The organism is Achromobacter sp. JD417, assembly GCF_041879325.1.
Classification (GTDB): Bacteria; Pseudomonadota; Gammaproteobacteria; order Burkholderiales; family Burkholderiaceae_B; genus Achromobacter; species Achromobacter mucicolens.
Genome location: NZ_CP087159.1, coordinates 1,305,415 through 1,363,085 on the forward strand (window position 1 = coordinate 1,305,415; position 57,671 = coordinate 1,363,085).

Annotated in this window: 47 protein-coding genes (1 of these 47 running past the window's edge); 36 read left to right on the forward strand and 11 right to left on the reverse strand. The window is 66.0% G+C overall.

All coding sequences use genetic code 11. The features are described from left to right. From LN047_RS06010 to LN047_RS06060, 11 genes are all read left to right on the forward strand, one after another. On the forward strand, positions 1-377 hold the final stretch of the coding sequence (locus LN047_RS06010; protein WP_373981323.1) for a BCCT family transporter. It extends 1,597 nt beyond the left edge of the window; only the last 377 of its 1,974 coding nucleotides appear in the window; its start codon lies beyond the left edge, outside the window; the stop codon is at positions 375-377. Between the two features lie 172 nt (positions 378-549). Continuing rightward, positions 550-1,677 carry an efflux RND transporter periplasmic adaptor subunit gene (locus tag LN047_RS06015; RefSeq protein ID WP_373981324.1) on the forward strand — a complete coding sequence of 376 codons (1,128 nt, stop codon included), beginning with the start codon at positions 550-552 and terminating at the stop codon, positions 1,675-1,677. A gap of 15 nt (positions 1,678-1,692) precedes the next feature. Continuing rightward, complete coding sequence (locus LN047_RS06020; protein ID WP_175156762.1) at positions 1,693-4,794, forward strand: MexW/MexI family multidrug efflux RND transporter permease subunit; 3,102 nt, start codon at positions 1,693-1,695, stop codon at positions 4,792-4,794. A gap of 10 nt (positions 4,795-4,804) precedes the next feature. Then, positions 4,805-6,256, forward strand: a complete 1,452-nt coding sequence (locus LN047_RS06025) for an efflux transporter outer membrane subunit (RefSeq protein WP_373981325.1) — start codon at positions 4,805-4,807, stop codon at positions 6,254-6,256. Between the two features lie 30 nt (positions 6,257-6,286). Then, complete coding sequence (locus LN047_RS06030) at positions 6,287-6,946, forward strand: metalloregulator ArsR/SmtB family transcription factor (RefSeq protein ID WP_142050394.1); 660 nt, start codon at positions 6,287-6,289, stop codon at positions 6,944-6,946. Further along, entirely contained in the window at positions 6,943-7,842 is a 900-nt protein-coding gene (locus LN047_RS06035; RefSeq protein WP_373981326.1) for a LysR family transcriptional regulator, read from the forward strand. Before LN047_RS06030 ends, LN047_RS06035 begins: the two co-directional genes overlap by 4 nt. Positions 7,843-8,061: 219 nt before the next feature. Next, positions 8,062-9,558, forward strand: a complete 1,497-nt coding sequence (locus tag LN047_RS06040) for an ABC transporter substrate-binding protein (RefSeq protein WP_062840500.1) — start codon at positions 8,062-8,064, stop codon at positions 9,556-9,558. Between the two features lie 298 nt (positions 9,559-9,856). Beyond that, positions 9,857-11,656, forward strand: coding sequence for a gamma-glutamyltransferase family protein (locus LN047_RS06045; RefSeq protein WP_373981327.1), 1,800 nt, complete (start codon positions 9,857-9,859; stop codon positions 11,654-11,656). A 90-nt stretch (positions 11,657-11,746) separates the two neighbouring features. Next, the gene (locus LN047_RS06050; protein ID WP_373981328.1) at positions 11,747-12,721 is read left to right on the forward strand and encodes a diacylglycerol kinase family protein; all 975 of its coding nucleotides are present in this window, start codon (positions 11,747-11,749) and stop codon (positions 12,719-12,721) included. Beyond that, a complete protein-coding gene (locus tag LN047_RS06055) occupies positions 12,718-13,509 on the forward strand; it encodes a metallophosphoesterase (protein ID WP_175235171.1) in 792 nt (263 codons plus the stop codon). The genes LN047_RS06050 and LN047_RS06055 overlap by 4 nt, the downstream gene beginning before the upstream one ends. Positions 13,510-13,560: 51 nt before the next feature. Continuing rightward, positions 13,561-14,328: a phosphatase PAP2 family protein gene (locus tag LN047_RS06060; RefSeq protein ID WP_373981329.1), complete on the forward strand. Its 768-nt coding sequence runs from the start codon at positions 13,561-13,563 to the stop codon at positions 14,326-14,328. On the opposite strand, the gene LN047_RS06065 is transcribed toward LN047_RS06060, so the two are convergent. From LN047_RS06065 to LN047_RS06080, 4 genes are read right to left on the reverse strand one after another with little or no spacing between them, the layout of a single operon-like run. Beyond that, the gene (locus LN047_RS06065) at positions 14,299-14,733 is read right to left on the reverse strand and encodes an NAD(P)-binding domain-containing protein (RefSeq protein WP_373981330.1); all 435 of its coding nucleotides are present in this window, start codon (positions 14,731-14,733) and stop codon (positions 14,299-14,301) included. The two genes, LN047_RS06060 and LN047_RS06065, sit on opposite strands and share 30 nt — an antisense overlap. Then, positions 14,730-15,173 (reverse strand): PaaI family thioesterase, encoded by a 444-nt coding sequence (locus LN047_RS06070; protein WP_056321704.1) that lies wholly within the window; start codon positions 15,171-15,173, stop codon positions 14,730-14,732. The genes LN047_RS06065 and LN047_RS06070 overlap by 4 nt, the downstream gene beginning before the upstream one ends. Continuing rightward, the gene (locus tag LN047_RS06075; RefSeq protein WP_373981331.1) at positions 15,170-15,784 is read right to left on the reverse strand and encodes a TetR/AcrR family transcriptional regulator; all 615 of its coding nucleotides are present in this window, start codon (positions 15,782-15,784) and stop codon (positions 15,170-15,172) included. The genes LN047_RS06070 and LN047_RS06075 overlap by 4 nt, the downstream gene beginning before the upstream one ends. 16 nt (positions 15,785-15,800) lie before the next feature. Beyond that, positions 15,801-16,157 carry a hypothetical protein gene (locus LN047_RS06080; RefSeq protein WP_271264432.1) on the reverse strand — a complete coding sequence of 119 codons (357 nt, stop codon included), beginning with the start codon at positions 16,155-16,157 and terminating at the stop codon, positions 15,801-15,803. An 83-nt stretch (positions 16,158-16,240) separates the two neighbouring features. Here LN047_RS06080 and LN047_RS06085 point away from each other — a divergent pair, with 83 nt between their 5' ends. The 17 genes from LN047_RS06085 to LN047_RS06165 all read left to right on the forward strand — a co-directional run bounded on the left by LN047_RS06085 (position 16,241) and on the right by LN047_RS06165 (position 35,261). Continuing rightward, the gene (locus tag LN047_RS06085) at positions 16,241-17,368 is read left to right on the forward strand and encodes a porin (protein ID WP_373981332.1); all 1,128 of its coding nucleotides are present in this window, start codon (positions 16,241-16,243) and stop codon (positions 17,366-17,368) included. Positions 17,369-17,663: 295 nt separating this feature from the next. After that, complete coding sequence (locus LN047_RS06090; protein WP_373981333.1) at positions 17,664-18,023, forward strand: NADH-quinone oxidoreductase subunit A; 360 nt, start codon at positions 17,664-17,666, stop codon at positions 18,021-18,023. A gap of 39 nt (positions 18,024-18,062) precedes the next feature. Beyond that, entirely contained in the window at positions 18,063-18,539 is a 477-nt protein-coding gene (locus LN047_RS06095) for an NADH-quinone oxidoreductase subunit B family protein (RefSeq protein ID WP_006217960.1), read from the forward strand. Positions 18,540-18,618: 79 nt separating this feature from the next. Further along, positions 18,619-19,245: an NADH-quinone oxidoreductase subunit C gene (locus tag LN047_RS06100; protein WP_056321712.1), complete on the forward strand. Its 627-nt coding sequence runs from the start codon at positions 18,619-18,621 to the stop codon at positions 19,243-19,245. Between the two features lie 3 nt (positions 19,246-19,248). Beyond that, a complete protein-coding gene (locus LN047_RS06105) occupies positions 19,249-20,505 on the forward strand; it encodes an NADH-quinone oxidoreductase subunit D (RefSeq protein ID WP_128827634.1) in 1,257 nt (418 codons plus the stop codon). Positions 20,506-20,556: 51 nt separating this feature from the next. Continuing rightward, entirely contained in the window at positions 20,557-21,051 is a 495-nt protein-coding gene (gene nuoE / locus LN047_RS06110) for an NADH-quinone oxidoreductase subunit NuoE (protein ID WP_056321718.1), read from the forward strand. After that, the gene (gene nuoF, locus LN047_RS06115; protein ID WP_056321720.1) at positions 21,048-22,415 is read left to right on the forward strand and encodes an NADH-quinone oxidoreductase subunit NuoF; all 1,368 of its coding nucleotides are present in this window, start codon (positions 21,048-21,050) and stop codon (positions 22,413-22,415) included. The genes nuoE and nuoF overlap by 4 nt, the downstream gene beginning before the upstream one ends. Before the next feature lie 15 nt (positions 22,416-22,430). Further along, positions 22,431-24,758 carry an NADH-quinone oxidoreductase subunit NuoG gene (gene nuoG, locus LN047_RS06120; protein ID WP_373981334.1) on the forward strand — a complete coding sequence of 776 codons (2,328 nt, stop codon included), beginning with the start codon at positions 22,431-22,433 and terminating at the stop codon, positions 24,756-24,758. After that, positions 24,758-25,831, forward strand: coding sequence for an NADH-quinone oxidoreductase subunit NuoH (nuoH, locus tag LN047_RS06125; RefSeq protein WP_056321725.1), 1,074 nt, complete (start codon positions 24,758-24,760; stop codon positions 25,829-25,831). The genes nuoG and nuoH overlap by 1 nt, the downstream gene beginning before the upstream one ends. 20 nt (positions 25,832-25,851) lie before the next feature. Then, positions 25,852-26,340, forward strand: a complete 489-nt coding sequence (gene nuoI / locus LN047_RS06130) for an NADH-quinone oxidoreductase subunit NuoI (RefSeq protein ID WP_008161196.1) — start codon at positions 25,852-25,854, stop codon at positions 26,338-26,340. 17 nt (positions 26,341-26,357) lie between these two features. Beyond that, entirely contained in the window at positions 26,358-27,008 is a 651-nt protein-coding gene (locus LN047_RS06135) for an NADH-quinone oxidoreductase subunit J (protein ID WP_062840512.1), read from the forward strand. Further along, positions 27,005-27,313 (forward strand): NADH-quinone oxidoreductase subunit NuoK, encoded by a 309-nt coding sequence (nuoK, locus tag LN047_RS06140; protein ID WP_006217969.1) that lies wholly within the window; start codon positions 27,005-27,007, stop codon positions 27,311-27,313. The genes LN047_RS06135 and nuoK overlap by 4 nt, the downstream gene beginning before the upstream one ends. 17 nt (positions 27,314-27,330) lie before the next feature. Continuing rightward, positions 27,331-29,385, forward strand: a complete 2,055-nt coding sequence (nuoL, locus tag LN047_RS06145; protein WP_373981335.1) for an NADH-quinone oxidoreductase subunit L — start codon at positions 27,331-27,333, stop codon at positions 29,383-29,385. After that, positions 29,382-30,884 (forward strand): NADH-quinone oxidoreductase subunit M, encoded by a 1,503-nt coding sequence (locus LN047_RS06150; RefSeq protein WP_056321733.1) that lies wholly within the window; start codon positions 29,382-29,384, stop codon positions 30,882-30,884. The genes nuoL and LN047_RS06150 overlap by 4 nt, the downstream gene beginning before the upstream one ends. Positions 30,885-30,893: 9 nt before the next feature. Beyond that, a complete protein-coding gene (nuoN, locus tag LN047_RS06155; RefSeq protein WP_373981336.1) occupies positions 30,894-32,378 on the forward strand; it encodes an NADH-quinone oxidoreductase subunit NuoN in 1,485 nt (494 codons plus the stop codon). Positions 32,379-32,394: 16 nt separating this feature from the next. After that, positions 32,395-32,724, forward strand: coding sequence for a DUF2818 family protein (locus LN047_RS06160; protein ID WP_152383669.1), 330 nt, complete (start codon positions 32,395-32,397; stop codon positions 32,722-32,724). A gap of 275 nt (positions 32,725-32,999) precedes the next feature. After that, complete coding sequence (locus LN047_RS06165; protein WP_271264435.1) at positions 33,000-35,261, forward strand: TonB-dependent siderophore receptor; 2,262 nt, start codon at positions 33,000-33,002, stop codon at positions 35,259-35,261. 239 nt (positions 35,262-35,500) lie between these two features. Here LN047_RS06165 and serB read toward each other — a convergent pair whose 3' ends face one another. Together serB and mfd are read right to left on the reverse strand one after the other, a co-directional pair. Beyond that, positions 35,501-36,358, reverse strand: coding sequence for a phosphoserine phosphatase SerB (gene serB, locus LN047_RS06170; RefSeq protein WP_062840517.1), 858 nt, complete (start codon positions 36,356-36,358; stop codon positions 35,501-35,503). A 24-nt stretch (positions 36,359-36,382) separates the two neighbouring features. Continuing rightward, entirely contained in the window at positions 36,383-39,865 is a 3,483-nt protein-coding gene (gene mfd / locus LN047_RS06175) for a transcription-repair coupling factor (RefSeq protein WP_174245385.1), read from the reverse strand. A 29-nt stretch (positions 39,866-39,894) separates the two neighbouring features. Here mfd and ispD point away from each other — a divergent pair, with 29 nt between their 5' ends. The 3 genes from ispD to LN047_RS06190 all read left to right on the forward strand — a co-directional run bounded on the left by ispD (position 39,895) and on the right by LN047_RS06190 (position 43,353). Continuing rightward, the gene (gene ispD / locus LN047_RS06180; RefSeq protein WP_373981337.1) at positions 39,895-40,578 is read left to right on the forward strand and encodes a 2-C-methyl-D-erythritol 4-phosphate cytidylyltransferase; all 684 of its coding nucleotides are present in this window, start codon (positions 39,895-39,897) and stop codon (positions 40,576-40,578) included. Then, positions 40,575-41,066: a 2-C-methyl-D-erythritol 2,4-cyclodiphosphate synthase gene (gene ispF, locus LN047_RS06185; protein ID WP_373981338.1), complete on the forward strand. Its 492-nt coding sequence runs from the start codon at positions 40,575-40,577 to the stop codon at positions 41,064-41,066. Before ispD ends, ispF begins: the two co-directional genes overlap by 4 nt. Before the next feature lie 175 nt (positions 41,067-41,241). Continuing rightward, positions 41,242-43,353, forward strand: a complete 2,112-nt coding sequence (locus tag LN047_RS06190; protein WP_373981339.1) for a DUF4344 domain-containing metallopeptidase — start codon at positions 41,242-41,244, stop codon at positions 43,351-43,353. Positions 43,354-43,428: 75 nt separating this feature from the next. On the opposite strand, the gene LN047_RS06195 is transcribed toward LN047_RS06190, so the two are convergent. The 4 genes from LN047_RS06195 to ompR form a co-directional block, all read right to left on the reverse strand. Next, entirely contained in the window at positions 43,429-43,947 is a 519-nt protein-coding gene (locus LN047_RS06195) for a carboxymuconolactone decarboxylase family protein (protein ID WP_042796792.1), read from the reverse strand. Positions 43,948-44,021: 74 nt separating this feature from the next. Further along, complete coding sequence (locus tag LN047_RS06200; RefSeq protein WP_006217982.1) at positions 44,022-44,570, reverse strand: peroxiredoxin; 549 nt, start codon at positions 44,568-44,570, stop codon at positions 44,022-44,024. Between the two features lie 59 nt (positions 44,571-44,629). After that, positions 44,630-46,057, reverse strand: a complete 1,428-nt coding sequence (locus LN047_RS06205) for an ATP-binding protein (RefSeq protein WP_108005088.1) — start codon at positions 46,055-46,057, stop codon at positions 44,630-44,632. Between the two features lie 4 nt (positions 46,058-46,061). Then, complete coding sequence (ompR, locus tag LN047_RS06210) at positions 46,062-46,796, reverse strand: two-component system response regulator OmpR (protein WP_003813882.1); 735 nt, start codon at positions 46,794-46,796, stop codon at positions 46,062-46,064. 131 nt (positions 46,797-46,927) lie between these two features. Here ompR and tsaB point away from each other — a divergent pair, with 131 nt between their 5' ends. Both tsaB and LN047_RS06220 read left to right on the forward strand, forming a co-directional pair. Next, positions 46,928-48,184, forward strand: a complete 1,257-nt coding sequence (gene tsaB, locus LN047_RS06215; protein WP_373981340.1) for a tRNA (adenosine(37)-N6)-threonylcarbamoyltransferase complex dimerization subunit type 1 TsaB — start codon at positions 46,928-46,930, stop codon at positions 48,182-48,184. Next, entirely contained in the window at positions 48,181-49,206 is a 1,026-nt protein-coding gene (locus LN047_RS06220; RefSeq protein WP_373981341.1) for a uracil-DNA glycosylase family protein, read from the forward strand. Before tsaB ends, LN047_RS06220 begins: the two co-directional genes overlap by 4 nt. Before the next feature lie 77 nt (positions 49,207-49,283). On the opposite strand, the gene lplT is transcribed toward LN047_RS06220, so the two are convergent. After that, entirely contained in the window at positions 49,284-50,597 is a 1,314-nt protein-coding gene (gene lplT, locus LN047_RS06225; protein ID WP_056321765.1) for a lysophospholipid transporter LplT, read from the reverse strand. A gap of 264 nt (positions 50,598-50,861) precedes the next feature. On the opposite strand from lplT, the gene smc reads away from it, so the two are divergent. From smc to ligA, 3 genes are read left to right on the forward strand one after another with little or no spacing between them, the layout of a single operon-like run. Beyond that, complete coding sequence (gene smc, locus LN047_RS06230) at positions 50,862-54,395, forward strand: chromosome segregation protein SMC (protein WP_373981342.1); 3,534 nt, start codon at positions 50,862-50,864, stop codon at positions 54,393-54,395. A 46-nt stretch (positions 54,396-54,441) separates the two neighbouring features. Further along, positions 54,442-55,509 carry a cell division protein ZipA C-terminal FtsZ-binding domain-containing protein gene (locus LN047_RS06235; RefSeq protein ID WP_373981343.1) on the forward strand — a complete coding sequence of 356 codons (1,068 nt, stop codon included), beginning with the start codon at positions 54,442-54,444 and terminating at the stop codon, positions 55,507-55,509. Then, positions 55,509-57,608 carry an NAD-dependent DNA ligase LigA gene (gene ligA / locus LN047_RS06240; RefSeq protein ID WP_373981344.1) on the forward strand — a complete coding sequence of 700 codons (2,100 nt, stop codon included), beginning with the start codon at positions 55,509-55,511 and terminating at the stop codon, positions 57,606-57,608. Before LN047_RS06235 ends, ligA begins: the two co-directional genes overlap by 1 nt. Positions 57,609-57,671: the final 63 nt, after the last annotated feature.

The window sequence follows — 57,671 nt, forward strand, 5'->3', positions numbered from 1 at the left end:
GCCGTGCCCATGTGCTGCGCTTCATCGCGGATGTGGTGCGGCCCGCGCTGGAAGACGTGGCCGACGAATTGCGCAAGCAAGGCTATGCCGTGCAGGTGCGCGAAGACGAGAACGAGGGCGGCGCAATCCTCGAGGTCTCGCATGGCGAACACCTGGACTTTTCCTACGCCGTGCAGCCCCAGGCCTTCGTGCGCCCCAGCCTGACGCCCGACGAGGCCGCCGACGAAGACGAGCGCAAGTACTTCCGCGCCGAAGTCCATCTGCGCGAGGGCGGGCAGGACTACGACATCATGGGCTGGAGCCGCGACGCCGTCATTGGCGACATCCTCGACCAATACGAGCGGCACCGCCACTACCTGCACATGGTTCGCGGTTAGCCGGCGCGCCGACAGGCGCATGTTCATTCCCCTTTAGCCACGCTGTCCGCGTGGCTTTTTTTGGCCCATAGGCCGCAGCTATCCCCTTCATTGCTTTCGCTGCTTTGACGAAATCCCGCGATTCGTGGATTATCCAAGCAAATTCTTGTTTAAATAAAAAAGCGAGCGAATCATGAAGGTGAGAAGCAGGGCAGGGGCGGTCGTCGCCCTGGCAGTGGCGGCGGCGTTGGCCGGCGGGGCGATGTACTGGAAATCGAAGGCGGCCGCGCCTGGCGGCGGGTGGTCGATGCCGCCGGCCAAGGTCGCGGTGGCGCCCGCCGTGCAGGCAGATTTTCCGGTGGTGCTTGCCGGCATCGGGTCGCTGGAAGCCACCCGCCAGGTGCTGGTGGCGGCGGAAGTCGATGGGCGCGTGGCGCAGATCCTGTTCGCCCCGGGCGAGGCGGTCAAGGCCGGGCAGTTGCTGGTGCAGTTGAACGACGCGCCCGACCAGGGCGAACTGGCGCGGCTGCAAGCCCAGGCGCGTAATGCGCGTGCCCTGCTGGATCGCACGCGCCGGCTGGTGCCGCTGCAGGCCGCCACGCGCGAACAGCTCGACCAGGCCGTGGCCGACCATGAACAGGCGGCCGCCGACGTGCGGCGCGTGCAGGCGCTGATCGACCAGAAGCGCATCAAGGCGCCGTTCGACGGGGTGCTTGGCGTGCGCCGCGTGAACCTGGGCCAGTTTGCCCGCGCGGGCGATCCGCTGGTGTCGCTGACGGATGCGTCCTCGTTGTACGTCAACCTGACGCTGCCCGAGCAGGCGCTGGGTGTGCTGCGGGTGGGCCAGCCGGTGGCGGTGACGGTGGACGCGCACGCGGGCCGCGAGTTTCCGGGCAAGGTCACCACCGTGGAGCCGCAGGTCGATCCGGGCACCCGCACGGTCCGCGTGCAGGCCCTGTTGGCCAATCCCGACGGCGCGTTGTCGGCGGGGATGTACGCGCAGGCCCGGATCGGACTGCCCGACCGCCCGGATGTCATCACCGTGCCGGAGACGGCCGTCAGCTACAGCGCCTACGGCGATTCGGTCTACGTCGTGACGCCGCCAGAAGCCGCTGCGGCGGCGCCGACCGTCAGGCAGGCCTATGTGAAAACCGGCGAGCGCCTGCGCGGCCGCGTGGTGGTGACCGAGGGGCTGAAGGCGGGCGACCGGGTCGTGACGTCGGGCCAGCTGCGCCTGCATAACGGCGCCGCCGTCGAGATCCTGCCGGACGACACCGTGGCGCTGGCCGCGCCGGGACACGCCGTGGCGCAGGCCCGGTAAGGTGCGGAGGCCAACATGAAGTTCACCGATCTGTTCGTGCGCCGTCCCGTGCTGGCGCTGGTGGTCAGCACCCTCATCCTGCTGCTGGGCATCAAGGCCCTGAGCGGGTTGCCGGTCAGGCAATACCCGCTGACCGAAAGCACCACCATCACTATCACGACGCAATATCCGGGCGCCTCGCCCGATCTGATGCAGGGTTTCGTCACGCAGCCCATCGCGCAGTCCGTGGCCACCGTCGAGGGCATCGACTACCTGTCGTCGTCGTCGACCCAGGGCCGCAGCGTGATCACCGTGCGGATGAAGCTGAATGCCGATTCCAACAAGGCCATGACCGAGGTGATGGCCAAGGTCAACGAGGTCAAGTACCGACTGCCGCAGGACGTCTACGACCCCGTCCTGGTCAAGTCCGCGGGCGAGGCGACGGCCGTCGCCTATGTGGGCTTTTCCAGCACGAACCTGTCGCTGGCCGCGCTGACGGACTACCTGTCGCGGGTGGTGCAGCCGCAGCTCTCGTCCATCGATGGCGTGGCAAGCGTCGAGCTATATGGCGGGCAGAAGCTGGCGATGCGGGTATGGCTGGATCCGGACCGCATGGCGGCGCGCGGCATCTCCGCCGGCGAGCTGGCCGACGCGCTGCGCCAGAACAACGTGCAGGCGGCGCCCGGCCAGGCCAAGGGGCTGTACGTGGTGTCCAACATCCAGGTGAATACCGACCTCGTCAACGTGGCCGAGTTCCGGGACCTGGTGATCAAGCACGAAGGCGGCGCCGTCGTCCGGCTGGGCGACGTGGCGACCGTGGAACTGGGCGCGGCGTCCACCGATTCGAGCGGCCTGATGGACGGCGAGCCGGCCGTGTACTTCGGCCTGAACGCCACGCCGGTCGGCAATCCGCTGGTCATCGTCAAGCGTCTGAACGAGCTGCTGCCCAACATTAAGCAGAACCTGCCGCCGGGCACCAGCGTGCAGGTGCCGTTCGAACTGGCCCGCTTCATCAGCGCCTCGATCGACGGCGTGACGCAGACGCTGCTCGAAGCCATCGTCATCGTGGTGGCCGTGATCTTCCTGTGCCTGGGCTCGCTGCGGGCGGTGCTGATTCCGGTCGTCACCATTCCGCTGTCCATGCTGGGCGGCGCGGCCATCATGGCCCTCTTTGGCTTCAGCGTGAACCTGCTGACCTTGCTGGCGATGGTGCTGGCCATCGGCCTGGTGGTGGACGACGCCATCGTCGTGGTCGAGAACGTGCACCGCCACATCGAGGAGGGCAAGTCGCCCGTGCGGGCGGCGCTGATCGGCGCGCGGGAGGTCGCCGGTCCGGTGATCGCCATGACCATCACGCTCGCGGCCGTCTATGCGCCGATCGGGCTGATGGGCGGCCTGACCGGCTCGCTCTTCAAGGAATTCGCCTTCACGCTGGCCGGGGCGGTGGTGGTGTCCGGCGTGATCGCGCTGACGCTGTCGCCGGTAATGAGCTCGTTTCTCTTGAATGGCCGGGTCGCCGACGGCTGGATGGCGCGCAAGGCCGAGCACTTCTTCGGCCGCCTGGGCGAGGCCTACGGCCGCGTGCTGGACGTGTCGCTGCGTCACCGCTGGGTCACCGGCGTGCTGGCGGTGGCCGTGCTGGCCAGCCTGCCTTTTCTGTACAACGCCGCGCAGCAGGAGCTGGCCCCCGTCGAGGACCAGTCCACGGTGCTCACCGCCATCAAGTCGCCGCAGCAGGCCAACATCGACTACGTGGAAAAGTTCGGCAAGAAGTGGGACGACGTCATGAAGACGCTGCCCGAGCAGAAGGGGCGCTGGCTGATCAACGGGTCCGATGGCGTCTCCAACAGCATCGGGGGCGTGGACTTCGTGGACTGGCAGGACCGCACGCGCTCGGCCGACGAGATCCAGGCCGACATGCAGTCGATGGCGAACCAGGTCGAAGGCAGCAACATCTTTGCCTTCCAGCTGCCGTCGCTGCCCGGCTCCACGGGCGGGCTGCCGGTGCAGATGGTGCTGATGAGCGCGTCGGACTATGCCGTGGTCTTTGACGCCATGGAAAGCCTGAAGAAGGCGGCCAGGGAAAGCGGCCTGTTCATGGTGGTGGACAGCGACCTGGACTACAACAACCCCGTCGTGCAGCTGAAGGTGGATCGCAGCAAGGCCAACAGCCTGGGCGTCACCATGAAGGCCATCGGCGACACGCTGGCGGTGCTGGTGGGCGAGAACTACGTAAACCGCTTCGGCATGGACGGGCGTTCCTATGACGTCATTCCGCAAAGCCTGCGCGAGCAGCGCATCTCGCCGCAGGCGCTGGCGCAATACCACGTCAAGAGCGCCTCGGGGGCGCAGGTGCCGCTGTCCAACCTGGTATCGGTGTCGATGGGCGTGGAGCCCAACAAGCTCACGCAGTTCAACCAGCTGAACGCCGCCACGTTCCAGGCGATTCCCATGCCGGGCGTCACGATGGGCGATGCGGTGCAGTTCCTCACGCGCGAGGCGCAATCGCTGCCGGCGGGCTTCAGCTACGACTGGCAGTCCGACGCGCGGCAGTTCACGCAGGAAGGCTCGGCGCTGATGATCACCTTCATCTTCGCCATCATCGTCATCTACCTGGTGCTGGCCGCCCAGTACGAAAGCCTGCGCGATCCCTTCATCATCCTGGTAAGCGTGCCCATGTCGATCTGCGGCGCCCTGATCCCGCTGGCGCTGGGCATGGCCACGGTCAACATCTATACGCAGATCGGCCTGGTGACGCTGATCGGCCTGATCAGCAAGCACGGGATCCTCATGGTGGAGTTCGCCAACGAGATGCAGGTCAGCCACGGGCTGGACCGGCGCGCGGCGATGGAAGCGGCCGCGCGCATCCGCCTGCGTCCCATCCTGATGACCACGGCGGCGATGGTCATGGGGCTGATTCCGCTGCTGTTCGCCACCGGCGCCGGCGCGCACAGCCGCTACAGCCTGGGACTGGTCATCGTGGTCGGGCTGCTGGTCGGCACGCTCTTCACGCTGTTCGTGCTGCCCACGGTCTACACCGTGTTTGCCCGGGACCACCGCGCCGCCAACGATACGCCGCGCGCCCGCGAACTGGCGCAGGCCGACGCCGAGGACGCGCGCGCCGCCGTCCAGCACTGAGGAATCGATCATGGATAAACCGCATTTCTTTCCCCGCCTTTTCCGCGGCGCCGCCGTGCTGCTGGCCGCTTTGGCCGCCGCGGGCTGCGCCGTCGGACCCGACTACCGCCGGCCCAGCCCGGCGCCCGTGGTGCTGACCAGCCCCGAGCAGGCGCTGTTTTCCACCGATCAGGTCCAGCGCGACTGGTGGAAGCAACTGCAGGACCCGCAACTGGACCGCCTGATCGGCATGGCGCTCGCCCGCAACCTGGACATCCGCATCGCCCAGGCCCGTCTTGCCGAATCGCGCGCGGTGCTCGATGAAAAGGAACTGGACAAGCTGCCGGCCGTAACGCTGGGCGGCGGCTACGAGCGCAGCCTGTCGCAGGCCAATCCCGGCGTCGCAGGCCAGCGCAATCTGGCCGAAAGCTACCGGGCGGGCTTTGACGCGGCCTGGGAATTGGATCTTTTTGGCAGGCTGCGCCGCGCGGCCGAGGGCGCGGCGGCCCGTAGCGAGGCGCAGGCTGCCGACCTGGCGCAGGCGCGCATCGTGGTCGCGGCCGAAGTGGCGCGCAATTATTTCGAACTGCGCGGCTCCGAGCAGCGGCTGGCCGTGGCGCGCGCCAACCTGGCCAGCCAGGAGGACAGCCTGCGCGTGACCCAGGCGCTCGTCTCGGCCGGCCGTGGCGACGAAGGAGACCTCGCCAGCGCGCGGGCCGAACTCGACACCGTGCGGGCCAGCGTTCCGGTCCAGGAGACCGCGCGCCGGCTGGCGCGCTACCGGATCGCGGTGCTGGCGGCGCTGCGTCCGGCGGAGCTGGGTGCGCTGGACGCCGCCCAGCCGCTTGCGCCGCTGACCGCGCGCCTGCCCATCGGTGACGTGGGCGCGTTGCTGTCGCGGCGCCCGGACGTGCTGGCCGCCGAACGCAACCTGGCTGCCGCCAACGCAGACGTGGGCGTGGCCACGGCCGAGCTGTACCCGCGCATCGATCTGGGCGGCTTCCTGGGATTCGTCGCGCTGCGCGGCGCGGACTTCGGCTCGGCCGCCAGCCGCGGGTTCGGCGTCGCGGCCAACGCCAACTGGCCCGCGTTCCATCTGCCGTCGGCCCTTGCCCGCAAGCGCGGGGCCGAGGCGCGCCTGGATGGCGAGGCGGCGCGCTACGAGCAGGCGGTCCTGCGCGCCGTCGAGGAAGTGGAGTCGGCGCTGGCCGAATACGGGCAGACGCAGCAGCGCCTGGGCAGCCTGGCGCAGGCGGCGGCCCACAGCGGGCGGGCCGCCGAACTGGCCCGGCTGCGCTACCGCGAGGGCAGCACGCCTTATTTGACCGTGCTGGATGCGCAGCGTACGCTTTTGCGCGCCCAGGACGCCGTGGCCGTGGCCGAAGCCGAGTCCTATACGCGCCTCGTGGCGCTCTATAAGGCGCTGGGCGGCGGCTGGCAGGCTGACGAGGCCGGCCAGACGCGGCTGGCCGTGGCACCATAGGAACCTTCATCCGGAGCATCGATACCCCTCATGTCTGACAGCCTGTCCCAACCGGCCGCCGCGCTGCCGCACCAGCCTGCGGACCGCGTCCTCATGACCCTGAAGACCCGCGGGCCGCAATCCATCGCGGTCATTGCGCGGGCCATGGACGTGACGGCCGAGGCGGTGCGCCAGCAGATGACGCGCCTGCACGCCGACGGGCTGGTCGACGCCGAGAGCCGCAGCGCGGGCCGCGGCCGGCCCACCCAGATCTGGTTCCTGACCGCCGCCGGCCACGGGCGTTTTCCGGACACGCACGCCGAGATGACGGTGCAGATGATCGCGGCGGTGCGCCAGGTGTTTGGCGACGAGGGCATCGACAAGCTGGTGCAAGTGCGCGAAAACGCCATGCTCAACGTCTACCAGCAGGCCATGCAGGACGCGCCGGACCTGAAGGCGCGGCTCGAACGGCTGGTCGACGTGCGCAGCGCAGAGGGCTACATGGCGGAACTGCGCGAGGACGAAGCCGGATTCGTCTTCATCGAGAACCATTGCCCCATCTGTTCGGCCGCCAAGGCCTGTATGGGCTTTTGCCGCAGCGAGCTGGAACTGTTCCGCAAGGTGCTGGGCGAGGGCGTGCTGGTCGACCGCGAAGAACATATCCTGGCCGGCGCGCGGCGCTGCGCCTATCGCGTCAGCAAGCGGCCATGACGCTCAAGCAGCTCGAAGCCTTCTATTGGGCCGCCACCTGCGCCAGTTTCGCCGTGGCGGCCGAGCGGCTTCACCTGTCGGTGTCTTCGCTTTCCAAACGCATCACGGAACTGGAAGACGCGCTGGGCCAGCCGCTCTTTGACCGCAGCGGCCACAAGGCCGTGCTGACCGACGCCGGCCAGCGCCTGGTGCCGCAGGCGCGCGGCTTGCTCGCCGCCGCGGACCAGATCCGCGCTTGCATGACCGAGACGCCGGGCCTGCGCGGCCGGTGCCGTTTCGGCGTGGGCGAACTCACCGCGCTGACCTGGCTGCCGCAGCTGATTCGCGCCGTGCGCGCCGCTTACCCTGAGCTGGTGCTGGAGCCCTACGTCGACATCGGCCAGGTGCTGGAGCAACGCGTCGCGGACGGGGAACTGGATTTTGCCGTGATCGCCGGCCGGTCGTCCCGCGCCGGCATTGCGTCCTTGCCCATCGGCGAGGCGCGCTTTTCCTGGGTCGCCGCGCCCGCGGCGCTGCAGCCCGGCGAAACCGGCATGACCATGGCCCTCTTGGCCCGGCTGCCGCTCGTGACCCTGCCCGAGGGCGCGGGCACCACGCGCATCATCGACGACTGGCTGGGCGGGCGGCAGGCCGCGGGCGAGCGCCTGTGCTGCAACAACTGGGGCGCCATCGTGGGATTGCTGATCGAAGGCACCGGGGTGGGGCTGCTGCCCAGGCATTGGGCCGAAAAGCTCCAGGCCGAAGGCAGCCTGCGCGTCCTGCACGGCGATCCCGAACTGGCCGCGTTGCCTTACGCGTTCCAGTACCGGCGCGACGACGCCCGGCCGCTGGTCGCCCTGCTGCGCGACACGGTCGCCGCCTCGGCCGATTTCTCGGCGCCGTGCCGTCTGCCCTGAAGCTTTCGTCCGCAAGGCGGCCGCCACGGGCGTATAGTGGGCGGCGCGCCCCGCGCCGGTCTATACAATCGCCGCGCGCCTGGCGCAGAATCCAGCAACAACGTGCGCACGAGGGGGATGGGCCCGGCGATGCGGCACGACCCGGGGTCTGTTCCTCCCTGCCAGGCGGTGCGCCCGCGCACGAGGCACGGTCCCCCGCGGAATCGACGGAGATCTTTCATGCGTAAACTTTGCCTCGCCATGGCCATGGCGGGAATGCTGGCCACCGGATTGGCGCAAGCCCAGTCCACCTTGCGTATCGGGCTGCAGGACGACCCGGACGTGCTGGATCCGGCGCGCGCCCGCACCTTTGTCGGCCGCATCGTGTTCGCCTCGTTGTGCGACCGGCTGGTCGACATCACGCCCGACCTGAAGTTCGTGCCCCAGCTTGCGCAATCGTGGTCCGTCGGCCCCGACAACAAGACGCTGACCTTCAAGCTGCGCACGGATGCCGTCTTCCATGACGGCACTCCCATCAATGCCGCCGCGGTCAAGGCCAACCTCGACCGCGCCCGCACGCTGCCCGACAGCAACCGCAAGAGTGAACTGGCCACGGTGGCCAGCGTGGATGCCCCGGACGACCAGACCGTGGTGCTGAACCTGTCGGAACCGGACGCCTCGCTGCTGTCGCAACTGTCCGACCGCGCCGGCATGATGATTTCGCCCGCCAGCTTCGACAAGGATCCCGGCGGCAAGCCCGTGTGCTCGGGCCCCTACCAGTTTAAGGAGCGCGTGCAGAACGACCGCATCGTGCTCGAGAAATTCCCCAAGTACTGGGACGCGGCCAACTACCATTTCGACCGCCTCGTCTTCACGCCGATTCCGGACAACACCGTGCGCCTGAACAACCTGCGCGCCGGCGACCTGGACATCATCGAGCGCGTGGCGCCCAGCGACGCCAAGGCTGTCAAGGACGACCCCAGCCTGCGTCTGGCCCCGGTGACCGGCCTGGGCTTCCAGTCGATCTCCGTGAACCTCGCCAACGGCGCGCGCGCCGATCATCCGCTGGCAAAGGACAAGCGCGTGCGCCAGGCACTGGATCTGGCCATCGACCGCGACGTGCTGAACCAGGTGATCGGCGAAGGCATGTTCCAGCCTGCCCACCAGCCGTTCCCGCCCGCCAGCTTTGCCTACAACAAGTCCTTCGACCGCCCGGGCCGCGATCCCAAGAAGGCGCAGGCCCTGCTGAAGGAAGCCGGCTACGACCGCGTGAAGGTCGAGATCACCTTCGGCAACAACACCACCATGCAGCAGGTCTTCGAACTGGTGCAGGCCATGGGCGCCGAAGCGGGCTTTGACATCACCCTGCGTCCTGTCGAATTCGCCTCGCTGCAGTCATCGCTGGCGCGCGGCGACTTCCAGGTAGGCCAGAGCGGCTGGTCGGGCCGGGTCGATCCCAGCGGCAACATCCACCAGTACCTGAGCTGCAAGGGCAACCTGAACGACGGCAAGTTCTGCGACGCCGCCGTCGACAAACTGCTCAACGACGCCCGCGCCGAGGCCGACACCGCCAAGCGCCGCGCCCTGTACGACCAGGTGCTGGCCGCGATGCAGGACCAGCGTCCCATCATCTACCTGTTCTACCTGCCGTGGACGTTCGGCGTGCAGGCCAAGGTGCAAGGCTTCGTTCCCTATCCTGACGGCTTGATCCGGTTGAAAGGGGTAGAGAAGAAGTAGGCCCCCCTACCCGCTGACGCGGGCCCCCTCAAGGGGGCGACACCAGCGGACCGGAAGGTAAGGCCCACCCCCAGCCCGCTGACGCGGGCCCCCCCTCAAGGGGACGACACCAGCGGACCGGCGGAGCCGGATCCGCGGTGTCCCGGATGGCGTCAGTTGCTGGCGGCAGGTCTCTCCTTCCCAGGTGTCTGACACCCGTACGCAATGACCGCTGTACATCTCGATGCCCCACGGGTGTCTGACACCGGCCAATAGCCGCACCTTGGCGTCAGGCACCCCTCCCACACCAGGACCCACCATGTTTACGACTCGCCCGGAAATCCTCGGCACCTTCGGTGTCGTGACGTCCACCCATTGGCTGGCCAGCGCGGCTGGCATGTCGCTGCTGGAGCGCGGCGGCAATGCGTTCGATGCCTGCGTCGCCTCGGCGTTCGTGCTGCAGGTGGTAGAGCCCCATCTGGTCGGCCCGGCCGGCGAAGTGCCCGCTGTGTTCTATTCCGCCCGCACCGGCAAGGTCGAGGTGCTGTGCGGGCAGGGCACCACGCCCGCCGCCGCCACGCTCGAACGCTACCGCGCCGAAGGGCTGAAGCTCATCCCCGGCAACGGCCTGCTCGCGACCGTGATTCCGGGCGCGTTCGACGCCTGGATGCTGCTGCTGCGCGACCACGGCACGATGCGGGTGCGCGACGTGCTTGAGCCCGCCATCTATTACGCGGAGCACGGCCATGCGCTGATGCCGCGCATCTCCAACACCATCGCCGGCCTGAAAGACTTCTTCGAGACGCACTGGCCGACGACCGCCCAGGTCTACGTGCCGGGCGGGCAGGTGCCCCAGGCCCGCAAGCTGTTTCGCAATCCGGCGCTGGCCCGCACCTGGACCCGCGTCCTTAAAGCCGCCGAAGGCGCCGGCGCCGACCGCGACCGCCAGATCGAGGCCGCGCGGGACGCGTTCTACCGCGGCTTCATCGCCGAGGAGATCGACCGCTTTGCCCGCAACACCGACGTCATGGACGAAAGCGGCACGACCCACCGCGGCGTCATCACCGCCGACGACCTGGCCGGCTGGTCCGCCAGCTATGACAAGCCGCTGACTTACGACTATCACGGCTACACGGTTGCCAAGGCGGGCGGCTGGAGCCAGGGACCGGTCTTTCTGCAGACCCTCGCCATCCTGAAGGACATGGACCTGGCAGGCGTCGGCCCCACCAGCGCCGAGTTCATCCACCGCGTCACCGAGGCCATGAAGCTCGCCTTTGCCGACCGCGAAGCGTATTACGGCGACCCCGCCTTCATCGACGTGCCGCTGGCCCATCTGCTGTCCGACGCGTACAACGCCGAACGCCGCCAGCTGATCGGGGAGGGCGCGTCGCGCGACCTGCTGCCCGGCCAGGTGCCCGGCTTCGAGGCGCAGGTGGCGCGGGTCATGGACACGCTGGAACGGCTGTCGCCGGTCACCGCGCCCGGCAGCGCCACGAACGAACCGACGCTTGCCGACATGCGCGCCTCGGCCAAGCGCGGCGACACCACGCACGTGGACGTGATCGACCGCTGGGGCAACATGATCTCGGCCACGCCGTCGGGCGGCTGGTTCCAGTCCTCGCCGGTCATCCCTGAACTGGGCTTCGGCCTGAACACCCGCGCCCAGATGTTCTGGCTGGAAGAAGGCTTGCCGGGCACGCTGGCGCCGGGCAAGCGCCCGCGCACCACGCTGACCCCGTCGCTGGCGCTGCGCGACGGCAAGCCCTACCTGGCGTTCGGCACGCCGGGCGGCGACCAGCAGGAGCAATGGCAGCTCCTGTTCTTCCTGCGTCACGTGCATCACGGCCTGAACCTGCAGGAAGCCATCGACCTGCCCATGTCGCACACCATGCACTTTCCCACCTCGTTCTATCCCCGTGACCGCAAGCCGGGCCATCTGGCGCTGGAGGCCAGCTTCGGCGCCGAGGTCATCGAGGCCCTGCGCCAGCGCGGGCACCAGATCGAGGAAGTGCCCGAATGGTCGGTCGGCCGGCTGACCGCGGCCTCGCGCGATCCGGACGGATTGCTGCATGCGGCCGCGACGCCGCGCTTGATGCAGGCCTACGCCATCGGGCGTTGATCGGTCGCACGCACGCTTGCTTACAAAGCGTGCGTGCCCGCGCTTCACCGCGTCTTGCGGCGCTTTGCCCGCTTAGGGTATGTTTGTCGCATGACGCCATCCGAGCAGAGCCCGGCAACAGCGGCTCGACCCCTCACGGGAACAGAACCCTTATTCATCGTCCTCAATAAAGGATCGGGGCGCGGCGACGCGCAGGTCCTGCAGGACACCATCCGGCACATCCTCGACGAGGCCGGGCGGCGCTACGAACTCATGCCGGTCGACGATCCGTCGCGGCTGACGGACGTGGCGCGCCAGGCGGTCAAGCGCGCCCAGGACGAGCAGGGCGTCGTCATTGCCGCGGGCGGCGACGGCACGCTCAATGCCGTCGCGGGCGCGGTGCTGGGACAAGGCGTGCCCTTCGGCATCCTGCCGCAAGGCACCTTCAACTACTTCGGCCGCACCTACGGCATTTCGCAAGAGACAGACGTGGCGCTGCGCGGCTTCCTGCAAGGCACTATCCGGCCGGTGCAGGTCGGCCTGCTGAACGGCCGCCTGTTCCTCGTGAACGCCAGCCTGGGTTTGTATCCGCAACTGCTGGAAGACCGCGAAGCCTACAAACAGCGCTACGGCCGCCGGCGCTGGGTCGCGCTGTGGTCGGGCCTGGTCACGCTGTGGCGCCAACCGCGCCAGCTCGGCCTGCAACTGGAATTCGAAGGCAAGTCGCGCAGCTTGACGTCGCCGACGCTGGTGGTGGGCAACAACAAACTGCAGCTTGAACATATCGGCATCGAAAACGACGGCCTCGATCGGAACCAGCTGGTCGCCATGGCGGCGCGGCCCGTCGGCACGCTGGCGCTCTATGGCCTGCTGGTGCGGGGTCTGATGAGTCGGCTGGGCGACGCTGAAAACGTGATCAATTTCGCGTTCGACAAGCTCACGGTGGGGGTGCGAGGGCGCCGCCGGGTCAAGGTGGCGATGGACGGCGAAATCTCCTGGATGGACACGCCGCTCGAATTCAAGGTGGCGAGCGATCGTCTACCTCTCGTGGTGCCGGCGGATCCCGAGCTTCTGGACCGCTCATGACGCGGATCCTGCATCTGTCCGATACCCATTTCGGCACCGAGCGCAAGGCGGTCATTGAAGCCGTGCTGGATCTGGCGCGGCAACTGTCGCCCGATCTCGTGGTCCTTAGCGGCGACATCACCCAGCGTGCGCGCCGCAGCCAGTTCGCCGCCGCCCGGCGGTTCATCGAACGAATGGCGCTGCCCGTGCTGGCCGTGCCCGGCAATCACGATATTCCTCTGTTCAACGTCTTTCTGCGGGCGCTCAATCCGTACGGCAACTACAAGCGCGCGCTCGGACCCATCCTCGAACCCGTGTTCGAAAACGACGGCGTGCTGGCAATCGGCGTGAACACCACGCGGCCAAGGCGCCACAAGGACGGCGAGATCTCCGATGCCCAGATCACCCGGGTCGCCCAGCGGCTGCGCCAGGCGCGGCCGGGGCAGTTGCGGATCGTCGTGGCGCATCATCCGGTGCGCGCCAAGGTCGAGTCCGACCTGTCCAACCTGCTGATCGGCCGCGAGCGCGCGTTGGCGGCGTGGGCGCAGGCGGGCGTCGACCTGGTGCTGGGTGGTCACATACACTTGCCCTACGTGCTGCCGCTGACCGCGCCGACTGGGCCGGCCGGCTGGATCGTCCAGGCCGGAACGACCTGTTCGCACCGCGTCCGGGGCACCGTGCCCAATTCGCTGGGCGTGATCACCCGCACCGAAGAGGACGGCCAGCAGGTCTGCCACGTCGAGCGCTGGGACTACGCGGCCGGCGCGCACGCGTTCGCACCCGTCGACAAGACGCTGGTCTCGCTGTAGTAGTGCGGTAGTGCGCGCTCGTCCGCGCGACTTCTTTTTGTTGGTTCAAACATGACCGATGTCTACGCGGCATGGGCCGCGGCCCATGCCTTCTCGTTGTTTATCGCGCTGCCGCTGCTGGCCGGCGGCGCCGCGCTGCTGTTCATGCGGTGCCATGGCCGGCTGTCCCGCAATGGCCGCGCCGCGCTGTTTGCCGGGGTGGCCGGCGTGTCGTTCGTTCTGTTTCTCACGTTGGCCCTGGCTGTCGAAAGCCGCGGCGCCGTGGTGCAGTTCGACGGCGCGCTGGCCGATGCGCTCAGCATGTCCATGTCCACGTCGATGCTGTGGCTGCTGTCCTGGATCACGTATCTGGGCGACCGCAACCTGCTCACCGTCGTCGCCGTGCTGATGACGATCGCGCTGTTATGGCGCGGGCTGTGGCAGCTTGCGCTCTTTTGCGCCATCGCGACCGGCCTGAATGGCGCGCTCAACTGGCTGTTCAAGCACACCTTCGAACGCGTGCGCCCCGATCACGACCACGGCTATGCCATGGCGACCGGCTGGAGTTTTCCCAGCGGCCACGCCTCTGCCGCCATGGCCGTCTACGGCACGGCGTGCTACCTGATGTGGCGGTTTTCCCCGCCCGCGTGGCGCCTGCCGTGCGTGGCGTTCATGGCCGCGCTCATCATGGCCATCGGCCTTAGCCGCATCCTCTTGCAGGTGCATTTCGCGAGCGACGTCGTGGCCGGATTTGCCGTCAGCCTCGGGTGGCTGGTCCTGTGCGTGGCGGCCGTCGAGCGGCTGCACGTGTCAGGCCGGTGGGCTCAGCGCGTCCAGTAAGCGAGCCTCCACGCTGGCCGGATCGCACGCCTTCAGGGGCGCGCTGGCATAACGTCCCCCCGCGCTGGCAATGGCCCGGTCCAGCTGCCGCATTCGGTCGGCCGGCGGCGGATCCAGGTCGATGATCAGCTTGCCGGCGATGGGCGCCGTGACCTGCCCGTCGCTGAAGCGTTCCAGCGTGCGATCGATCTCGCGCTCGCGGGGCAGGGCCAGCAAGATGGTGTCGGATTCCGCCAGGGCTTCGCGCGCCGACGTCGCCAGCGTCGCGTTGCCGCGGAAGGCCTCGCAGCGGTCCGCCTCGATGTCATAAAGCGTCAGCGCAATGTCGGGATCGGCGGCCAGCAGCCGCCGCGCAGCCAGCGTGCCGATCCTGCCCATGCCGACGATGCTGACGCGCGGACTCATGGCTTGGGCACCGACCACGTGCTCACGATATGGGCAACCGGCTCGTCCGAGCCTTCTCCCGTCAGCACGACCTCTCCCGCGCTTAGCCGGCCCACCTTCAGCAGGCGGGCATGGGCATGGATGGCGCCCGCCGGGCTCTTGCGCAGGAAATTGATGGTCAGGCTTGCCGTGACCGCATGCGCCTGGCCGGTGGCGCCCACGACCGCCGCATACATGGCCAGGTCGGCAAGCCCCATCAGCATCGGCCCGGCCACGATGCCGCCCAGCCGCTGGTGCGTGTCCCGGGCGGGCAGCACGGCGTGCGCCGTGCCGTGGCCGATGTGCAGCACGTCGATTCCCAGCAGCATCGAGAACGGGTGCTGGTCGGCCAGCAGCACGTGAAAGTCGGCAAGGCTGATCAGCGGCGCGTGGCCGTTGGCGGCTAGGGCGGTTGCAGTCATCGTTGTTCCAGGGCGAGGCAATAATTGTCCAGCAGCGCGTCGGCCTGCTGGCCCAGGGATTTGAGACGGCGCGTGTGCAGCAGCAGCAACAGCCCCATCAGGTAGGTGAACACGTTCATCTGCTCGGCCCGCACGGCCTCGTCGCGCCAGCCTTTCGTGCGCGACAACGCCTGGCCGATGAGATCGATGGATTGCCGCAACCGGGAATTGAGCTTCTCGTCCATGTCGCGGCCCAATCCGCGCGGCCCCAGTCCCTGGAACAGATACAGCCCCAGGGAAAAATCCGTGCGCCGCTCGGCGTAATAACCGAAGAACGCGCGGATCACGCCGCGCGCGGCCGATTCCGGCGCTTCGGCCTGTTCGGCTCGCTCCAGATGCGCGTGCAGCCGCTGCAGCGATTCGTCCAGCAGTTCGCCATAAAGCGCTTCCTTGCCCGCAAACCACGGATAGATGGCGCCCGTCGTGCAGCCGGCTTCCTTCGCAATCGCCCGGATCGTCGTTTTTTCAAGACCGTCGCGCTCGAAGACGCGCTGCGCGGCGTCCAGGATGATCTGCCGGCGCAGGGCGCTAAGTCGTTCGTTTCGGTCGGCGCGAGGGGAGGGGGTGGACATGGGGGCGGGCGTCTCTTCAATGCCACCGATCATATCGACGATTTTTATTAATAACAATGTTATCCAGTCGCGACTTGGCTACGATGATCTGCAAGGCCGGCGTCATCGCGGCCGCCTCCGTTTTTCGGCGGATGGCCGCCGGATCCGTGAAGAAAGTTGCGCGACAAATGGGTTTTGGAATTGCCCGGAAAATTGGGGGCAGGGCCGAAAGTCGCATGGTTGCGCGCTCGGGCTTTTCGGTAAGGGAAAGCCCTAGCGTTGCCGGGCAAGCATCAGCGGGATGTTGCAACTTCCCAACAAGCCTGTCGCAAACCTGCACTTTTCTGATGCCGACCATAGCCAGCCCCCCCGATTTTTGATGCAATAGCGTCAACTTCCCTTCGCGGAGTTAGGGGGGCGGCAGGCTGGTTTGCTGGATTGCTGCTCTTGTCACTCAAATCAACGGAGATTTCTTAAATGAAAAAGACTCTGCTCGCTGCCGCCCTGCTCGCCGGTTTCGCCGGTGTCGCCCAGGCAGAAACGTCTGTCACCCTGTACGGCATCATCGACACGGGCCTCGGCTACAACAAGATCAGCGGCGGTACTGATGCCCAAAACGGCAGCCGTTTTGGCATGATCAACGGCGTCCAGAACGGTTCGCGCTGGGGTCTGCGTGGTTCGGAAGATCTGGGTGACGGCCTGCGCGCTGTTTTCCAACTGGAATCGGGCTTCAACTCGGGTAACGGCACCTCCGCTCAAGGTGGTCGTCTGTTCGGCCGTCAAGCCACCGTCGGTCTGGCCAGCGACAGCTGGGGTCAACTGGACTTCGGTCGTCAAACCAACATCGCGTCGAAGTACTTCGGCTCGATCGATCCGTTCGGCGCTGGCTTCGGTCAAGCCAACATCGGCGTTGGTCTGAGCGCTGCTAACACGCAACGCTACGACAACATGGTCATGTATCAGACCCCGTCGTTCAGCGGCTTCCAGTTCGGCGTTGGCTACTCGTTCAGCGCTGATGACACCAAGGGTTCGGAAACCGGCTTCAAGACCGCCGACAACACCCGCGCCATCACGACCGGTCTGCGCTACGTCAACGGCCCGCTGAACGTCGCTCTGTCGTACGACCAGCTGAACGCATCGAACCGTCTGCCGACCGCCTCGACCGACGCTACCCCGCGTATGTACGCCATCGGCGGTTCGTACGACTTTGAAGTCGTGAAGCTGGCTCTGGCCTACGCTCGCACGACCGACGGTTGGTTCGCCGGCCAAGGCACCGCCACCAGCACCATCGGTGGTGGCTCGAGCTCCGTGAACTTCGGCAGCAACCTGTTTGCTGACGGCTTCAAGGCCAACTCGTACATGGTCGGTCTGTCGGCCCCGATCGGCGGCGCTTCGAACGTCTTCGGTTCGTGGCAGCGTGTTGATCCGTCGAACGCCAACCTGACCGGTGACGACGCCAACATGAACGTCTACTCGCTGGGCTACACCTACGACCTGTCCAAGCGCACCAACCTGTACGCTTACGGTTCGTACGCCAAGAACTACGCCTTCCTGGACGGTCTGAAGTCGACCGCCGTCGGCGTCGGTGTCCGTCACCGCTTCTAATCCAACGCAGGGCGCAAGCCCTGTCTGGATTTAAGAGAAAAGTCGAACGGGCCTCGGCCCGTTCGCATAAACCACCCTTTTGGGGGTGGTTTTTTTTCGTCTGCTGACTGAATTCGTGCATACTACGACTTCGTGCTCATCAAGCCGTGTATTCTTCGAAGTGCGCCGACGAAAGCTGCGATTGTTCCATTTGAGGAATGCAGTCTTTCGCCTGCTATTCAAGCTACAGAGTTCAGCCGGAAGTAACCGCGCGAATGCTACAATCCTAAGGTTTGCGCATTTGACGGACGCCTGAATGAACCTGCAACAGTATTTTCCCGTCCTGCTGTTTGTCGTAGTGGCCACCCTTATCGGGTTCGCGCTTCTAACGGCCGGCTCCCTCCTTGGTCCGCGGCGTCCTTACGCTGAGAAGCTCTCGCCTTACGAGTGCGGCTTCGAAGCGTTTGAAGATGCACGCATGAAGTTTGACGTGCGCTACTACCTCGTGGCGATCCTGTTCATTCTTTTCGACCTGGAAATCGCGTTCCTGTTTCCGTGGGCCATCGCCCAGGGCACCGTCGGACTCGTCGGTTTCTGGACGGTCATGGTTTTCCTCGCCGTGTTGACCGTCGGCTTCATCTACGAATGGAAAAAGGGCGCGCTGGATTGGGAGTGACCTCCGGGTTCATTTCACAGCACGCTATCAGAGACGAATATGGCTATAGACGGCATTCTCAAGCAAGGGTTCATCACCACCAGCGCCGACAAGTTCCTGAACTGGGCGAAGACCGGTTCGATGTGGCCCATGACCTTCGGTCTGGCCTGTTGCGCGGTTGAGATGATGCATGCGGGCGCGGCCCGCTACGACCTGGACCAGTTCGGCATCATCTTCCGGCCCAGTCCCCGCCAGTCCGATCTGATGATCGTGGCCGGCACCTTGTGCAACAAGATGGCGCCGGCGCTGCGCAAGGTCTACGACCAGATGCCCGAGCCGCGCTGGGTGGTTTCCATGGGCTCCTGTGCCAATGGCGGCGGCTACTACCACTACTCGTATTCGGTGGTCCGTGGCTGCGATCGCATCGTACCGGTAGACGTCTACGTGCCGGGCTGCCCGCCCACGGCCGAGGCGCTGGTCTACGGCTTGCTGCAGATGCAGAACAAGATCCGTCTGACCAACACGATTGCGCGCTGATGCTTCGTCCGGTTCGTCGGCAGGCCTTGCCGCCGCGAACCTTGCGAAACCAGCGTATCGGTTCACCTAAGCGTACAAGATGATGACCAGGCTCGAATCCCTGAAAAACAATTTGCAGACCACCCTCGGTGCGGACATCGCGCTGACCGAGGCGCTGGGCGAGCTGACGCTCGAAGTGCCCGCGGAGCAGTGGTTCTCCGTCTGCAACAAGCTGCGCACCGAAGCCGGCCTGCGCTTTGAAACCTGTATCGACCTCTGCGGCGTCGACTACCTGACCTGGGGCAACGGCACGCGCCAGCTGCCCGAGGAAACGAACGCCCGCATCCACCGCTCGCGCTACGCTGTGGTGGCGCACCTGCTCTCCATCGAGAACAACTGGCGGCTGCGCGTGCGCACCTGGGCGCCCGACGACGAGTTCCCCATGGTCGCCTCGCTGATCGAGTGCTGGCCCACGGTCGGCTGGTTCGAGCGCGAAGCCTTCGACCTGTACGGCATCGTCTTCGAAGGCCACCCGGACCTGCGCCGCATCCTGACCGACTACGGCTTCATCGGCCATCCTTTCCGCAAGGACTTCCCGCTGTCGGGCACCGTCGAAATGCGCTACGACCCCGAACAACGGCGCGTCATTTACCAGCCGGTCACGATCGATCCGCGCGAGATCACCCCGCGCGTGGTGCGCGAAGACACCTACGGCATGGGGCGTTGAATCATGGCAGACATCAAGAACTACACCCTGAACTTCGGTCCTCAACACCCGGCCGCGCACGGCGTGCTGCGCCTGGTGCTCGAGCTTGACGGCGAAGTCATCCAGCGCGCCGACCCGCATATCGGCCTGCTGCATCGCGCCACCGAAAAGCTGGCCGAACACAAGACCTACATCCAGGCGCTGCCCTACATGGACCGCCTGGACTACGTGTCCATGATGTGCAACGAGCACGCCTACGTCATGGCCATCGAAAAGCTGCTGGGCGTCGAAGCCCCGCTGCGCGCGCAGTACATCCGCGTGATGTTCGATGAAATCACCCGCCTCTTGAACCACCTGATGTCGCTGGGTTCCCACGCGCTCGACGTGGGCGCCATGGCGGTGTTCCTGTATGCCTTCCGTGAGCGCGAAGACCTGATGGACTGCTACGAAGCGGTGTCGGGCGCGCGCATGCACGCGGCCTACTACCGTCCGGGCGGCGTCTACCGCGACCTGCCGGATTCCATGCCGCAGTACGGCGACTCCAGCAAGTACCGTGGCGACAAGGAAATCCGCGCCATGAACGATGCGCGTTCGGGCTCGCTGCTGGATTTCATCGAAGACTTCACCAACCGTTTCCCGGCCTGCGTCGACGAGTACGAAACGCTGCTCACCGACAACCGTATCTGGAAGCAGCGTCTGGTCGGCATCGGCGTGGTCGATCCCGATCGCGCCAAGGCGCTGGGCTTCACCGGCCCGATGCTGCGTGGTTCGGGCGTCGCATGGGACCTGCGCAAGATGCAGCCCTACGAAGTCTACGACCTGCTTGATTTCGACATCCCCGTGGGTGTCAACGGCGATTGCTACGACCGCTATCTGGTCCGCGTCGCCGAGATGCGCCAGAGCAATCGCATCATCCGCCAGTGCGTGGAATGGCTGCGCAACAATCCCGGCCCGGTCATGATCGAGAATCACAAGATCGCCCCGCCGTCGCGCACCGCCATGAAGACCAACATGGAAGAGCTGATCCATCACTTCAAGCTCTTCACCGAAGGTTTCCACGTGCCGCCGGGCGAGGCATACGCCTCGGTCGAGCATCCGAAGGGCGAATTCGGCATCTATCTGGTGTCCGACGGCGCCAACAAGCCCTACCGCCTGAAGATTCGGGCGCCCGGCTTTGTCCACCTGCAATCGCTGGATGAAATGTCGCGCGGCCACATGATCGCCGACGCCGTCACCATCATTGGCACGCAGGACATCGTTTTCGGCGAGATCGATCGCTGATCATCCGCCCCAGACAGTCACGAGCACGCCCGCATAACCCGGATTCAAACTATGCTGCTTTCCGAACAGGCCTACCAGAAAATCGACCGTGAACTGGCCAAGTTCCCGGCCGACCAGCGGCAGTCCGCCATCATGGCCTCGCTTGCCATCGCGCAAGAAGAGAAGGGCTGGTTGGCTACCGAAGTCATCGAAGACGTGGCCAACTACATTGGCGTTCCGCCCATCGCGGTCCAGGAAGTCGCCACGTTCTACAACATGTTCGACGTCAAGCCCGTCGGCAAGAACAAGATCGCCGTCTGCACCAACTTGCCCTGTGCCTTGCGCGATGGCGACCGTGCCGGCGAATACCTCAAGCGCAAGCTGGGCGTCGACTACCGCCAGACCACCGAAGACGGCCAGTTCACCCTGGTCGAAGGCGAGTGCATGGGCGCCTGCGGCGACTCCCCCGTGCTGATCGTGAACAACAAGCATATGTGCGTGCGCATGACCGACGAGAAGCTGGACGCGCTGGTCGCGGCCCTCAAGCAGCAAGGAGAGTCGGCATGAATGCGCCTGACCTGTACAAGCAGTTCGCGCAGGGGCTGGACCCCAACCCCCTGAACGACCTGTCCAATTCGATGTGCCTGCACGGCCGGCACATGCAGCCGCAGATCATGGCCGACGTCGACGGCGCCAACTGGCGCCTGGCCGACTACGTCAAACGCGGCGGCTACGAAGCCCTGAAAAAGATCCTCACCACCGGAATGAAGCCGGAAGACGTGATCGCCGAGGTCAAAGCGTCGGGTCTGCGCGGCCGTGGCGGCGCGGGCTTCCCCACCGGCCTGAAGTGGAGCTTCATGCCGCGCGCCTTCCCCGGCCAGAAGTACCTCGTCTGCAACTCCGACGAAGGCGAACCGGGCACGTTCAAGGACCGCGACATCCTGCGTTTCAATCCGCACATCGTGATTGAAGGCATGGCGATCGCGGCCTACGCCATGGGCATCAGCGTCGGCTACAACTACATCCACGGCGAAATCTTCGAAGTCTACGAGCGCTTCGAAGAGGCCCTGGAAGAAGCGCGGGCCGCCGGTTTCCTGGGCGACCGCCTGTTCGGTTCCGACTTCAGCTTCCAGCTGCACGCATTCCACGGTTACGGCGCCTACATCTGCGGCGAAGAAACCGCGCTGCTGGAGTCGCTGGAAGGCAAGAAGGGCCAGCCGCGCTTCAAGCCGCCGTTCCCGGCCAGCTTCGGCCTGTACGGCAAGCCCACCACCATCAACAACACGGAAACGTTCGCGGCGGTGCCGTGGATCATCCGCAACGGCGGCCAGGCCTACCTGGAAGTCGGCAAGCCGAACAACGGCGGCACCAAGCTGTTCTCGATCACCGGCGACGTCGAACGTCCCGGCAACTACGAGATCCCGCTGGGCACCCCGTTCTCGACCCTGCTGGAACTGGCAGGCGGCATGCGCGGCGGCAAGAAGCTGAAGGCGGTCATTCCCGGCGGCTCCAGCGCCCCGGTCCTGCCCGCCGACATCATGATGGAATGCACGATGGACTATGACTCCATCGCCAAGGCCGGCTCGATGCTCGGCTCCGGCGCGGTCATCGTCATGGACGAGACGCGTTGCATGGTCAAGTCGCTGCTGCGTCTGTCGTACTTCTATTTCGAAGAAAGCTGCGGCCAGTGCACGCCGTGCCGCGAAGGCACCGGCTGGCTTTACCGCATGGTGCACCGCATCGAGAACGGTCAAGGCCGTCCGGAAGATCTGGAGCTGCTGGACAACGTGGCCGCCAACATCATGGGCCGCACCATCTGCGCCCTCGGTGACGCCGCCGCCATGCCCGTACGTGGCTTCCTCAAGCATTTTCGCGACGAATTCGCGCACCACATCGAGCACAAGTCTTGTGTGGTCCCGCAATATCTGTAGGTCTCAGGAACAGCAATGGTTGAACTAACCGTCGACGGCAACAAGGTCGAAGTGCCCGAAGGCAGCATGGTCATGCATGCCGCCCAGAAAGTCGGGCTTTACGTGCCGCATTTCTGCTACCACAAGAAACTGTCCATCGCGGCCAACTGCCGGATGTGCCTGGTTGAAGTGGAAAAAGCGCCCAAGGCGCTGCCCGCCTGCGCCACGCCCGTGACCAACGGCATGGTCGTCCACACCTGCTCGGAGAAGGCTCGCGCCGCTCAGAAGTCGGTGATGGAATTCTTGCTCATCAATCACCCCCTCGACTGCCCGATCTGCGATCAGGGCGGCGAATGCCAGCTGCAGGATCTGGCCGTGGGCTACGGCGGTTCTTCCTCGCGTTACCAGGAAGAAAAGCGCGTCGTGTTCCACAAGGACCTGGGCCCGCTGGTGTCGGCCGAGGAAATGTCCCGTTGCATCCACTGCACCCGCTGCGTGCGCTTCGGCCAGGAAATCGCCGGCGTCATGGAACTGGGCATGCTGGGCCGTGGCGAACACTCCGAGATCACGACCTTCGTCGGCCGTTCGATCGAGTCCGAACTGTCGGGCAACATGATCGACATCTGTCCGGTGGGCGCGCTGACCTCCAAGCCCTTCCGCTACAGCGCCCGCACCTGGGAACTGGCTCGCCGCCGTTCGGTCAGCCCGCACGACAGCCTGGGCGCCAACCTGGTCGTCCAGGTCAAGGGCGACCGCGTGATGCGCGTGGTGCCGTTCGAGGACGAAGCCGTCAACGAATGCTGGATCAGCGATCGCGACCGCTTCTCGTACGAAGGCCTGAACAGCGAAGACCGCCTGTCCGCCCCGATGATCAAGGGCACCGACGGCAAGTGGCAGGAAGCCTCCTGGGCCGATGCCCTGCAGGCCGTGGCCCAAGGCCTGTCGCGCGTGCGTGACAGCTTCGGCGCCGGCCAGATCGGCGCCCTGGCGTCCGAATACGCCACGACCGAGGAATACGCGCTGCTGGGCCGCCTGGTCCGCGCGCTGGGTTCCGAGAACATCGACTTCCGCCTGCGTCAGACCGACCCGGCCTTCGACGCCGCGCTGACCGGCGCGCCGTGGCTGGGCATGCCCATCGCCGAACTCGACAACCTGGACCGCGTCCTGGTCGTCGGCTCGTTCCTGCGCAAGGACCACCCGCTGATGGCCCAGCGTCTGCGCCAGGCCGCCAAGCGCGGCACGCAGATCCTGATGGTCGACAGCGCCGCCGACGATCCCCTGATGCCCGTGACCGCGCGCATCACCGTGGCCCCGTCGGAACTGGCGCGCGCGCTGGCCGAAGTGGCCGTCGCGCTGGCCCAGGCCAAGGAACAGGCCGTGCCGGCCGAGTTCGCCTCGGTCACGCCGGGCGAAAACGCCAAGCTCATCGCCGCCAGCCTTGCGTCGGGCGCCAACACGGCCGTCCTGATGGGCAACCTGGCCGTCGCCAGCGCTCAGGCCACCACCCTGGCCGCCAACGGCCGCGTCGTGGCTGACCTGTCGGGCGGCAAGTTCGGCTTCCTGACCTCGGGCGGCAACACCGTCGGCGGCTACCTCGCCGGCGCCATCCCGGGCAAGGGCGGCAAGACCGCCGCAGCCATGCTCGCCGAACCGCTCAAGGCCTACATCGTCCTGCACGCCGAGCCGCTGCTCGACGCCGACAACGGCCAGCAAGCCATCGCCGCGCTGCGCGGCGCGCAGTTCGCCGTCGCGCTCACGCCTTACCGTTCGGCCGCTGCCGAATGGGCAGACGTGATGCTGCCGGTGTCGCCGTTCACGGAAACCTCGGGCACGTTCGTCAACGCCCAAGGTCTGGCACAGAGCTTCAAGGGCACGGTCACGCCGTTCGGCCAGACCCGTCCGGGCTGGAAGGTGCTGCGCGTGCTGGGCAACGTCCTGCATCTGGCCGGCTTCGACGACGAGACCTCCGAGTCCGTGCGCGACGCCGTGCTGGCCAGCGGCGTCGAAGGCCGCCTGTCCAACGACGTCAAGGCCCCGCTGGGTCTGGGCCAGGCCCTCACCGGCCTGGAACGCGTCGCCGATGTGCCGATCTACCGCACCGACGCCATGGTGCGCCGCTCGGAACCGCTGCAGGCCTCGCCGGCTTCGAAGAAGCCCGCCGCCGCCATGAACGGCCGTACCCTCACCAGTCTCGGCCTGACGGCCGGCGTCAAGGTGCGCGTCTCGGCCGGGCAGGGCGCCGTCGAACTGGAAACCGTGCAGGATGATGCCGTGGCCGATCGTGCCGTGCGCATTTCCGCCGCCTTCGAAACTACCGCTGCCCTGGGTGGCGCATTTGGTCAAATCAGCGTGGAGCGTGCCTGATGGAATGGCTCAATGTTCTTGAAAGCCACGGTCAGGCATTGCTGGGCCCGACGGTCTGGATGGTCCTCTGGACCCTCATCAAGATCGTGGTCATCGCCGTGCCCATCATCCTGTGCGTGGCGTACCTGACGTACTGGGAGCGCAAGATGATCGGCGCCATGCACGTGCGCATGGGTCCGAACCGCGTCGGCTTCAAGGGGCTGCTGCAGCCTTTCGCAGACGTCTTCAAGCTGCTCACCAAGGAAGTCGTCGTTCCCAGCCAGGCCAACAAGGTGCTGTTCGTCGTGGCCCCCGTGGTCACGCTGATGCCCGCGCTGGCAGCCTGGGCGGTCGTGCCCTTCGGTCCCGACGTCGTGCTGGCCAACGTCAATGCCGGCCTGCTGTACATCATGGCCATCACGTCCATCGGCGTGTACGGCGTGATCGTCGCTGGCTGGGCGTCCAACTCCAAGTACGCGTTCCTGGGCGCGCTGCGCGCCTCGGCCCAGATGCTGTCGTATGAACTGGCCATTGGCTTCGTGCTGGTGACGGTGCTGCTGGTGTCGGGCAGCCTGAACATGTCCGAGATCGTCAACGTGCAGAACCGCGGCTGGTTTGCCGACAAGGGCCTGACGTTCATGTCCTGGAACTGGCTGCCGCTGTTGCCGCTGTTCGTGATCTACGTGATCTCGGCCGTCGCAGAAACCAACCGCCACCCGTTCGACGTGGTGGAAGGCGAATCCGAAATCGTGGCCGGCCACATGGTCGAGTACTCGGGCATGGCCTTCGCGCTGTTCTTCCTGGGCGAATACGCCAACATGATCCTGCTGTCCTGCATGGCGTCGATCATGTTCCTGGGCGGCTGGGCTTCCCCGATCGATATCGCGCCGCTGACCTGGATTCCGGGTTGGATCTGGCTGGGTCTCAAGACGTTCGTCGTGGTCTCGTTGTTCGTGTGGTTCCGGGCCTCGTTCCCGCGCTACCGCTACGACCAGATCATGCGTTTGGGTTGGAAAATCTTCATCCCGCTGACCGGCGTCTGGCTGGTCGTGGTGGCGATCTGGATGCAGACGCCCTGGAACATTTGGCGCTAAGCGCCAAGCAGAGGCAGGATATGGAAGCGATCAAGGATTTCTTCGGCAGCCTGATGCTGACCGAGTTGCTCAAGGGCATGCGCCTGACGGGCAAGTATTTCTTCAAGCGCAAGGTCACCTTGCGCTACCCCCAGGAAAAGACCCCTGCGTCGCCGCGTTTCCGCGGCCTGCACGCGCTGCGCCGCTACCCCAACGGGGAAGAGCGCTGCATCGCGTGCAAGCTGTGCGAAGCCGTGTGCCCGGCGCTGGCGATCACGATCGAGTCGGATCAGCGCGACGACGGCACCCGCCGCACGACGCGCTACGACATCGACCTGACCAAGTGCATCTTCTGCGGCTTCTGTGAGGAAAGCTGCCCCGTGGACTCCATCGTGGAAACGCACATCCACGAATACCACGGCGAAAAGCGCGGCGACCTGTATTTCACCAAAGACATGCTGCTCGCCGTGGGCGACCGCTACGAAGCCGACATCGCCCGCCGCCGGGCCGAAGACGCGCCTTACCGCTGAAGCCCAGGGTCTGATCCATGACTTTTACCACTGTCCTTTTCTACATACTGGCCGCCGTGCTGGTGATCGCGGCCTTCCGCGTGATCACCGCGCGCAGCGCGGTCACCGCCGTTCTGCACCTGATCCTGGCGTTTGCCAACGCGGCCATGCTCTGGATGCTGCTGGGCGCCGAGTTCCTCGCGCTGCTGCTGGTGCTGGTGTACGTGGGCGCCGTGATGGTGCTCTTCCTCTTTGTCGTGATGATGCTCGACATCCGCATGGACACCCTGCGCCAGGGCATGAAGACCTACCTGCCGCTCGGCCTGGTCATCGGTCTCGTGCTGGTGCTGGAAGTGTCCTTCGTGCTGGGCACCATCTGGTACGGCTCCGGTCCGCAGGCGCAACTGCCCAGCGACTACAACAACGCCCGCGCGCTGGGCGAGGCGATGTACACGCAGTACGTCTACGCCGTTGAAGTGGGCGCCGCGCTGCTGCTGGTCGGCATGGTTGCCGCAATCGCGCTGACCCTGCGCCGCCGCCGCGACGTGAAGTACAACGACCCGGTCGCCGCTGTCCGCGTGCGTGCGAAGGACCGCTTCCGCATGGTGAGCATGCCCGCCCAGAGCGAGCGCGCCCAGGCCAAGCGTGACGCGTCGAACGGTGCCGCGCCCCAAGGAGAAAAACAATGACGCTGACGCTGGCCCACTATTTGATCCTTGGCGCAATCCTGTTCGCCATCGGGATCTTCGGCATCTTCCTGAACCGCCGCAACCTGATCATTCTCCTGATGTCCATCGAGCTCGTGCTCCTGGCCGTCAACATGAACTTCGTGGCGTTCTCCAGCTGGTTCGGCGACACCGCCGGCCAGGTGTTCGTGTTCTTCATCCTGACCGTGGCCGCCGCCGAAGCGGCGATCGGCCTGGCCATCCTGGTGCTGCTGTTCCGCAACCTGAACACGATCAACGTTGACGAACTCGATCGCCTGAAGGGCTGACGGGGTATTGGAAGAAAATGTCTAGCTCACCCAATCTCTACCTGCTCATCGCGCTGGCGCCGCTGGCCGGAGCAATTCTCGCGGGCCTTTTCGGCACCGGGTTCCTTGGCCGCCCCATCGGCCGCCGCGCCTCGCACGTCATCACCATCCTGGGCGTGCTCATCTCCGCCATCGGTTCGGTGGTGGTGCTGGGCGACGTGCTGAACGGCCTGCGCTTTGACGGCGCGGTCTACACCTGGAGCCTGATCGGCCAGACCAAGCTGGAAATCGGCTTCCTGATCGATCCGCTGTCGGCCATGATGATGGTCGTGGTGACCTCCGTGTCGTTGATGGTGCACATCTACACCATCGGCTACATGGCTGACGATCCCGGCTACCAGCGCTTCTTCTCGTACATCTCGCTGTTCACGTTCTCCATGCTGATGCTGGTGATGTCGAACAACATGGTGCAGCTGTTCTTCGGCTGGGAAGCGGTGGGCCTGGTGTCTTACCTGCTGATCGGTTTCTGGTACACGCGCCCCACGGCGATCTTCGCCAACATGAAGGCGTTCCTGATCAACCGCGTCGGCGACTTCGGTTTCGTGCTGGGCATTGGCCTTCTGTTCGCCTACGCCGGCACCATGCACTACGGTGAAGTCTTCGCGCAGGCCGACAAGCTGGCCGGTATGACGCTGCCCGGCTCCGACTGGATGCTGCTGACGGTGGCATGTATTTGCCTGTTCATCGGCGCCATGGGCAAATCGGCCCAGGTTCCGCTGCACGCCTGGCTGCCCGATTCGATGGAAGGCCCGACCCCGATTTCCGCGCTGATCCACGCCGCCACCATGGTGACGGCCGGCATCTTCATGGTCGCGCGTTTCTCGCCGCTGTTCGAACTGTCGGATACCGCGCTGTCGTTCATCATCGTGATCGGCGCCATCGGCGCGCTGTTCCTGGGCATCCTGGGCATCATCCAGAACGACATCAAGCGGGTCATTGCGTATTCCACGCTGTCGCAGCTGGGCTACATGACCGTCGCCCTGGGCGCGTCGGCCTACTCGGTCGCGATCTTCCACCTGATGACGCACGCGTTCTTCAAGGCGCTGCTGTTCCTGGGCGCGGGTTCGGTCATCATCGGCATGCACCACGACCAGGACATCCGCAACATGGGCGGCCTGCGCAAGTACATGCCCATCACCTGGATCACCTTCCTGCTTGGCACGCTGGCGCTCGTCGGCACGCCTTTCTTCTCGGGTTTCTACTCGAAGGAAAACATCATCGAAGCCGCCGGCCAGGCCAACGTCTGGGGCGCGAGCTTTGCCTACTATGCCGTGCTGATCGGCGTGTTCGTCACGTCGCTGTACTCGTTCCGCGTGTACTTCCTGGTCTTCCATGGCAAGGAACGCTTCGACACCAGCGATCACGGCCACGGCCATGACGCGCACGGTCACGACGATCACAGCCACGATGCTCACGGCCACGACGACCACGGCCACGGCCACCACGGCGGCAAGCCGCACGAGTCGCCCTGGGTCGTCACGCTGCCGCTGATCCTGCTGGCCATTCCGTCGGTGTTCGTTGGCGCCTGGGCGGTCGACCCGATGGTGTTCGGCAAGTTCTTCGACGGCGTCATCAAGGTGCTGCCGCAGCAGCATCCCGCCATGCACGTGCTGAGCGAGGAATGGCACGGCTGGGTCGCCTACGGCCTGCATGCCTTCCAGACCCTGCCGTTCTGGCTGGTCGTCGCTGGCTTCGTCATCTCGTGGTACTGCTACCTGATCAACCCCAAGGTGCCGGCCGCCATCAAGGCCAACCTGTCGGGCGTGAACAAGATCCTCGAGAACAAGTACTACGTCGACTGGTTCAACGAGCAGGTCATCGCGCGCGGTCTGCGCTGCCTGGGCCGCGGCCTGTGGCAGACCGGTGATCGCGGCATCATCGATGGCATCCTGATCAACGGCAGCGCCCGAGTCGTGGGCTGGGTGGCAGCCGTCAGCCGCCACCTGCAGTCCGGCTTCATCTATCACTACGCGTTCGCAATGATCATCGGCGTCATGGCGCTGGTGACTTTCTTTGTGCTGATTCCCCAATGATGGCAAGCGAGATGGCATCCAACACTTTTCCCTGGCTCACGCTTGCGATCTTTGTCCCGATCGTATTCGGCCTGCTGGTGCTGGCGGTGGGCCGTGACGACCGTCCCGGCCTGACGCGCGGCCTGTCGCTCGTCGGCGCGATCGCCGGCTTCCTGGTCACGATTCCGCTCTACACCGGTTTCGATTCCTCCACGGCCGCCATGCAGTTCGTGGAGAAGACCTCCTGGATCGAGGCCTTCAACGTCAATTACCACCTGGGCATCGACGGCATCTCGATGTGGTTCGTGCTCCTGACCGCGTTCATCACCATCATCGTGGTGCTGGCCGGCTGGGAAGTCATCACGAGCCGCGTCGCGCAATACATGGCCGCCTTCCTGATCCTGTCGGGTCTGATGGTGGGCGTGTTCTGCGCGCTGGACGGCATGCTGTTCTACGTGTTCTTCGAGGCCACGCTGATCCCGATGTACATCATCATCGGTGTCTGGGGCGGACCGAACCGCGTGTATGCGGCGTTCAAGTTCTTCCTGTACACCCTGATGGGTTCGCTGCTGACGCTGGTCGCGTTTGTCTACCTCTGGAATGTCTCGGGCGGTTCGTTCGACATCCTGACCTGGCAGCAGACCAAGCTGGGCTATACCCCGCAGATCCTGATCTTCGTGGCGCTGCTCGCGGCTTTCGCGGTCAAGGTGCCGATGTGGCCGGTTCACACGTGGTTGCCGGATGCCCACGTGGAAGCGCCCACGGGTGGCTCCATCGTGCTGGCCGCGATCATGCTGAAGCTGGGCGCCTACGGTTTCCTGCGCTTCTCGCTGCCGATCGCGCCTGACGCCTCGCACAGCCTGGCCGGCCTGATGATCACGCTTTCGCTGATTGCCGTGATCTACATCGGTCTGGTCGCGATCGTGCAGGACGACATGAAGAAGCTGGTGGCCTATTCGTCGGTCGCTCACATGGGCTTTGTCACGCTGGGCTTTTTCATCTTCAACACGGCCGGCGTCGAAGGCGCCATCGTGCAGATGATCTCGCACGGCTTCGTGTCGGGCGCCATGTTCATGTGTATTGGCGTGCTCTATGACCGCATGCACTCGCGCCGCATCGCCGACTACGGCGGCGTGGTCAACGTGATGCCGCGCTTTGCCACGTTCTTCATTCTGTTCTCGATGGCCAACAGCGGCCTGCCGGCCACCAGCGGCTTCGTCGGCGAATTCATGGTGATCATGGGCGCGGTCGAGCACAACTTCTGGATCGGCCTGCTGGCAGCCACTGCCCTGATCCTGGGCGCGGCGTATTCGCTGTGGATGGTCAAGCGCGTCGTCCTGGGCGATGTCGCCAACGACCACGTGCGCGAGCTGACCGATATCAACCGCCGCGAATTCGTGATTCTTGGCGTGATGGCGATCGCCGTGTTGTACATGGGGATCTATCCCAAGCCCTTTACCGACGTCATGCACGTGTCGGTCGAGGCCCTGCTGCAACACGTTGCCGTCTCGAAACTGTAAGACAAGACAATGATGCAATCCCAAATCGATTTCGCCTTGGCGACACCGGAAATCCTTCTGCTGATTTTCGGCCTGGCTATCCTGCTCATCGACGCGGTCAGCAATCACCCCGAGCGCAAGCCGACGTTTCTGCTGACCATGCTTGCCCTGGGCGTGCTGACCGTCGTGTCGGCCGTGCAGTGGAAGAACGGCGTGGCTGGCTCGACGTTCAACGGCCTGTACGTCACGGACGAGCTGTCGCACCTGCTGAAGATCGCTTCGTACCTTGCTGTCGCCGTCACGCTGATCTATGGCCGCGTGTACGCGCAGGTTCGCGACATGGTGCGCGGCGGCGAACTCTACGTGCTGACGCTGTTTGCCCTGCTGGGCCAGATGGTCATGATCTCCTCCGGGAACCTGATCTCCATCTACCTGGGCCTGGAGCTGATGTCGCTGGCGCTGTACGCGCTGATCGCCCTGCGCCGCGACAACGTCGTGGCCACCGAAGCCGCCATGAAGTACTTCGTGCTGGGCGCGCTGGCCTCGGGCTTCCTGCTGTACGGCATGTCCATGATCTATGGCGCGACGGGTCACCTTGACCTGACCGAAGTGTCCAACGTCATCGCCGCCGGCAAGGCCGAGAAGATGGCGCTGGTGTTCGGCATCGTGTTCCTGGTGTCGGGCCTTGCGTTCAAGCTGGGCGCCGTTCCGTTCCACATGTGGGTGCCGGACGTCTACCAGGGTTCGCCCACCGCCGTCACGCTGATTCTGGGCGGCGCGCCCAAGCTGGCCGCTTTTGCGATCACGCTGCGCCTGCTGGTCGACGGCCTGCACGGCCTGGCCACCGACTGGCAGCCGATGCTGATGATCCTGGCGGTGCTGTCGCTGGCCATCGGCAACCTGACCGCCATTGCGCAGACCAACTTCAAGCGCATGCTCGCTTACTCGACCATCTCGCACATGGGCTTCGTGCTCCTGGGCCTGATGTCGGGGTCGGTGGCCGGCAAGCCGGAACTGTCGTCGGCCGCCTACGGCGCCTCGCTGTTCTACATGCTGACCTACGTGCTGACCACGCTCGCCAGCTTCGGCATCGTGCTGCTGCTTTCGCGCCAGGGCTTCGAGTGCGAGCACATCGACGACCTGAAGGGCCTGAACCGCCGCAGCCCGTGGCATGCCGCCATCGTGCTGCTCCTGATGTTCTCGCTGGCCGGCATCCCGCCGCTGGTGGGCTTCTACGCCAAGCTGGCTGTGCTGCAGGCGCTGGTTTCCGCCGGCCACGTGACGCTGGCGGTGGTCGCGGTGCTGTTCTCGCTGATCGGCGCGTTCTACTACCTGCGCGTGGTCAAGGTCGTCTACTTCGACGAACCGGCGGCCGACGCCGCCCCGATGGTGGCCACGGCCGGCCAGCGCGGTGTGCTGTCGATCAACGGCGCCTTGATCCTGGTGCTGGGTCTGTTGCCGGGTGGCCTGATGGCCCTGTGCGTGCAGGCCATCCGCTCGTCGCTGAGCCTCTAAGGAACGGATAACAGCCATGAACCAGACGCTGGCGGTGTGGCTGTTGATCGCGCTGGCGCTTGTCAGCGCGAATCTTCCTTTCCTGACCGAGCGCGTCTTCGCCGTGCTGCCCTGGAAGCAGGGTGGGGCGGCGGCGGTCAAGCCGTTCTGGTTGCGGCTGGTCGAGGTGCTGGTGTTCTACGCCATCGTCGGCGCGCTGGGCTTTGCGTTCGAGTCCACGCTGGGCAACCGCTTCGCCCAGACCTGGGAGTTCTACGCCATCACGCTCAGCCTGTATCTGGTGCTGGCCTATCCTGGCTTCGTGTACCGGTACCTCTTCAAGCGGCATCCTCGCCTTCGGGTCTGAGTCCTGCCCAGCACAAAAAAACGCCCCGATGTCGGGGCGTTTTTTTTGTCCTGCGCATGCCGGCAGGGGCTTGTGACGCTTCCGGATTTCAAGGTTGATCTGCCCCCGATTCGAATCTCCTGCCGCTTCGCATTTGCGGCAGATCAAGTCTGTTGTTTTTTCATCTTTTAGATCATCAACAGCCTGTCATTCAGGTTTCATTCAGCGCCTCGGTTCAGAATCGCAAACGACAAAAAAACAAGAATCGTTGCTATTTACATTCTGGAGAAGCTGGATTGAAGCCCCAAGATTCGTATTCGCTGAATACGCTCGCCACGTCGCTGGCTGCTGCGATCGCCGCCCCCGCGTTGTTCGTCAGTCCCTATGCCGCAGCGCAGTCGGCTGACAGCGGCGTGACGCAGTTGTCGCCCGTCCGCGTGGAGGGCGAAAGCTCGTCGTACCAGACGTCGACCGCGCAGTCTCCCAAGATGACGGCGCCTTTGCTGGACACGCCGCGCACGGTGCAGGTTGTGCCGCAGCAGGTGATCCAGGATCAGGCGGCATCCACGCTGCAGGACGTGCTGCGCAACTCGCCGGGGATCACCTTCGGCGCGGGTGAGGGCGGCCGTCCGGGCGGTGACCTGCCCATCATTCGCGGCCAGAATTCGGCCGGCAGCATCTTCCTGGACGGGATCCGCGACAGCAGCACGCAGGTGCGCGATACCTTCAATCTGGAGCAGGTCGAGATCATCAAGGGACCGGATTCGGTGTACTCCGGCCGCGGCGGCGCGGGCGGCAGCATCAACATGGTCAGCAAGACGCCAAAGGCCACGGACTTCACCGAAGCCACGGCGCAGATCGGCACGGACAACAACTACCGCGCCACGATCGACAGCAACTGGCGGTTGGGCGAGAAGGCGGCTTTCCGTCTGAACGTGATGGGCAACAAGGGCGACACGCCGGGCCGCGATGACGCGGTGGACTTCGAGCGCTGGGGCGTGGCGCCGTCGCTGATGCTGGGCGTGGGCACGCCGACGCGCATCACGCTGAGCTACTACCACTACCAGGACGACAGCATGCCCGATTACTCCATTCCGTATGACCCGAAGTCGGGTCAGCCGGTGACGGAGACTATGGGCGTGAGCCGCAAGTCGTTCTATGGCCTGACCGGCCGCGATTTCATGAAGACCCGCGATGATGTCGCTACCGTGGACTTCCAGCACGACTTCTCGGACAAGCTGCAACTGCGCAACGTTACGCGCTATGGCCGCGGCACGACGGATTTCGCGGCGACCAATCCCGACGACAGCAAGGGCAACATCCCGAACGGGCTGGTGTATCGCGCGCTCAAGTCGGGCTACTACGTCACCAAGACGTTCGCCAATCAGACGGACCTGACGGGCGAATTCGAGACCGGCAGCCTGAAGCACACGTTCGACCTGGGCTTCGAGTACAGCAACATCAAGCAGGACAAGGACAGCTACACCCAGACGATCGCCCGGGGCCCGATGAACTGCAAGGTCAGCGCCACGGACCTGTCGAACCCGGCGCTGTGCACGTCGCTGTGGGATCCGAATCCCCACGACGACTACACCGGCAAGCTGACCCGCAACAACAATCCTGCCGTCTACAACACGGACACGCTGGCCCTCTACGGCTTTGACACCATCAAGTTCAATGAACAGTGGCAAGCCAGCCTGGGCGCACGGTGGGACAACTACCGCACCAGCGGCAGCAACATCGCGCGCGGCCGCAACGATCCGTCCAGCACCCCCGCGTTCTACAGCACGAGCCGTGAGGACAACCTCTTTAACTACCAGGTCGGCCTGGCGTACAAGCCCGTGCCCAACGGCACGATCTACGCGACTTACGGCACCTCGTCGACGCCGTCCGCCATTGCTGGCGGAGCGATCAGCGATGCGACCTCGCTGTCGACGTCTTCGCTGGAACCGGAAAAGAGCCGCACGGTGGAGCTGGGCACGAAGTGGCAGGTGTTCGATGACAAGCTGACGCTGTCGGCCGCGGCGTTCCAGGACATCCGCAAGAACACCAGCGTGGCGGTGTCGGCGACCGAAGTGGCGCAAGTGGGCGAAGCCAAGGTGCGCGGCATCGAGCTGGGATTCTCGGGCGCCATCACGCCGAAGTGGAATGTGTTCGGCGGCTACACCTTCATGGACAGCGAAATGACCAAAGGCGCCTACAACAGCGGCGCCGTCGGCCAGGACCTGCCCAACACGCCGCGCAACGCCTTCAGCCTGTGGACGACCTACAAGGTCCTGCCCAAGCTGACGGTCGGCGGCGGCGCGTACTACGTCGACAAGGTGTACGGCAACTCGGACGCCACGAAGAACGCCGACGGCACGCCCAAGGCGCGCTGGGTGCCGTCGTACTGGCGCTTCGACGCGATGGCCGGCTATGAGTTCAACGAGCACTTCTCGGCGCAGTTGAACGTGCTGAACATCTTCGACGAAACGTACTACACCAAGGCCTACGCCGCGCACTACGCGGCGCTGGGCACGGGCCGGGCGGCGCTGCTGTCCCTGCGCGTGCGGTACTGATGGCGGGGCGCCGCGACAGCGGCGCCTGCTTGCATGAAAAAAGCCACCTCGTTGCTGAGGTGGCTTTTGCTTTTGGGCGGTGGCTGGCGTGCGTTGCGGCGCGGTGTGAGCACGGTGTCTGACACCCGTTGGGACGCTGCCGCAGGCTGACGGCTATCTCCCCAGGGTGTCAGACACCCTTTGGGGCAATGCATTGCGGCACGGTGTCAGACACCTTTGAGGAGACCTTTGACGCAGGATCAGCTCTCGAACCAGTTCAGCACGCCGTCCAATCCCGAGACGTTCAGCGCGTAGCGCGTCTGCTGACGCACCAGCGGCTTGGCGTGATAGGCCACGGGAAAGCCGGCGTTGGCCAGCATCTTCAGGTCGTTGGCGCCGTCGCCCATTGCGATGATCTGATCCGTCGAGGCGCCGTGCGTGCGCGCGAAGTCGCGCAGGTGGGCGGCCTTGGCGTCGGCGTCCAGGATGTCGCCCAGCACGCGGCCGGTGAGCACGCCGTCTTCGATTTCCAGCGTGTTGGCGTGGGCGCTGTCCAGGTTCAGGCGGGCGCGCAGGCGTTCCGTGAAGAAGGTGAAACCGCCCGACACCAGCAGCACCTTGATGCCGGCGGCCTGGGCCGTGGAGATCAGGCGTTCGGCGCCCGGGTTCAGGCGCAGCTTTTCCTCGTAGACCTGGTCCAGCGCGCCAGCCGGCGCGCCTTTCAGCAGCGCGACCCGCCGGCGCAGGCTTTCGGCGAAATCCTTGATCTCGCCGCGCATGGCGGCCTCGGTGATCTCAGACACCTTGTCTTTCACGCCGACCACGCCCGCGATCTCGTCGATGCACTCGATGTTGATCAGGGTCGAGTCCATGTCCATGGCCAGGACCTTGCAGTGGGCAAGTTTCAGTCCGGCAGGCACGAAGGCGGCGTCCACGCCGCGCGCCTCGGCGAAGGCGCATACCACAGCGCGCGTCTCGTCGTCGTGCTGTACGTCGAGCAGGCGCGCCGCGGTGTTGCTGATGCGCGCCACGCCCTGGGCCTGGGCCAGCGCGGCAAGCTGCTCCGCATGTTCGATGGCGAGGCCGGGGGATTGAACGACGAGATTGTGGGTAGTCATGGCGGATGGGAACGAGAGTCGGGGTTACTTGAGCGCACGCAGGACGGCGCGCACGGCGTCGGCCCTGGCGGGAATGAGGGGGGCCTTGATCTCGGCGCGCAATTTGTCCTGTCCGGCCAGCTTGATGTGACGCTGCCGCTGGACGAGGTCGATGATGCGGGCCGGATCGACCGAGGTCTTGGGGCCGAACTGGATCAGGGCCTGCGCTTCGCTGGCGTCGATCTTGACGATGCCCAGCGGCTGGGCCGCAAGGCGCAGGCGGTGCGTGGCCAGCAGGGTTTGGGCCGCTTCCGGCAGCTTGCCGAATCGGTCGATCAGTTCTTCCTGGATGTGGATCAGGTCGTCTTCGTCGGCGGCGTGCGCCAGCCGTTTGTAGATGGCCAGGCGCGCATGCACGTCGGCGCAATAGTCGGACGGCAGCAGTGCCGGGGCGTGCAGGTTGACCTCGCACGCCAGGTTGAAGGGCGCGTCCAGGTCGGGTTCTTCGCCGGCGCGCAGCGCGCGCACGGCCTCGTTGAGCATCTCGTTGTACATCGAGAAGCCCACTTCCTGGATGTTGCCCGATTGCGAGTCGCCCAGCACTTCACCGGTGCCCCGGATTTCGAGGTCGTGCATCGCCAGGTAAAAGCCCGAGCCGAGCTCTTCCATGGCCTGGATGGCTTCCAGCCGCTTCTTGGCGTTGCTGGTGATGGCGTCCTCGCCCGGCGTCAGCAGGTAGGCGTAGGCCTGATGGTGCGAGCGCCCGACGCGTCCGCGCAACTGGTGAAGCTGCGCCAGGCCGAAGCGGTCGGCGCGATGGATCACGATGGTGTTGGCGCTGGGCACGTCGATGCCGGTTTCGATGATGGTGGTGCACAGCAGCACGTTGTAGCGCTGCTGGTAGAAGCCCTTCATGACCTGTTCGAGTTCGCGCTCGGGCATCTGGCCGTGCGCGACGGCAATCCGGGCCTCGGGCACCAGTTCTTCCAGGCGCGCCCGGCGGTTGTGGATGGTCTCGACCTCGTTGTGCAGGAAGTAGCACTGGCCGCCGCGCTTGAGTTCGCGCAGCAGGGCCTCGCGCAGTGTGCTGCCGTCTTCGCGCCGCACGAAGGTCTTGATGGCCAGGCGCTTCTGCGGCGCCGTGGCAATGACGGAGAAGTCGCGGATGCCTTCCAGCGACATGCCGAGCGTGCGGGGAATGGGCGTGGCGGTGAGCGTCAGGACGTCGACCTCGGCCCGCAGCGACTTGAGCGCTTCCTTCTGGCGCACGCCGAAACGGTGTTCCTCGTCGATGATGACCAGACCCAGCCGCTTGAACTTCACATCTTTCGACAGAATCTTGTGCGTGCCGATGACGATGTCGACCCGGCCGTCGTTGATGCCTTCGATGGCGGCCGACACTTCCTTGGCCGAGCGGAAGCGCGACAGTTCCACCACGCGTACGGGCCAGTCGGCGAACCGGTCGGTAAAGGTCTGGGCGTGCTGCTCGGCGAGCAGGGTGGTGGGGCACAAGAGCGCCACCTGCTTGCCATTGGCGACGGCCAGGAAGGCGGCGCGCAGCGCGACTTCCGTCTTGCCGAAGCCGACGTCGCCGCAGACCAGGCGGTCCATCGGGCGGCCCGAGGTCATGTCGCTGATGACGGCCTGGATCGCGGCGGCCTGGTCGGCCGTCTCTTCGAAGCCGAAGCCCTCGGCGAACGCCTCGTAGTCGTTCAGCGGCAGGTTGAACGCAAAGCCTTCGCGCGCGGCGCGCTGCGCATACAGCGCCAGCAGTTCCGCGGCGGTGTCGCGCACCTGCTTGGCCGCCTTGCGGCGGGCCTTGTCCCATTGCCCCGAGCCCAGCTGGTGCAGCGGCGCGGCTTCCGGATCCGCGCCGCTGTAACGGGCGATTACGTGCAGCTGCGACACCGGCACGTACAGCGTGCTGCCGTTGGCGTACTCAAGATGAAGAAACTCCATCTCGCCTTCGCCCATGTCCATGTTGACCAGGCCGTGGTAGCGCCCGATGCCGTGCTGGGCGTGGACGACGGGATCGCCCTCGCGCAGCTCGGACAGGTCGCGCACCATGGCTTCGACGTTGCTGGCGCGCTCCTGGTCGCGCTTGCCGCGGCGTCCCGGCGTTGCCAATCCGGGATAGAGGTCGTTCTCGGTCAGGAAGGCGAGGTTTGCGTCCGGCAGCTGGAAGCCCACGCCCAGCGGCGAGGCGACGATGCCGAAATGCGCGTCCGACGCCAGGAAGGCCTCGATGGTCTCGGGCTGCGCGTCAGGCGTGACGCCGAACTCGTGCAGCATCTGCACCAGGGTTTCGCGGCGCCCCGCGGAATCGGCGCACAGCAGCACGCGGGTCTGGCCCGCCTGCACCAGCGTGCGCAGCTTGGCGATGGGATCCTCGGCGCGGCGCGCCACGCTGACGTCGGGCGCGGCCCGGAAGTCGGGGTGCGGCTGGCCGGCAGTCAGCGACAGGCGGCGAAAGGCCTTCAGCCGGCCATACAGCGATTCGTTATCCAGGAACAGGGCCGAGGGCGGCAACACGGGACGCTCGCGATCGCTCTTCAAGAAGCCGTAGCGGCTGGCAGTGTCCTGGTTGAAGCGCTGGATTGCGTCGTCGATGTCGCCGACCGTGACCATGACCGTGCCTTCGGCCACGTAGTCGAACAGCGTGGCGGTCTCTTCGAAGAACAGCGGCAGGTAGTACTCGACGCCGGCAAAGGGAATGCCGTTGCCGATGTCCTTGTAGGGCAGGGCGCGCGAGGGATCGCCTTCGAAAATTTCCCGAAAGCGCGCGCGGAACCGGTTGCGCGCGTCCTCGTCCATCGGGAATTCGCGGCCTGGCAGCAGCTGGACCTCGCGCACGGGGTACAGGCTGCGCTGGGTGTCGACGTCGAAACTGCGGATGGTCTCGATTTCGTCGTCGAACAGGTCCAGGCGGTATGGCACCACCGAGCCCATCGGGAACAGGTCGATCAGGCCGCCGCGCAGGCAGAATTCGCCGGGCGCGGTCACCTGGGTGACGTGGTTGTAATTGGCCAGCGTGAGCTGCGCGCGCAGCGCCGCTTCGTTCAGCCGGTCCTTCTGCTTGAACGAGAACGTGTAGGCGGCCAGGAACGAGGGCGGCGCCAGCCGGTACAACGCCGTGGTGATGGGCACCGTCAGCACGTCCACCGTCTTCATCATCAGCGAATGCAGCGTGTGCAGGCGCTCCGAAATCAGGTCCTGGTGCGGCGAGAACGCGTCGTAGGGCAGCGTTTCCCAGTCGGGCAACTGCCGCACGCGCAGGCCGGGCGCGAACAGCTGGATTTCCTCGGCCAGGCGCTGCGCCTCCAGGGGCTCGGCCGTCAGGATGACCAGCGGGCCGCCGGCCTGGCGGGCCAGATCCGCCAGCAGCCAGGCGTCGCCGGAACCCGGCGGCCTGGGCTGCGCGTAGCGCGTGCCGGGCTTCAGCGCGGACAGGGTGGGAACCGTGGCGGGGACGGGAGGGGCGGCCGTGGCGGAGGAGGAAGGGGCGGGCATCAGGCTGGAAGCGGACATCAAGCGAACGATTATAAAATCTCCGCACCATGTCTGACTCAATCATCGCAATCGTGCCCGCCGCCGGAGTCGGCGCCCGCGCCAGCCGGCCCGGGCACGAAGCCGTTCCGAAGCAATACCGTCCATTGGCCGGACAGCCCATGCTGCGGCATGCGGTCAGCGCGTTGCTGGCCGACGCGCGCGTGTCCGAGGTTCGGGTGGCGGTCAGCCCGGGCGACGGCTGGGTCGATGCCGCGCTTGCTGGCCTGCCGCGCACCGTCTGGCGTGCCTGCGGCGGCGCGACGCGCGCCGATACGGTCGCTGGCGCGCTTGCCGACAGCGAGGTCGCCGACGACACCTGGGTGCTGGTGCACGACGCGGCTCGCCCCGGCTTGCCTGCCGAGGCGCTTGCGCGGCTGATCGATGCCTGCCTGGCCGATCCGGTGGGCGGTTTGCTGGCCCTGCCGGTGGCCGACACGGTCAAGGGCGGGCACCAGCGGGTCGAGCGCACACTGGACCGCAATGGCCTGTGGCTGGCGCAGACCCCGCAGATGTTCCGGGCAGGCGTGCTGCGCGATGCGCTGACCGCGGCCTCCGTGAATGGCGTCATCGTCACCGACGAGGCCTCGGCCATCGAGGCCGCTGGCTACGCGCCGTTGCTGGTCGCGGGGTCGATGCGCAATTTCAAGGTGACATGGCCGGACGATTTTGAACTGATGGAAAAATGGCTATGAGCATTCCTTTTCGCGTCGGGCAGGGCTTTGACGTGCACGCGCTGGTCGAAGGTCGGCCGCTGATCATCGGCGGCGTCACGATTCCCCATACGCATGGCCTTTTGGGGCATTCCGATGCGGACGTGCTGCTGCACGCGATCACCGACGCGCTGCTGGGCGCGGCGGGGCTGGGCGACATCGGCCGGCACTTTCCCGACACCGATCCGGCCTTCAAGGGGGCCGACAGCCGCGTCCTGCTGCGCGAAGCCATGGCGCGCGTGCGCCAGGCGGGCTGGACGCCGGTCAATATCGACGCCACGCTGCATGCGCAGGCGCCCAAGATCGGCCCGCACGCGCCGGCCATGGTGAAGAACATTGCCGCCGATACCGGTCTGGCAGAGACCGAGGTCAACATCAAGGCCAAGACCAACGAAGGGCTGGGCTACCTGGGCCGCAAGGAAGGCATCGCGGCGACGGTGGTCGCGCTGCTGGCGCGCGTGGATTCCTGACGCGCCACCGGTTCCGTGGCGCGAACGCCACGCCTGCCCCCAAAACGAAAGCCGTCCGTGCCGCCAGCCCGGGCGGCTTTTACGTTGGAATACATCTTTAACAAATGAATAAGCGGACCGGTTTGATCTGACATACGCTCCGCGACTTGAAATCTGACTAATCAGGGACATTCAGATGCGATTCCGTGGCGCGGGGCTATTTTTCGTGCTGGCCGCTTTTGCTACCACCGCGCACGCGGCGTATGAAAAGCAGCTCGGCCCACTGGCAGGCACCGTCAAACAGCAGCTTTTGCAGGGCTGGCACGTCGGCGAGCAGGACGGCTGGTTCACGTTGCGCAATAGCGATGTGCCCGGCGGCGAGCAGACGTTCTACATCAATCCGGGGCCTGCGCCCGAGACGGGCCGCATCACCGATGTCAACGTGATGGTCAACTCGAAGAGCCCCAAGGCGTCCATCGGCATCGCGCTGAACAACAACGCGCGCAAGAGCCTGTGCCTCCTGGAGATCCGGGCGGACCGCAACACGATGCTGTTCTGTCTGGAGGGCCAGACGCGCCGCGACATCGCTTCCGTGCCCAACGTGGCCAAGCTGGACGGCACCGACCGCATCAGAGTGGTGGAAGTGCCCGGCGCCGCGCGTTTCCTGGTCAATGGCCAGAAGATTGCCGACATCGAGAACGAGCCCGCGCTGGGCAGCGAGATCGGCATCATGGCGTACGACGAAGGCACGTTCGGCATTGCCGACTTCATGATCGTGTCGGACGTGGCTGCCAAGCCCGCCGGGTCCGGCGCGCAAGGCGGCGCGGGGGCGGCTACGCCGCGCGTGCCGTCGGCGGCGCCGCCTCCCGCGCCCGCCAATAACACGGCAGCCAATAACACGCCCGCCACCCGCACGCCCGCCAACAACGCCCCCGGCTTGCCGGGCGAGGGTCCCTATCCGCGATTCGGCGGCGATACGTTGCGCATCGTCGGGGTCTACGTCGGGATCATGCGCAGCATCTTCCTGCACGAGTTTGGTCACGCGCTGATCGGCGAGCTGGAGTTGCCGGCGACGGGCGCCGAGGAAGACGCGGTCGACATGTATTCGGCGTTGCAGATCGTCGAGCCCACCATGTATCCGACCAAGGACGAGGACCTGAACACCATGGCCCGCGAGGCCGCGACCTATGCAGCGCTGCAGTGGTACTACAGCGGCAAGCTGGCGGAAAAGCGCGGCGCTTCGGCAAGTTCGGCCTGGCAGGACGAGCACACGGGCGACTTGAAGCGCTTTCGCAACATGCTGTGCATCATGTACGGCGGCAATCCCGCGGTGTTCGAACCGGTGGCCAAGCACGTTGGCTTCGAGGACCGGACCAAAGCGCGGTGCACGGACGAATTCAACAAGCAGAACCGCGCGTGGCGCCGGCTGCTGGCGCCGCATACGCGCGTCGGCACCTGGACGCCCGACGGCCTGCAGCCGGCCAACGCGCCCGGCGCGCCGGTCAACGTGGTATTTGAGCCATCCAAGCGCAAGATCGGCAACCTGTTCGCGAACAACCTGTCCGAGGCCATCACCAACAACATCAAGCTGCTCGGCCAGACCTACGTGCTGCCGCGGCCGGTGAACGTGGTGTTCAAGGATTGCGGCCAGTTGAACGCCTGGTACAACCCGCGCGAGGGGTCGATCACGATGTGCTACGACCTGATCGAGAACATCGCGGTGATGGTCTCGGACATTGAGATGGGCACGGTGGGCGGCGAGGTCGTCGCCAAGGATGGCGGCGCGCCGACGGCGCCGCGGCAACCGCCCGCGGCGGGGCAGGGCATGCCGGCGCTGCCCGCCGGCGCCTTCGACGAGCTGAAGGACTACGGCGTGCCGCCGACGAACCTGCTGTTCTCGTCGCCGTATCGGGGGCCGACGCCCAACAAGCACACGCGCGCCGACATCATCACGACGCCGGAGCTGGTGCGGTTGATCAACAACGATAAAAACATTCTCATCATCGACACCAGCGGGCTACGGGAGACGCTGCCCATCGCCTATCCGCTGTCCGACGCCGGGTCGGACGGCAGCGTCGCGGACCACCTGCAAGGCGCGCTGGACGCCTGGCTGAAGAAGAACACCGGAAACCGGCGCGACACGCCCATCGTGTTCATGGGCGCGGGCATGAACGACCGATCCTCCTACAACGCGGCGCTGCGCGCGGGGACGCTGGGTTGGCGCGCCTACTGGTATCGGGGCGGCATGGAGGCGTGGACCGCCAACGGCCTGCCGACCGCGCCGGTCAAGCCCGCCGCCGGCAAATAGCGCGCTGCACGGCAACCAAAAGGAAAAGCCCGCCTGCATCAAGCAGGCGGGCTTTTTTTGCGAGCGTCGGGTCGCTTACTTGCCTTGGGCGGCCAGCGCCAGCGCGGCGGCGTTGACGACGGCGGCAATCCGGCCGGCGTCGCGCAGCTGTTCGGTCGACAGGCCGTCGTTCTTCAGGTTCTCATAGTGCGAAGCCACGCAGAAATGGCACTTGCCGATGATGGAAGCCACCAGAGCGAAGAGCTCGAAGCGCTTCTTTTCCACGCCGCCGTGGGTGGCGTAGGCGTTCATGCGCAACTGGGCCGGCAGGCTCTTCAACTGGGCGTCGCCGGTCATTTCCACGTAGGGATACCAGGTGTTGTTCATGCCCATGAGGGCGGAGGCGGTCAGCGCGGCATTGGCGTCGCCTTCCGACAGGCCGCTCTTGAAGGCCTCGACCAGCACCGGGCTGCGCGCGGCGTACGCGGCGGACAGGGCGGCGCCCACGGCGTCTTCGGGAGCCAGCGTCGAGCGGGCAATCACGGCGTCCAGATTCAGGCGGATGTCCTTGGCCCAATCCGGCAGCTGTTCCTTAATGGTCGTAAGAAATTCCATAGTTTTTACCTATAATCTAGCGCAATTAATACCCGGCGCAGGGCCTGCGGACAGGCCCCGGACCGGGCTGGAAATTACAGCGTGGCGCCGCCAACCGTACGGTTGCACGGGCACAGTTCGTCGGTTTGCAGACCGTCGAGCAGACGCAGCACTTCTTCCGGGTTACGGCCGACGTTCAGGTTGTTCACCGAAACGTGCTGGATCGTGTTGTCCGGGTCGACGATGAACGTGGCGCGCAGGGCAACGCCAGCACCCTTTTCACGCACGCCCAGCTGGTCGATCAGGGCGCCGGTGGTGTCGCCGAATTGGTAGTGACCCAGCTTGTTCAGGTCCGGGTGCTCACGGCGCCAGGCCAGCTTGACGAATTCGTTGTCGGTCGAACCGCCCAGCAGGACGGCGTCGCGGTCTTCGAAATCCTTGGCCAGCTTGTTGAAGCCGACGATTTCGGTCGGGCACACAAACGTGAAGTCTTTCGGGTAGAAGTAGATCACCTTCCACTTGCCGGGGAACGAGCTTTCGGTGATGTCTTCGAACGCCGACACGCCGTTTTCTTCGTGCTGGTTGAAGCCGGGCTTGACGCCGGTGACCTTGAAGGGTTCGAGTTTGTCGCCAACAGTTTTCATGTTTACTCCCGTAGTTGTTGGGTGGAGATAAGGCAGCGCCTCAAACCCCAAATTTTACGCTATGGATTATCGTTGTCTAATTGATAATTCCTAAACTTGGCTTTGGGCAGCTCTATCCGCGCGGTGAGTCCGCCGCCCTCGCGCGGCAGCATGCGCAGCGACCCGCCGACGTGCTTGAGCAGGCGTTCGACGATGGCCAGACCCAGGCCCGCGCCGCTGACGCCGGTGCGGGCGGCCTCGCCGCGCGAGAACGGGCGCAGCAGGCGGTCCACGTCTTCGGGCGCGATGCCGGGGCCGCGGTCGGACACTTCGATGACGATCATGCTGCCTTCGGCCTGCAGCGTCATGTTCAGGTGCGCCATCCCATCGTCGGGCGAGCGGCCATAGCGGCGCGCATTTTCGATCAGGTTGCTGACGATGCGCTTCAAGTCCAGCGCGGTGATGCGGGCGCGCAAGCCGGGTTCGAGCGAGGCTTCCAGTTCGCCGCCGAGCGAGGCGGTATGGCTGCGTTCGCGTTCATACAGTTCGGCAAGCACGGCGGAAATGTCGGTGGCCAGTTGCGGCAGCGTGCCCGCCGGGCGCGCGTATTCCATGAGCTGGCCGATGCTGTGGTCGATCTGGCCGAGGTCTTCGTCGATGGCCTGCCGCGCGTCCTCGGACACGCCGCTCAGTTCGATTTCCAGCCGCATGCGCGCAAGCGGGGTGCGCAGATCGTGCGAGATCCCGGCCAGCATGAGTTCGCGATCGGCCTCGGCCTGCCGCAAATCCTTGGCCATGCGATTGAACGACGCATTCAGGTCGCGGATCTCGAGCGGGCCCTGCTCGGGCAACGGCGCGGGTGTTTCGCCGCGTGACAGCACCTGCGCGGCACGCGCCAGACGGGAGAGCGGCCGGTTGACGAACCCCACACTGACCGCGGCGCCGACAAGGGACAGCAACAGCGCGGTGGCGCCCCATCCCAGCCATTCGATTCCGCCTGTCAGACCGATCTGCTCACGCTCGAACACCAGCCAGTACAGATCCTTTTCGATCTGGAAGCTGACCCAGAAGCCGGGCACCTGGTTCACGCCCCAGGCAATCTGCGTTTCCGGGCCAAAGCGCGTGCGGATGTGCTGGGCCACGCGCTGCCAGTAGTCGTCGTCGGGGAGGGCTTCGGCGAAGTCCGTGACCTCGCGCGGATAGACCTGGATGCCTTCGTTGGTGGCCAGGTCGAGCAGGAGCTTGCTGCGTTCGCCGTTGTGGGAATAGATCAGCGCGGTGCGCGTGATATTGACGGCCGTGATCACCCGCTGCGCCATTTGATTGGCGCGCGGTCCCAGCTCCATGCTGAAAAATACTTGAAGCCACGCGCCCAGGCTGACGAGCATCAGCGCGGCGAGCAAAAGGAACGTGCGGCCGAACAAGCCCAGCCGCAAACGTGATGTCAGGTTCCTGAATGTTCTGCGCAGGCGCGGCACGACGCTGCGCTCCTGCCCGGGGCGGGCCAGCCGATCAGCTACCACCGTCCGGGACGAACACGTATCCTAGACCCCAAACGGTCTGGATGAATACGGGCTTGGACGGGTTTGGCTCGATCAGTTTGCGCAGACGCGAGATCTGGACGTCCAGGCTGCGATCGAAGGCTTCGTATTCGCGGCCGCGAGCCAGTTCCATGAGCTTGTCGCGCGACAGGGGAATCTTCGGATGGCGCGCAAAGACCTTGAGCACCGAGAATTCACCCGTGGTGATGGGCACCTGTTCGCCGTTGCGCGTGAGCGTGCGGGTGGACAGATTCAGCACGTAGGGGCCGAAGGCGATGGATTCGTTTTCCTGGCTGGGGGCGCCGGGATGTTCTTCGGTGCCGCGGCGGCGCAGAATCGCATTGATGCGGGCCAGCAGTTCGCGGGGGTTGAAGGGTTTGGACAGGTAGTCGTCCGCGCCCATCTCCAGGCCGACGATGCGGTCGATTTCTTCCGCCTTGGCCGTCAGCATGATGATGGGGGTGTTGTCGTGACCACCGCGCAGCCGGCGACAGATGGACAGGCCATCCTCCCCGGGCAGCATCAGGTCCAGCACGAGCAGGTCGAAATGCTCACGTTGCCAGAGTTTGCCCATCTCTTTGGCGTCTTCGGCGACGAAAACGTTGAATCCCTGTTCGGACAAGTACCGGCGCAGCAGATCGCGCAAGCGCGGATCGTCGTCAACGACGAGGATTTTTCGGGTGGGGGTGGTGTTTTGCGTATTCATGGCCGGAAATGTAACAGTGACAAGAACCGGGGGCTAGAGGGCGTTCACAAGATATTACACATTGCGATCACTGGTTGAAATCCCCCTTACACCCGGGGGTAACAGCGCCTTATTTCGTACAATCTGCATCTATGGAACTAAACCTGCTGGCACTGGAAACTTCGTCGTCACGATGTGGCGTGGCCCTTTTACGGGCGGTCGACGGCCGCCTGGAGATCAGCGTCCGCGAACACGAAGGTTCCCAGGAACATGCCGAGCGCCTACTGCCTATGGCCGATGCGCTGCTTGCCGAGGCCGGCATCGCCGCATCGTGGCTGCACGCCGTGGCGTTCGGGCAGGGGCCCGGCGGCTTCACCGGCCTGCGCGTGGCCTGCGGCGTCGCCCAGGGAATGGCGTTGGGGCTGGGCATCCCGGTGTTGCCTATTGTTTCGCACCAGGCCGTGGCCGCGGACGTCGATGGCACCCCTGGCGAGGCCGTGGTCGTGGCGCTGGACGCCCGCATGAACGAGGTCTATCTCGCAGTCTACCGCCGCAGCGCTGCGGCGGGTGATGAATCCGTCTGGGAAACCCTGCAGGCGCCGATGCTGATTGCCGCCGCCGAGGTCGTGCCCTGGACGGCGCACCATTTGCCGATCTGGTCGGCGCGGGCCGGGCAGCCGATCGCGCCGCTGCTGGCAGGCGATGCCTGGGACGCGTACGCCGCCGATATGGCGGCGCCCGCCGAATGGCGCCGTGCCGTCGATGCCCAGCGGCCGCAGGCAGCCAGCGTGGCGCGCCTTGCCCGCCAGGGCTGGCTGCGGGGCGAAACCCTGGCGCCCGAGCTGGCCGCGCCCCTGTATGTGCGGGACAAGGTCGCGTTCACCACTGCCGAGCGCCTGCGCGGCGAGGGCGGCAATCCCAAGGCCCAGCCATCGCTCGCCACGCCGGTGCCGCAGCCCATGACCCAGGCGGACCTGGAAGACGTCGTGGCGCTGGAGGCGCAAGTTCAGGCGTTCCCCTGGACGCGCGGCAATTTCGCTGACGCCCTGGCGTCGGACTACGGCGCCTGGACGTTGCGGCGCGAGGGCAAGCTGGCCGGATTCTGCGTGCTGATGTATGCGCCCGACGTGGCGCACCTGCTGGTGATTGCGGTGGCGCGGGACCTGCACCGCCAGGGGCTCGGCGGCGCGCTGCTTGATTGGTGCGAACAGCAGGCGCGCGAACGGGGGCTGGAAGGGCTGTTGCTGGAAGTGCGGCCGTCCAACACCTCGGCCATCAGTTTCTATAAGGGCCACGGCTACCTGCAGATCGGCGTGCGCCGTGGTTATTACCCGGCGGACAAGGGCGGCCGTGAGGATGCCATCGTCATGCAAAAGCGCTTTGGCCAAGCCGACGGAGCCCCGGCATGAACCCGGTCGACGCCGCGGCGCGCTCCGCGCCGCCCCGCATCAACCCGTTGCAGCGCATCTGGCTGCGCGAGCTTGGCATGGAGCGGCTGTGGCTGCGTACGCCGCCTGCCACGCCGGCCATCAAGACGCCCGTTGCGCCCTCTGTCGGCGCATCTGCGCCGGCCCCCGTGGCGGCGCCCTCGGCCCTGTCCGGCGGCGCGCCCGCTGCGGCACCCCAATCCGCCATCGTCGCGCCGGCCCCCGCCGAATCGCCCTCTGCGGTTCCAACGATTGCGCCGCCCGCGCAGGCTGCCCAGGTTTCCGCGCCCGCCGCCACGCCGGCAGAGCCGCCATCCGGGCGCGCATCATCGGCCATTCCGGCCTCGATCCTGAACCGCACCGGCCCGCCGCCGCGGCCGGCGCCGAAGGTCGAAGTCCAGGAGGAAGCGCCACCGCCCATTCCGGTGGCCGAGGCCGTCAAGGACGCCAATCTTGAACAGCTGGCCGCGCAGGTCGTGGCGTGTTCGGCCTGCGGTCTGTGCCAGGGCCGCCGCCATGCGGTGGTCGGCCAGGGCGCCCAGCCGACCCGTTGGCTGGTGGTGGGCGAAGCTCCCGGCGAACAGGAAGACCGCCAGGGCCAGCCCTTCGTGGGCCGGTCGGGCCAGTTGCTGGACGCCATGCTGGCGGCGGTGGGCATGAGCCGCGAGCGGGACGTCTTCATCACCAATGTCATCAAGTGCCGTCCCCCGGGCAACCGCAATCCCAAACCCGAGGAAATCGCCGCCTGCAGCCCGTATCTGATGCGGCAGATCGCGTTGCTCAAACCCGAGCGCATCCTGGTGCTGGGGCGGTTTGCCGCGCAGACGCTGTTGGGCACGGACGCCACCATCGGCAGCCTGCGGGGCCGCGTCCATCACTTGAAGACGGACGAGGGCGCGCAGATTCCGGTCGTCGTGAGCTACCACCCGGCCTATCTGCTGCGCAGCCCGTCGGAAAAGGCGCGTGCCTGGCAGGACCTGAAGCTGGCCGCCCGCGAACTGTAGCGGGACCGGCGGCAAATGAAAAAACCGGGCGAGAGCCCGGTTTTTTGCTGGAAGATCAAATAGTTGGCGCGCGCGGCCTAGTGGGTGGTATCCAGTGCGCGGCCGTGGCCTTCCTGTCCGATCTGGTCGTGCAGGTCGGGGTTGGCCTGCATGTTGCGCTTGCTCCAGCGCATGAAGACCACCATCAGCACGGCCACGACAGAGCCGAAGATCACGATGATCACGTTGATCGGCAGTTCCAGCCACAGCAGCAGCGTGTACATGGCCACCATGAGCAGGATGTTGAGCTGTTCGTTGAAGTTCTGCACGGCGATCGAATGGCCCGCCGACAGCAGCACGTGGCCTCGGTGCTGGAGCAGGGCGTTCATGGGCACCACGAAGAAACCGGCCAGGCCGCCCGTCAGCAACAGCAGCAGATAGACGCTCCAGGGCTGGTAGACCAGCGGCATCAGCAGCACGACCAGGCCCATCATGGCGCCGACCGGCAGCACGGCGAGCGCGCGGCGCAGCGGGATGCGGCCGGCCAGGATCGACCCGACCACCGTGCCCAGCGCGGCCACGCCCATCAGCATCGAGGCCTTGTCGAGCTGGTAGCCCAGGTGGCTGCGGCCCCATTCGATGACGATGAGCTGCAGCGTGGCGCCGGCGCCCCAGAACAGGGTGGTGACGGCCAGCGAGATCTGCCCCAGCTTGTCCTTCCACAGCACGCAGACGTAGCCCCAGAACGTGCGCACGAGGCGTACGGGGTTCTTCTGCTGCGGTGGATAACGCACGTGGGTGCGGGGAATCATCAGGTTGCACAGCGCCGCCAGCAGGTACACGAAGGCGATGACGAGGATGGCGGCCTCGGCCGGCGTGTGGACCAGCTTGCCGATGAAGGAGTGGCTGAGCAGGGCGGTGGAAACGGACGAGGAGATCAGCAGGCCGCCCAGCACGGTGCCCAGGATGATGGAGAAGACCGTCAGGCCCTCGATCCAGCTGTTGCCCTTGACCAGCATGGTGGGCGGCAGCATTTCCGTCACGATGCCGTACTTGGCGGGGGAATAGGCCGCCGCGCCGATGCCCACCACGCCGTAGGCGGCGCAGACCAGCCAGGTCTGGTACTGGGGGGCGACGCCGATGCTGGCGTACGAGAACATCAGCAGACAGCCGGCCACCTTCAGGGCATTGGTGGAGAACATCACGCGGCCCTTGGGGTAGGAGTCCGCGATGGCGCCGACGAACGCGGCCAGCACGACATAGGCCAGCGCGAACGACCATTTCATCATCGGGGCCAGCCAGTCAGGACCGTGCAGCTCCTGTATCAGCGCGATCGCTGCGATGAACAGCGCGTTGTCCGCCAATGACGAGAAGGCCTGCGCCGCCATGACCAGATAGAAACCACGTTTCAAGAATGTCCCCGATCTTTGGCCAGAGGCTGGCCGGTCCGCGTGAAAATTATGTGTCGTGCCAAAAAGTGTCAGGGAGTATAGCCGGACCCTTGCCCCGAGCCATTGCGCGTTTGCCCGCGGGTTGCCCGGCGCCAAGGTCAGGGTGCAGACCGCCTGCGGTATCATACGACCCATATGAGAGCCGGCCCTTCTTGGGCCGGTTTGCAATCTGTGCGGCAGGTCCGTTAACGCCTTTCGTTCAACCCACCCCGTCGTCATCGTACTGTGCGCCTTACTCAGCTCAAACTCGCCGGCTTCAAGTCCTTCGTCGACCCCACCGTCATCCCCGTGCCCAGCCAGCTGGTCGGCGTGGTGGGACCCAATGGCTGCGGCAAGTCGAACATCATCGACGCCGTGCGCTGGGTGCTGGGCGAAGCCAAGGCATCGGAACTGCGCGGCGAGTCCATGCAGGACGTCATCTTCAATGGCTCGGGCAACCGCAAGCCCGCCGCCCGGGCTTCGGTCGAAATGGTGTTCGACAACAGCGAGGGGCGCGCTGCCGGCCAATGGAGCACCTACGCCGAGATCGCGGTGCGCCGGGTGCTGACCCGGGACGGCACCAGCAGCTATTTCGTCAATAACCAGCAGGTCCGCCGCCGCGACATCCACGACATCTTCCTGGGCACGGGCCTGGGCGCCCGTGGCTACGCCATCATCGGGCAGGGCATGATCAACCGCCTGATCGAAGCCCGCCCCGAAGAACTGCGGGTCTTCCTGGAAGAAGCGGCCGGCGTGTCGCGCTACAAGGAACGCCGCCGCGAAACCGAAAACCGCCTGTCCGACACGCGCGAGAACCTGACACGCGTCGAAGACATCCTGCGTGAATTGAACAGCCAGCTCGAAAAGCTGGAAGCCCAGGCCGAAGTGGCCACCCGCTACCGCGAGCTCCAGGCCGACGGCGAAAAGAAGCAGCATTCGCTGTGGCTGCTGAAGGAAACCGGGGCCCGCGAGGAACGCGCCAGGAAGGCGCAGGAAATGGCGCAGGCCCAGAACGAACTGGAAGCCGCCATTGCCGGGCTGCGTGCGGGCGAGGCCGCGCTGGAATCCCGTCGCCAGGCCCACTACGCCGCCAGCGACGCCGTCCATACCGCGCAGGGCGCCCTGTACGAGGCCAATGCCCAGGTCAGCCGCCTGGAAGCCGAGATCCGCCACGTCGTCGATTCCCGCAACCGCCTGCAGGCCCGCCGTGATCAGCTTCAGCAGCAGATCGCCGAATGGACCAGCCAGCGCGAGCACTGCACCGAACAGATCGCCCAGGCCGAAGACGACCTGGCCGCGGCCGCCGCCCGCACCGAAGAGGCGCGCGCCACCGCGGAAGACGCCCAGGCGGGCCTGCCCTCGGTCGAGCAGCGCGTGCGCGAAGCCGCCGCCGGCCGCGACGAGATGCGCGCGGCCCTGGCCCGTGTCGAGCAGAACCTCGCGCTGGTCGCGCAGACCCAGCGCGACGCCGACCGCCAGATGCAGACCCTGGACCAGCGGCGCGAGCGCCTGCAACAGGAACTGCGCGAACTGCACAGCCCCGATCCCGAGCGCCTGGAACAACTGGCCGGCGACCGCGCCGCGGGCGAAGACCAGCTCGAAGCCGCCCAGGAAGAACTGGCCGTCCTGGAGGGCCGCGTGCCCGAGGCCGACGCCGAGCGCAGCCGCGCCCAGGCCGCCGCCCAGACCGAAGCCCAGAACCTCGCCCGCCTGGAAGCCCGCCTGTCCGCGCTGGTCAAGCTGCAGGACGACGTGCAGAAGCAGGGCGCGCTCGAACCCTGGCTGGCCAAGCACGAACTCGCCGGACTATCGCGCCTGTGGCAGAAGCTGCACGTCGAACCGGGCTGGGAAACCGCCCTGGAATCGGCGCTGCGCGAACGCATGGCTTCCATGGAAGTGCGCAATCTGGATTGGGCGCGCGCCTTTGCCGACGATGCGCCGCCCGCCCGGTTGGCGTTCTATCAACTGCCCGCCGCCGCGCCCACGCCGCCGGCGCCGGCAGGTTTCACGCCGCTGGCCAGCCTGCTGCGCATCACCGATCCCGATCTGCGCACGCTGCTGAACGAATGGCTGGCCGGCGTCTATACGGCCAATGACCTGACCCAGGCCCTGGCCCTGCGCGCCACCTTGCCCGCCGGCGCTGCCTGCGTGGTGAAGGCCGGTCATCTGATCGACGCGCACAGCGTGCGTTTCTACGCGCCCGACTCCGAGCAGGCCGGCCTCCTGGCGCGCCAGCAGGAAATCGAAAACCTGCAGCGCGAGATCAAGGCCCAGCAACTGATCGCCGACCAGGCCCGCGCCGCGGTTGCCCGCGCCGAAGCCGCCTGGCAGCAGGTGTCCCAGGCCATCTCGCCGGCGCGCACGCGCGTGGCCGAAGTCACGCGCCGTGTGCACGACATTCAGCTGGAACATTCGCGGCTGCAGCAGCAGGCCGAACAGTCCGGCGAACGCGCCTCGCGCCTGCGTCAGGACCTGGAAGAAATCAAGGCGCACGAAGAAGACCTGCGCGCCACGCGCGAAGAGGCCGAGGCCCGCTTCGAAGCGTTGGACGAAGAACTCGCCGAGCACCAGTCCAAGTTCGCCGATGCCGAGATGGACGGCGAGACGCTGGCGGCGCAAGCCGAGGCGGCCCGCACCCGTCTGCGCGAACTGGAGCGCGCTGCCCAGGAAGCCGAATTCGCCGAACGCGGCATCCAGGTCCGCATCACCGACCTGCAGCGCAACCAGCAACTGGCCGCAGACCAGAGCCAGCGCGGCGCGGTCGAGCTGGAACAGTTGATGGGCGACCTGGCGGAGCTTGACGCGTCCGCGTCGCAGGCCGGCTTGCAGGATGCCCTGGAAATGCGCGCCGAGCGCGAGGAAGCGCTGTCGCGCGCCCGCCAGGAACTCGAAAACCTGGCAGCCCTGCTGCGCGGCGCCGACGAGGACCGCCAGCAACAGGAGCAGACGCTGGAGCCGCGCCGCGCGCGCATCATGGAACTGCAACTGCAGGAGCAGGCGGCTCGCCTGGCTGAAGAACAGTTCACGGAACAGCTCAACGCGCGCGAAGTCGACCGCGAGGAGCTGGCCCAGTTCCTGGCCAACCAACCCGACGAATGGCGCCGCGCCAGCTGGCTGCAACAGGAAGTCGGCCGCATCTCGCGCCAGATCGAAGCGCTGGGCTCGGTCAATCTGGCCGCGCTGGACGAGCTGAACACCTCGCGCGAACGCAAGGGCTTCCTGGATTCCCAGCACCAGGACCTGATGACCGCCATCGAGACCCTCGAAGACGCCATCCGCAAGATCGACCGCGAGACGCGCGAACTGCTGCAAGAGACGTTCAACATCGTCAACGGCCACTTCGGCGATCTCTTCCCCAAGCTCTTCGGCGGGGGCGAGGCCAAGCTCAGCATGACCGGCGAAGAAATTCTCGACGCGGGCGTGCAGGTGATGGCGCAGCCGCCGGGCAAGCGCAACAGCACGATCCATCTGCTGTCGGGCGGCGAAAAGGCGCTGACCGCGACCGCGCTGGTGTTCGCATTGTTCAAGCTGAACCCCGCGCCGTTCTGCCTGCTTGACGAGGTGGACGCGCCGCTGGACGACGCCAACACCGAACGCTATGCGAATCTGGTCGCCAACATGAGCGAGCAGACGCAGTTCCTCTTCATCTCGCACAACAAGATCGCGATGCAAATGGCAAAGCAATTGATCGGTGTAACCATGCAAGAGCAAGGGGTTTCGCGTATCGTTGCGGTAGACATAGATTCGGCCGTCCAGATGATGGCCTCCGAAGCGGCATAAACCCAATATTGAGAAAGGCGCCGCCTTCCAGGCGCGGGATTTACACATGAGTGATTTGCAGATCGGGCTGATAGCCCTGGGCGTCTTGCTGATACTGCTGGTGTTGGGATTCAACTGGTGGCAGGACCGGCGCGTGCGCCGCAAGATGCAGAGCCACTTCCCCACCTCCGAACAGGATCCGTTGCTGGGCGCGGGGGCGGCGGGCGCCGCCTCGGCCAATGTGGCCCGGCGCGAGCCCGGCATGGGCGGTGAGCCCGCGCGCGCGCAGCCCGGCCAACCGGCCCCCGTCGATCCCGGCAGCGATGCCGACGACGCGGAAGAACCCGATCCCGCGTGCGAAGTGGTCATCGAGATCAACTTTGCCGACGCGGTGCGCGGCGCGGATCTGCTGCCTTACATGCAAAGCCTGCGCAACGTGGGCCGCAAGCCCATGCGCGTGTTCGCCGAAACCGACCAGCGCCGCCACCGCGCGCGCGTCCATCCCGGCGAATCCTATGCCTCCATGCAGCTGGCCGTGCTGCTGGCCAACCGCAGCGGTCCCTTGACCGCCATCGAATGGTCGCAAGCCTGGGCGCGTGCCCAGGACATGGCCGAGCGCTTCGACGCCACGATCGAAGGCCCCGACCAGCAGGCCGTGCTGGAGCAGGGCGCCCGACTGGACGACACCTGCGCCGCACTGGATACCCAGGTTGGCCTGACGCTGCTGTTGGGTTCGGCCCAACCGGCGGCCGAAGTCCTGGCCGTGGCGCGCGACGTCGGTTTCGTCGCCGACGGCAACCGCCTTGCGTGGCCCAACGAAAACGGCGTGGCCCGCTTCACGCTGGCCCGCGCAGACGGCGCGGCGTTCGACGCGGGCATGGGCGGCATCGAACGCCTGTACCTGCTGCTGGACGTGCCGTGCAGCCCGGCCGACACGCGAGCCTTTGGCCGCATGGTCGACGTGGGCCGCGACCTGGCGTCGCGCCTGCGCGCCGAGCTGGTCGACGATCAGGGCAAGCCCCTGGCCGATGGCTCTGAAGCCGTCATCGACGAGCGCCTGCAGGTTCTCTTCGGCCAACTCGAACAAGCGGGTCTGCCCGCCGGCAGCGAGCGCGCCCAGCGGGTGTTTGCCTGATGGCAAGCAGGTCCGGCGAGAATCCGGCGCAAGCCGCGGCGCGCCTGCGCGCCGAAATCGAACAGCACAACGTCCGCTACTACGTCTACGACGAGCCTTCCGTCTCGGACGCCGAGTACGACGGGCTGATGCGCGAATTGCAGGCCCTGGAGGCCGAGCATCCCGAACTGGTGACGCCGGAATCGCCCACGCAGCGCGTGGGCGCGGCGCCAGTTTCCGCGTTTGGCAGCGTGCGCCACGTGGTGCCGATGCTGTCGCTGAACAATGCGTTTTCCGAGGAAGAGGTGGCCGCCTTCGACCGCCGCGTCACCGAGACGCTGCGCGGCGCCGGCATGCTGGGACCGGCGCAGCAGCCGGACTACTTCTGTGAACTGAAGCTCGACGGCCTGGCGATCAGCCTGCGTTACGAGGACGGCCGCCTGGTGCAGGCCGCCACCCGAGGCGACGGCCAGACCGGCGAGGACGTCACGTCCAACATCCGCACGATCAAGGCAATTCCCCTGCAATTGAAGGGCGCGTCCCCGAAGGTGCTGGAGGTGCGCGGCGAGGTGCTGATGAACCGCGCCGACTTCGAAAAGCTGAACGCCGCGCAGGCCAAGCGCGACGAAAAGGTCTTCGTCAACCCGCGCAATGCGGCGGCAGGCAGCCTGCGCCAGCTCGATCCGCGCATCACGGCCAAGCGGCCGCTGCGTTTCTTTGCCTACGGCTGGGGCGAGGTCCAGGGCTTGCCCGGCTCGCAGAGCGGCTTGTTCGACGAAGCCTCCGCGGGCGCGGCGCAGGCGTCGCAACTGCCCGAGAAATCTCACGGCGCCATGCTGGAGTGGCTGTCCTCGCTGGGACTGCCGGTCAATGTGGTGCACAACCATCGCGCAACCGGCGCGCAAGGCCTGATGGACTTCTACGCCAAGGTGGGCGCCTTGCGCGCCACCCTGCCGTACGACATCGACGGCGTGGTCTACAAGGTTGATTCGCTGCCCGCGCAGAAGGTGCTGGGCTTCGTGGCGCGCGCGCCGCGCTTTGCGCTGGCGCACAAGTTCGCGGCCGAAGAAGCCACCACGACGCTGGTGGACATCGAGGTGCAGGTGGGCCGCACCGGCGCCATCACCCCGGTCGCGCGGCTCAAGCCCGTGTTCGTGGGCGGCGTCACCGTCACCAACGCCACGCTGCACAACGAAGACGAGATCCGCCGCAAGGACGTGCGCATTGGCGACACCGTCATCGTGCGGCGCGCGGGCGACGTGATTCCCGAAGTGCTGGGCCCGGTGCTGGAAAAGCGGCCCGACGACGCGCGGGAATTCGTCATGCCCACGCAATGCCCGGTCTGCGAATCGGCCATCGAGCGCCTGGAAGGCGAGACCATCGCGCGCTGCACCGGGGGCCTTTTCTGTGGCGCCCAGCGCAAGCAGACACTGTGGCATGCTGCCAGCCGCAAGGCGTTGGACATCGAAGGCCTGGGCGAAAAGCTGGTGGACCAATTGGTGGACAGCGGCCGCGTCAAGACACTGGCGGACCTGTACAGCTTGCGTCCGCTGGAACTCGTGGGCCTGGACCGCATGGGCCAGAAGTCCGCGGACAACCTGGTGGCCGCCATCGAGAAGGCGCGCTCGCCCAACCTGTCCCGGCTGCTCTTCGCGCTGGGCATCCGCCACGTGGGCGAAACCACGGCGCGGGACGTCGCGCGGCATTTCGGCAGCATCGACGCCATCATGGACGCGGACGAAGACGCGTTGTCGTCGGTGCCGGACGTGGGGCCCGTGGTGGCCGCGTCGATCCGGCATTTCTTTGCCGAGCAGCACAACCGCGACGTCATCGAGCAACTCAAGTCGCAGGGCGTGAACCCGGTGGCCGAAACCGCGCCGCAAGACACCACGCTGGCCGGCAAGACCTTCGTGCTGACCGGCACGCTGCCCAACTGGACGCGCGAAGAGGCCTCGATGCACATCCAGGCCGCGGGCGGCAAGGTCACCGGCTCGGTGTCCAAGAAGACGGCTTATCTGGTCGCGGGCGAAGATTCTGGAAGCAAGCTGACCAAGGCCCAGGAACTGGGCGTGCCGGTGCTGGATGAGGACGGACTGAAGGCGCTGCTGGGCGTTTCCTAGCCAGGACGCTGCCGCGCGCTAACGAAGAAGGGCTGTACGCCACCGGCGTGCAGCCCTTTTTGT

Coding starts and splice junctions, on each gene's coding strand:
- LN047_RS06015 (WP_373981324.1), top strand. CDS start 550: ATGAAGGTGAGAAGCAGGGCAGGGGCGGTCGTCGCCCTGGCAGTGGCG.
- LN047_RS06020 (WP_175156762.1), top strand. CDS start 1,693: ATGAAGTTCACCGATCTGTTCGTGCGCCGTCCCGTGCTGGCGCTGGTG.
- LN047_RS06025 (WP_373981325.1), top strand. CDS start 4,805: ATGGATAAACCGCATTTCTTTCCCCGCCTTTTCCGCGGCGCCGCCGTG.
- LN047_RS06030 (WP_142050394.1), top strand. CDS start 6,287: ATGTCTGACAGCCTGTCCCAACCGGCCGCCGCGCTGCCGCACCAGCCT.
- LN047_RS06035 (WP_373981326.1), top strand. CDS start 6,943: ATGACGCTCAAGCAGCTCGAAGCCTTCTATTGGGCCGCCACCTGCGCC.
- LN047_RS06040 (WP_062840500.1), top strand. CDS start 8,062: ATGCGTAAACTTTGCCTCGCCATGGCCATGGCGGGAATGCTGGCCACC.
- LN047_RS06045 (WP_373981327.1), top strand. CDS start 9,857: ATGTTTACGACTCGCCCGGAAATCCTCGGCACCTTCGGTGTCGTGACG.
- LN047_RS06050 (WP_373981328.1), top strand. CDS start 11,747: ATGACGCCATCCGAGCAGAGCCCGGCAACAGCGGCTCGACCCCTCACG.
- LN047_RS06055 (WP_175235171.1), top strand. CDS start 12,718: ATGACGCGGATCCTGCATCTGTCCGATACCCATTTCGGCACCGAGCGC.
- LN047_RS06060 (WP_373981329.1), top strand. CDS start 13,561: ATGACCGATGTCTACGCGGCATGGGCCGCGGCCCATGCCTTCTCGTTG.
- LN047_RS06065 (WP_373981330.1), bottom strand. CDS start 14,733: ATGAGTCCGCGCGTCAGCATCGTCGGCATGGGCAGGATCGGCACGCTG.
- LN047_RS06070 (WP_056321704.1), bottom strand. CDS start 15,173: ATGACTGCAACCGCCCTAGCCGCCAACGGCCACGCGCCGCTGATCAGC.
- LN047_RS06075 (WP_373981331.1), bottom strand. CDS start 15,784: ATGTCCACCCCCTCCCCTCGCGCCGACCGAAACGAACGACTTAGCGCC.
- LN047_RS06085 (WP_373981332.1), top strand. CDS start 16,241: ATGAAAAAGACTCTGCTCGCTGCCGCCCTGCTCGCCGGTTTCGCCGGT.
- LN047_RS06090 (WP_373981333.1), top strand. CDS start 17,664: ATGAACCTGCAACAGTATTTTCCCGTCCTGCTGTTTGTCGTAGTGGCC.
- LN047_RS06095 (WP_006217960.1), top strand. CDS start 18,063: ATGGCTATAGACGGCATTCTCAAGCAAGGGTTCATCACCACCAGCGCC.
- LN047_RS06100 (WP_056321712.1), top strand. CDS start 18,619: ATGATGACCAGGCTCGAATCCCTGAAAAACAATTTGCAGACCACCCTC.
- LN047_RS06105 (WP_128827634.1), top strand. CDS start 19,249: ATGGCAGACATCAAGAACTACACCCTGAACTTCGGTCCTCAACACCCG.
- nuoE (WP_056321718.1), top strand. CDS start 20,557: ATGCTGCTTTCCGAACAGGCCTACCAGAAAATCGACCGTGAACTGGCC.
- nuoF (WP_056321720.1), top strand. CDS start 21,048: ATGAATGCGCCTGACCTGTACAAGCAGTTCGCGCAGGGGCTGGACCCC.
- nuoG (WP_373981334.1), top strand. CDS start 22,431: ATGGTTGAACTAACCGTCGACGGCAACAAGGTCGAAGTGCCCGAAGGC.
- nuoH (WP_056321725.1), top strand. CDS start 24,758: ATGGAATGGCTCAATGTTCTTGAAAGCCACGGTCAGGCATTGCTGGGC.
- nuoI (WP_008161196.1), top strand. CDS start 25,852: ATGGAAGCGATCAAGGATTTCTTCGGCAGCCTGATGCTGACCGAGTTG.
- LN047_RS06135 (WP_062840512.1), top strand. CDS start 26,358: ATGACTTTTACCACTGTCCTTTTCTACATACTGGCCGCCGTGCTGGTG.
- nuoK (WP_006217969.1), top strand. CDS start 27,005: ATGACGCTGACGCTGGCCCACTATTTGATCCTTGGCGCAATCCTGTTC.
- nuoL (WP_373981335.1), top strand. CDS start 27,331: ATGTCTAGCTCACCCAATCTCTACCTGCTCATCGCGCTGGCGCCGCTG.
- LN047_RS06150 (WP_056321733.1), top strand. CDS start 29,382: ATGATGGCAAGCGAGATGGCATCCAACACTTTTCCCTGGCTCACGCTT.
- nuoN (WP_373981336.1), top strand. CDS start 30,894: ATGATGCAATCCCAAATCGATTTCGCCTTGGCGACACCGGAAATCCTT.
- LN047_RS06160 (WP_152383669.1), top strand. CDS start 32,395: ATGAACCAGACGCTGGCGGTGTGGCTGTTGATCGCGCTGGCGCTTGTC.
- serB (WP_062840517.1), bottom strand. CDS start 36,358: ATGACTACCCACAATCTCGTCGTTCAATCCCCCGGCCTCGCCATCGAA.
- mfd (WP_174245385.1), bottom strand. CDS start 39,865: ATGTCCGCTTCCAGCCTGATGCCCGCCCCTTCCTCCTCCGCCACGGCC.
- ispD (WP_373981337.1), top strand. CDS start 39,895: ATGTCTGACTCAATCATCGCAATCGTGCCCGCCGCCGGAGTCGGCGCC.
- ispF (WP_373981338.1), top strand. CDS start 40,575: ATGAGCATTCCTTTTCGCGTCGGGCAGGGCTTTGACGTGCACGCGCTG.
- LN047_RS06190 (WP_373981339.1), top strand. CDS start 41,242: ATGCGATTCCGTGGCGCGGGGCTATTTTTCGTGCTGGCCGCTTTTGCT.
- LN047_RS06195 (WP_042796792.1), bottom strand. CDS start 43,947: ATGGAATTTCTTACGACCATTAAGGAACAGCTGCCGGATTGGGCCAAG.
- LN047_RS06200 (WP_006217982.1), bottom strand. CDS start 44,570: ATGAAAACTGTTGGCGACAAACTCGAACCCTTCAAGGTCACCGGCGTC.
- ompR (WP_003813882.1), bottom strand. CDS start 46,796: ATGAATACGCAAAACACCACCCCCACCCGAAAAATCCTCGTCGTTGAC.
- tsaB (WP_373981340.1), top strand. CDS start 46,928: ATGGAACTAAACCTGCTGGCACTGGAAACTTCGTCGTCACGATGTGGC.
- LN047_RS06220 (WP_373981341.1), top strand. CDS start 48,181: ATGAACCCGGTCGACGCCGCGGCGCGCTCCGCGCCGCCCCGCATCAAC.
- LN047_RS06235 (WP_373981343.1), top strand. CDS start 54,442: ATGAGTGATTTGCAGATCGGGCTGATAGCCCTGGGCGTCTTGCTGATA.
- ligA (WP_373981344.1), top strand. CDS start 55,509: ATGGCAAGCAGGTCCGGCGAGAATCCGGCGCAAGCCGCGGCGCGCCTG.